Here is a 56,803-nt window from a genome sequence, read left to right on the forward strand (position 1 = left end):
CGAAACCATCGCCGCAACCGGCTCCAACGCTGCGCAAGATGAAAGCTTCGCGTTTCCGCCGGTTGCTCACACCGCGCCACTTGGCGTATTCAAAACCCCCGAGGCTCTAATCGCAGCTGGATGAAAGCTCAGTGGCAGGTCACGGCATATCAACATAGACAGTGGCTCTGTTGCCGGTTTCTCAATGCGCCTGCGCTTCCTGTCGTCCAAAACTCGTCAGAGTTTTTTGCGAACTTGGCCCCGTCATTCCTCACCCCTCGATATATCCATAAATTCAACCTGCCCCCGGCCACCGAAAGCCACTGAAAGAATAATGGGATCTGCCGAAAGCGGTTTCTTAACCTCGCACCCAATAAAGAAGCTCACATTTGGAAGCCGATCCGCTTCTGACTCTTCGATTCTGGAGCAATTTGCAAAACGGATTCGATCGACTTCTTCAGATTCAACAAGGTATTTTTTTAATATATCCCTCGTCTGTTCTTCCGGGCTCTTATGTGACTGGAGGGTTTCTCCATAAATATAGATAGCCAGAATAAAAAATACAAATGACACTACTATCCAGCGGCATAGGGTATTACCAGATGGAAACTTCATTCTATACTTGTAGATGCGACTGATTACGATAGCGTGCATTTTCACAGAGCTCTGATTTAATCCTCAAGTCAACTTGCTTAGAGCTCCCAACATTATGAATTTCAGCCATCCCCTGTTACTACCTCAAGCTGCTATTTTGGGTTGAAAAAGTCAATCTGGCGATTAGCAATTTCCTAGCCCGCTGTTGCTTAGCGGGTGATGGCGTAGCGTTGGCGCTCCGGAGCCGGCAACTCCGCAGGATTTGTCAAATCGGGATATGGTTCTCTTTAGCCGATCGATTTGCACGAGGTTTGACATGAACGGCGAAACGGCATGGGCACTTTATGAAAATCGTCTGAGACGGGTTTCTGCCTATATTCACGACCACCTCGACGAGGAGCTGGATATGGAGCGCCTTGCCGAGATCGCCTGCATGTCGAGCTATCACTGGCACAGGATCTACCGGGCGATTTACGGTGAGACGCTGGCGGCAACCGTCAAGCGGCTCAGGCTGCATCGCGCGGCGGGCGAGATCGTCCGCACGGAGCTTGCGGTCAGCGAAATTGCGAAGCGATCAGGCTATCCCAATCTCCAATCTTTCAACCGCATCTTCAAGTCGGTCTACGGCATGCCGCCGGCGCGTTACCGGAAAGAGGGAAGCCACACAGCCTTCCAACCCTCACCTAAGGGAAAGACCAAAGCCATGTTCGACATTACCATACGCGAGATCGCACCAACCGAACTGATCGGCGTCGCCCATACCGGCTCTTATATGGAGATCGGCAAGGCCTTCGAGACATTGTTCGGCACGCTTTACGCCCGCGGGCTTGCCAAGCCCGACATGCGGATGATCGGCGTCTATCTCGACGATCCCGACGTTGTGCCGCTTGAAAAGCTGCGCTCGATCGCCTGCGTCGCCGGCGCTGCCGAAGTGCCGGTCAATGCGCCTTTCGAGCGGCGTACGATCGACGGCGGCGATTATGCCGTGCTGCGCCACAAGGGTCCCTATGCCGACATGCCCAAGTCCTATCAGTGGCTCTTTGCCGAATGGCTGCCGAAATCCGGTCGACAGTTGAAGGACAGGGTGATGTTCGAGGAATATCTCAACAATCCGCGCGACGTGCCGCCGACCGAGCTTCTGACGGATATTCACATGCCGCTTGCCTGAAGGCTGGCATCCCGGCGCGGCCATCGGAGAGCCGCGCCGGTAACGATCAGGCGGCCTGCATCGTCTTGCCGGCCTCATCATCAAGGGCATTGGCACGCTTATAGGCCTCACGCTCACTGATGCGGCCGAAATAATCGACGAAGGCCTGTCGCTTCTCGATGGAGCCGAAGCCAAGGCCCCAGCCGATATGCGAGCCGACATAGACGTCGGCGGCGGTGAAGCGCTCGCCGGCAACATAGGTCGAACCGGAGACGGCCATTTCGAGCGTGTTCATGACGTCGCCGAAACCGCCGCAGCCGGCCATGCGCAGGCGCTCCGTCGGAATTTCGAAGCCGAGAGCCTTCATCGTCACCGCCGATTCGAGCGGACCGGCGGCAAAGAACATCCAGCGGTAATAGCGGGCGCGCTCCTCCGGCCTCGGCGCCAGCGCCTTTTCCGGGAAGGTCTCAGCGAGATAGGCGCAGATCGCCGCACATTCGGTAACGACGGTCTCGCCGTGGCGGATCGCCGGCACCTTGCCCATCGGATTGACCGAGAGATATTCGGGGGCTTTCATGGTCCCACCGAAGGTCAGCAGTTCGGTGCGATAAGGCTGACCGATCTCCTCCAGCATCCAGCGCGCGATACGGCCGCGCGACATCGGGTTCGTATAGAATACCAATTCCTCAGTCATGAGATCCTCCTCCTGTTCCGTCGCTCGGAATCAATAGCGCTGCGAGGTCTTTGTGCAACCCCCGATCTTCAGAGAGCCTTGCGGTACTGGATGAAACCCGAGCGTTCGGCGATCTTGTCGTAGAGCCGCCGCGCCGTTGCGTTCGTTTCGTGCGTCATCCAATAGAGCCTGCCTGCGCCGTTTACTCGGGCAAGATCGGCGACGGCCTCGATCAGTGCGGCGCCGGTGCCGAGGCCGCGCTGGGTGTTTTCGACATAGAGATCCTGCAGGTAGCAGGTCCACTGCGGCAGCCAGCAGGAGCGGTGAAAAATGGCGTGGACGATGCCGACAAGGTGACCGCCATCATCGAAGGCGCCGAGTGCCTGCATCGGTTCGTCCGGATCGTGGAAGCGGGCCCAGGTGAGATCCGTGGTTTCGGACGGGATGGCTACTTCGTAGAAGCGCTGATAGGCCTCCCATAAGGGTTGCCAAGCGGCACGGTCAGATGGTTCGAGCGGGCGCACGGTCGCCGTCATCAGCTGTTCTCCCAAAATGAAAACGGCGGAGAAAATCCCCGCCGTTTCAATGTTATCGCGAAAGGACTGGCTTACGCCATGGCCTTCTGCAGGTTCTGGTCGATCTTGTCGAGGAAGGCGGTGGTCGACAGCCACGGCTGGTCGGGGCCGATCAGCAGCGCCAGGTCCTTGGTCATGAAACCGGATTCGACGGTGTCGACGCAGACCTTTTCGAGCGTTGCGGCAAAGCGGGCAAGCTCGGCATTGTCGTCGAGCTTGCCGCGATGGGCGAGGCCACGGGTCCAGGCGAAGATCGAGGCGATCGAGTTCGTCGAGGTTTCCTGGCCCTTCTGGTGCTGGCGATAGTGGCGGGTGACCGTGCCGTGAGCGGCTTCGGCTTCGACTGTCTTGCCATCCGGCGTGAGCAGAACCGAGGTCATCAGGCCAAGCGAGCCGAAGCCTTGGGCAACGGTGTCGGACTGGACGTCGCCATCGTAGTTTTTGCAGGCCCAGACGTAGCCGCCCGACCACTTGAGCGCCGAGGCCACCATGTCGTCGATCAGGCGATGTTCGTAAGTGATGCCGGCGTCCTTGAACTGATCCTTGAACTCAGCCTCGAAGACTTCTTCGAAGATGTCCTTGAAGCGGCCGTCATAGGCCTTGAGGATGGTGTTCTTGGTCGACAGGTAGACCGGCCACTTGCGCATCAGGCCGTACATCATCGAGGCACGGGCGAATTCCCGGATCGACTCGTCGAGGTTGTACATGGCCATGGCGACGCCGGAGCCCGGCGCGTTGAAGACTTCCTTCTCGATCACGGTCCCGTCCTCGCCGACGAACTTGATCGTCAGCTTGCCCTTGCCGGGAAACTTGAAATCGGTGGCGCGGTACTGGTCGCCGAAGGCGTGGCGGCCGACGACGATCGGCTTGGTCCAGCCGGGAACTAGACGCGGCACGTTTTTGCAGATGATCGGCTCGCGAAAAATGACCCCGCCGAGGATGTTGCGGATCGTGCCATTCGGGCTCTTCCACATTTCCTTGAGGTTGAATTCCTTGACGCGTGCTTCGTCCGGCGTGATCGTGGCGCACTTGATGCCGACGCCGTATTTCTTGATGGCGTTGGCGGCATCGACCGTCACCTGGTCGTTGGTGGCGTCGCGGTTTTCAACGGAGAGGTCGAAATAATCGATGTCGAGGTCGAGATACGGATGGATCAGCTTGTCCTTGATAAGCTGCCAGATGATGCGCGTCATTTCATCGCCGTCGAGATCGGCGACGGGATTGGCGACCTTGATCTTGTTCATGTATCTGCCTCGTTCGAGCTTGAAGGGGGACGGGGTCCCGGGTGGGTGACGTGATGAGGAGCGCTATAGCATTGTGAACGTGGAACGCAAAGCTGCAACGGGTTTCACAACGCGTTTTTGCCGGCATTGCCAAGCGCTCGAATCCGGCTAGAACAGGATGATTTTGGGCCGGTCGGCCTAAAATCTGAATCCTGTTCTACATTAGAAGTTAGAGCATGGTGTCGTCCGAAAACCGCTCACACTTTTCGGCATCATGCTCTAGTGTCCGCCTTGATTTGCCCGTCCGGAACATTCGACCATGAAGACGCTCGCCATTGTTATCGCAAACCTTATCGCCCTTTCAGGTGCCGCCCATGCGGCCGATGCCACCGCTCCGGTGAAGGAGATCATGGATGCGACCGGGAGCAACTGGGCCGACAACAACAATGATTGGACCGACATCTTCGATGCGAGCCGGCTCGATCATCTCTACAGCAAGGACTTCGTCGCGCGATACAATGCGGCCGCGCAGTTTCCGGCCGTCGATGACGACGGCATATCGCCGTTCAACTACGACGTCATCGTCAACGGCCAGGATGCATGCCCGCTGGAGGATATGACCACAGCGGCGGCACCGCCGGTTGACGGCACGACCGAGGTGACGGTGCGCTTCAAGAAGTCTGCCTGCTCGGGCGCGCCCGATGCCAAGGACTATACGACCGTTCGTTTCGAGGTGGTCGAGGAGGCCGGCCAGGCGGTAATCGACGATATCGTCACCGAGAATATCGAAACGCAGGCCCGTGATTCCCTGAAGGCGACGATGGCGCTGATTGCCAAAGGCCAGTAGGCGCGCGACATTCGATCGATGTCGGGCGATCGATGTCGGGCGATCGATGATGGGGATTCGATCCCGGGCGATTGTTCCGATCGGTTCTCCGATGGTTTGATTTGCGCTCTATCGGCGGTATCTGTCGATCCTTCCGTGGCATGGGGGCTCTTGCATTTGTTTTCCGGGTTTCAGTTCCGCGACTGGCTGCTTGCCAACGATCCGGCGCTTTCGCGCCTGCGCATGGCATCGCGGGTGACGCTGACGATCGTCCTTTCGTTTTTGATCCTGCTTGCCATCAGGGCTCTCATCCTGCCGCTGCCGACCGCGGCTTTCGGCCTCGGGATCGTACTGTCGATCGAAGGCGGGATCGCCGTTCGCGACAAGGGCAATGCGCGCCAGCTGGTGACGCGGCTCTTCGGTTGTGTGGTAAGCCTAGCCGTTGTCGGTATTGCGGCCGGGCTCGAGGATCGCCGTTTTCTCTCCGATCTCGTCTTCCTGGTGGTGATCGCGCTTGCATCTGCGGGTCGCGTGTTCGGGCCGCGCGGTTTTGCGATCGGCATGTTCGCCTTCACCTCCTATTTCATGGGCGCCTATTTCCGGCCTTCGCTAGTCGATCTGCCGGCGGTGGCGATCGGTCCCGTCGTTGCGGTGCTGGTCGGCCATCTGGTGAGGGCGGTGCTGCTGCCCGACGACTGGCGGCGCGACCTGCTGCGCTCGCTCGAAAGCGTGCGCGGCCGGATCAACCAGATTCTCTTCAAACTCGCCGCCCTTGCCGGGAGTGCAGAGATTGGCGAAACCGATCGGCAGGAACTGCGCCAGCTGGAAGACCGGCTGAAGGAGGTGGTGCTGATGGCGGAGACCTTCATCCCGCGCCCGCCGGCAGGCGTCTTCGACGGTGCCGCCGACCCCGCCGCCGAACTGGCGATCCGGCTCTTCGATGCGCATCTTGCCGCCGAGAGCGCGATCGTGCTGAGCTTCCAGAGCCCACCGCCATTCGCGCTCATTCACGCCGTGATCGAGGCCGACAAATCGGAACTTCTAAGATTTGAGGGAATGGCCGAAACGATCAGGGACCAGCCGCAAGGCGAAACGGTGAGGGCGCTTCTCTGGCTCGGCGAGGCGCGGCAGCAACTGACGCAGGCGATCGACGAGGGACAGGCCCGCGGTTTTTCCGGCATCGATACGGTCAGCGACACGGCGCAATCCCAGCCGATCGATTTTTCATTCGCCAACCCGCTGCTGCGCTTGGCGCTGCAGATTACGGTCGCCTCGGCAATCGCCATGAGCTTCGGCCTGCTCTTGTCGCGCGAACGCTGGTTCTGGGCGGTGCTTGCTTCCTTCCTCGTTTTCACCAACACCAATTCGCGCGGCGATACGGCGATGAGGGCATTGTCGCGCTCCCTCGGTACCGTGTTCGGGATCGCGATCGGCCTTGTGCTGGCAACGCTGCTTTCAGGCGAGTCTGATATCGCCATTCCGGTTGCTGTCGTCTGTATCTTCCTCGCCTTCTATTTCCTGCAGGTTTCCTACGTGACGATGACCTTCTTCATCTCGATCGTGCTCTGCCTGGTCTACGGCATGACCGGTGTGCTGACGCTCGATCTATTGAAGCTGCGCATCGGCGAGACCATGATCGGCGCGGCGGCCGGAACGGCGGTCGCCTTCCTCGTCTTCCCCACGCGCACACGCGGCGCACTCGATGCCGCACTCGCCCGCTGGTTCCAAGCGCTGCGTGAGCTGCTTGGCGCGATCGGCGAGGGTAAGAGCGGCTTCGAGCTGATCGCTCTGTCGCAGAAGATCGATGCCTGCTACCGGGATGTGACGGTGACAGCACGGCCGCTCGGCTCGTCCTGGTCGGTGGTGACCCGGCCGGGCCAGATCCGCCAGACACTGGCGATCTTCCTGTCCTGCACCTACTGGGCGCGCATCCTGGCGAAGAGCTGCGACGCGCCGGCAGCTGACGACACTCTGAAGAGCGTAATCGCGGCGGAGCTGGCGATGATCGATACGGTAGCCCCGCGTGGTTCGAACTGTTTTCTGATCAAGCGCAAGATATTGCGAACGACAGGCCGGCATCTGCCGCTGTCGCGCGCGGGTGCCAGGCTGGGGCTTGAAATGATCGGTTCGGCGTTGGAAAGGCTCTATCCGCAGGCCGACGTCTTGCCGTTTGCGCCGGGCGAGGCTATTGCGCGCTCGAAACAGGGATAGGACCATGGCAGGCACGAACAGCGAGCGTCAACTTCTGGCCGAAGGGCCGGCCATCATTCTGGTCGAGCCGCAGATGGGTGAGAATATCGGTATGGTGGCGCGCGCCATGGCGAATTTCGGTCTTGCCGAACTGCGTCTCGTCAATCCGCGCGACGGCTGGCCGAACGAGAAGGCGCAAGCGACCGCTTCCAAGGCCGATCATGTGATCGCGGCGACCAAGGTCTACGACACGCTGGAGCAGGCGGTCGCCGACCTCAACTTCGTCTATGCGACGACGGCGCGTGAGCGCGACGGCTTCAAGCCGGTCCGCTCGCCGGTCACCGCTGCCGAAACACTGCGGGCGAGGTTCCGGGCGGGCGAGGGCACCGGCATCCTCTTTGGGCGCGAGCGCTGGGGGCTGACCAACGAGGAAGTGGCGCTTGCCGACGAGATCGTCACCTTTCCCGTCAACCCGGCCTTTGCCTCGTTGAACATCGCCCAGGCGGTGCTGCTGATGTCCTATGAATGGATGAAATCCGGTATGGGCGATATCGGTGCCGTGCCCTTCCAGGCGATGGGACAGACGCCTTCGACCAAGGAGCAGCTCTTTGGCCTGTTCGACCAGCTGGAAGAGGCGCTTGATGCCCGGGGATATTTCCATCCTGCCGGGAAAAAGCCGAAAATGATCGACAATCTGCGTGCAGTCCTATCTCGCCGGGCTTTCACGGAGCAGGAAATCAGCGTGTTGCGCGGCGTCATCTCCTCCCTCGACCGTTTTTCGCGCAAGAGCCCGCGCGGCGGCCGGTTCCCGATAGCGGCCAAGGAAACACCGCCTGATGACAGCACCGACGCATGAGCTGAAACCGATCCTCGTCTTCGATTCCGGCATCGGGGGACTGACCGTCCTGCGGGAGGCACGCGTGCTGATGCCGGAACGCGGCTTCATCTATGTCGCCGACGATGCCGGCTTTCCCTATGGCGGCTGGGAGGAACAGGCGCTGAAGGAACGGGTTGTCGGGCTTTTCGGCAAGCTGTTGACGGATCACGATCCCGAGGTCTGCATCATTGCGTGTAATACGGCCTTCACGCTGGTCGGCGCCGATCTGCGCGCCGCCTATCCTCAGATGACCTTCATCGGCACCGTGCCGGCGATCAAGCCGGCGGCGGAGCGTACGCGCTCGGGCCTGGTCTCGGTGCTTGCGACGCCGGGCACGGTGAAGCGGGCCTATACGCGCGATCTCATCCAGTCCTTCGCGCAGCAATGCCACGTCCGCCTCGTCGGCTCAGAGAACCTGGCGCGGATGGCAGAAGCCTATATTCGCGGCGACGCCGTCTCCGACGAGGCCGTGCTTGCCGAAATCGACCAATGCTTCGTCGAGAAGGACGGTCACAAGACCGATATCGTCGTGCTTGCCTGCACGCATTATCCATTCATGGCCAATCTGTTCCGGCGGCTTGCGCCGTGGCCGGTCGACTGGCTCGATCCGGCCGAGGCGATCGCGCGCCGCGCCCGCACGCTGGTGCCGCTGATCGCCGATGCCGTACATCCCGACAATTTCGACTTCGCCGTCTTCACCTCCGGCCAGCAGGATTTTGCGACGCGGCGGCTAATGCAGGGTTTTGGGTTGAGGGCGTGAGGGGAATTGTCTTGTGGGTTGGCGAAATCTGGCCCTGAAAATAAGCGCATTCTTTGATAGACGGGGCGCAGCCGTTTCGGAAGAATGGTGTTTCGTTCAAGTGAGTCTCTTCGTCGCGAGGATCAGCATTGCAGGTTGGCATCGATATGGGATTGGCGTCCGGCAGCCCGGCGACGCTCGATATCGAGGAGCTGCTGGCGACCCGTCTGTTGGTGCAGGGCAATTCCGGATCGGGCAAGTCGCATCTGTTGCGCCGCCTGCTCGAACAATCGGCGCAATGGGTGCAGCAGGTCATCATCGATCCTGAGGGTGATTTCGTCACGCTCAGCGACAGGTTCGGCCATGTCGTCGTCGATGGCGAGCGCACCGAGGCGGAATTGGCCGGCATTGCTAACCGCATCCGCCAGCATCGCGTTTCCTGCGTGTTGACGCTCGAAGGTCTCGACATCGAACAGCAGATGCGGGCGGCCGCAGCCTTTCTCAACGGCATGTTCGATGCCGATCGCGAATACTGGTATCCGGTTCTCGTCGTCGTCGACGAGGCGCAGATGTTTGCACCGTCGGTCGGCGGCGACGTCTCGGAAGATGCGCGCAAAATGTCGCTCGGGGCAATGACCAACCTGATGTGCCGCGGCCGCAAGCGCGGGCTTGCCGGCGTCATCGCGACACAGCGGCTCGCCAAGCTCGCCAAGAACGTCGCAGCCGAAGCCTCCAACTTCCTGATGGGCCGCACCTTTCTCGATATCGATATGGCGCGCGCCGCCGACCTGCTCGGCATGGACCGGCGCCAGGCCGAGATGTTCCGGGACCTGAAGCGCGGCAATTTCGTTGCGCTTGGACCGGCGCTTTCGCGCCGGCCGCTGCCGATCCAGATCGGCGCGGTGGAAACCTCGGCGCGCTCTTCCAGCCCGAAGCTGATGCCGCTGCCGGATGCGCCCCAGGATGTCGAGGATCTGATCTTCACGCCCGATCCGGAGGAGTTTCTCCGTCCGCCGGTGCGCCGCGCCCCGCCGGCGCCGCGGCCAACGACCGACATTCTCGCTGAACTCTCGCGCTCGACGCCGGCGGCATCCGCAGCGCCGGCCGAGGCGAGGGCGAGCCAAATAGAGGTCTCCGCCGAGGAGCGGGAGGAGCGCCTTGCCGGCGTGCTTGCCGAAATACTCGACGATCCCACCTCTGCCTTCCGCACCGATTCGGTGCTCTACCAGGATTTTCTCGTCCGGCTGCGGATGCGCCGCGTGCCGGGACCGCCGATCGCGCTGCCGGATTTCCGTCGGCGTGTGGCAATCTCGCGCTCCGGCGTCGATGCGGAAACGGCAGCGAGCGATGCCTGGGCAACGGCGCTGTCGCTGTCAACTAATGTCACCGACGACCTGCAGGGCGTTTTCCTGATGCTCGCCAGGGCGGCCGTCCGCGGCGAGCCGTGCCCGTCGGACGCGCGCATCGCCCGCGCCTACGGTACCCATTCCGCCCGCCGCGCCCGCCGCCTGCTCGGCTATTTCGAGGAGCAGGGCAGCATTGTCGTGCACACGGATTTTTCCGGCAGGCGTATTGTCGCGTTCCCGGATATGAACTGCCAGACGGCGCCGGGCGACGCCAACGCGCCCGATACAGGCGATCAGCCGCTGGCGGCGGAATAGTGGCGCTTTCGGGCTTTGCCGCTGTTGACAATTTCATGACGGCCCTCTAAAGACCGCCCCAAGCACCGGGCAGCAATGTCCGGTGTTTCATTTGACATGTCCCGTGGATCGTTCCTGTTCGCTAACCGGAACATCCTGTCAGATCTCGCAAGAGTTCAGAGGAGGGCGTGTTTCCTTCGCGCGGTTTGGCAACAAACCGACAGAAACCTTTGAAAGGAAATGCGATGAGCAAGCGCGAATCGTCCAAGTACAAAATCGACCGCCGTATGGGCGAAAACATCTGGGGCCGTCCTAAGTCCCCGGTGAACCGCCGCGAATACGGCCCGGGCCAGCACGGCCAGCGCCGCAAGGGCAAGCTTTCGGACTTCGGTGTGCAGCTGCGCGCCAAGCAGAAGCTCAAGGGCTACTACGGTGACCTGCGCGAGAAGCAGTTCCGCGCGATCTTCGCCGAAGCCGACCGCCGCAAGGGCGATACCTCGGAAAACCTGATCGGCCTGTTGGAATCGCGTCTCGACGCGATCGTCTATCGCGCCAAGTTCGTTCCGACGGTGTTTGCTGCCCGTCAGTTCGTCAACCATGGCCACGTCACCGTCAACGGTGTGCGCGTCAACATCGGTTCCTACCGCTGCAAGGCCGGCGACGTCATCGAAGTTCGCGAAAAGTCGAAGCAGATGGTGACGGTTCTGGAAGCCGTCAGCCTCGCCGAGCGCGACGTTCCTGATTATATCGAGGCCGATCACCACAAGATGGTCGCCACCTTCGGCCGTGTCCCGACGCTCAGCGACGTTCCGTTCCCGGTCATCATGGAACCGCAACTGGTCGTCGAATTTTATTCGCGTTAATCAAAACCAGGCGTTTTCGCATATGGAAAAGCCGCTCCTTCGGGCGGCTTTTTTGTTATCTGGAGAGAAGCGATGGCGGATTTGCAGGCGACCCTCGATAGTATCTATAGCGATATCCTGCCGCGCATCGGCGAGGGCAAGGTCGCCGACTATATTCCGGAGCTTGCCAAGGTCGATCCGAGGCAGTTCGGCATGGCGATCGTCACCGTCGACGGCAAGGTCTATCGCGTCGGCGACGCCGATACCGCCTTCTCGATCCAGAGCATATCGAAGGTCTTCATGCTGACGCTGGCGCTCGGCAAGGTCGGTGAGGGGCTCTGGAAGCGCGTCGGGCGCGAACCTTCCGGATCGGCTTTCAACTCGATCGTCCAGCTCGAGCACGAGGGCGGCATCCCGCGCAATCCCTTCATCAATGCCGGCGCGATCGCCGTCAGCGACGTCGTCATGGCCGGCCATGCGCCGCGCGAGGCAATCGGCGAGTTGCTGCGCTTCGTGCGTTATCTCGCCGATGACGAGTCGATCAGCATCGACGACAGGGTGGCCCGCTCGGAAACGCAGACGGGGTATCGCAATGTCGCGCTTGCCAACTTCATGCGCGCCTACCGCAATCTCGACCATCCCGTCGACCATGTGCTCGGCGTCTATTTCCATCAATGCGCCCTGTCGATGAGCTGCGAGCAGCTGGCCCGCGCCGGCCTGTTCCTGGCGGCGCGCGGCAGCAATCCGGTGACCGGCCACTCGGTGGTCTCGCCGAAGCGGGCACGGCGTATCAATGCGCTGATGCTGACCTGCGGCCATTACGATGGCTCTGGCGACTTTGCCTATCATGTCGGCCTGCCCGGAAAGAGCGGCGTCGGCGGCGGCATCTTCGCGGTGGCGCCGGGCATTGCCTCGATCGCGGTCTGGTCGCCGGGGCTGAACAAGGTCGGCAATTCGCAGCTCGGCGCCGTGGCGCTGGAAATGCTCGCGGCGCGCACCGGCTGGTCGGTTTTTGGCGATTGACGCTGTGTTACCGAACTCGTTTCTGCTAAGGCAGACAGATCTCGATAGGACGACGCAATGAATATCGCAGCCAATATTGCGGATGATCTGGAAAGCGGCGAAGCCGACGGCGGCGTCGGCCATGCGCTTTTTGCCGATGCGCCGCGCTCGGTCTCCTTCAACAAGCTGCGCAAGCGGCTGCTCAGGCAGGTGCGCCAGGCCTTCGACGATTTCGATATGCTGAATGGGCAGAGACGCTGGCTGGTCGGCCTTTCCGGCGGCAAGGACTCCTACGGTCTGCTGGCGCTACTGCTTGATCTCAAGTGGCGCGGCCTGCTGCCGGTCGAGCTCATTGCCTGCAATCTCGACCAGGGGCAGCCGAACTTTCCAAAACATGTATTGCCGGATTATCTGACCAAAATCGGCGTGCGGCATCGGATCGAGTATCGGGATACCTATTCGATCGTGAAGGAGAAGGTGCCGGAAGGGGCGACCTATTGCTCGCTCTGTTCGCGGCTGCGCCGCGGCAATCTTTATCGCGTCGCGCGCGAAGAGGGCTGCGACGCATTGGTGCTCGGCCACCATCGCGAGGACATTCTCGAAACCTTCTTCATGAACTTCTTCCACGGTGGACGGCTTGCCTCTATGCCGGCGAAGCTTCTGAACGATGAAGGCGATCTGATGGTGCTTCGGCCGCTCGCCTATGCCGCCGAGGACGACCTCGCGAAATTTGCCGCCGCCATGCAGTTTCCGATCATTCCCTGCGATCTCTGCGGTTCGCAGGACGGGCTGCAGCGCAATGCGATGAAGGATATGCTCGCCGATATCGAGCGGCGCATGCCGGGGCGTAAGGATACGATGCTGCGGGCGCTTTCACATGTGAACCCGTCGCACCTGCTCGATCCAAAACTCTTCGACTTTTCCGCCCTTACAGCGTCGCGCGTCTTTTCAGACGCGCAAGGGGACGCTGTAACACTTTGAATTGCTGCATAATTCCTTAAATCGGTTCCGATTTGAGGAATTATGAAGTGGTGTCACCGATCCTTCATGAACGGCCGGCTATGCAGACTGGCTATTGGATGAAGTACAGGATTTCGCATGACCATTTCAGATCAGGATATTCTCTTTCTCGGCGATTGTGTCAGGGAGGCTGCGCGTGCAGAAATCATGCCGCGTTTCCGCAATCTCGGTGCTGACGATGTTTCGGAAAAGACCTCGGCAACCGATCTGGTGACGCAGGCGGACCTGCTTGCCGAACACAGGATTACCGCGGCGCTGAAAGAGCGCTTTCCCGCAGCGCTCATCGTCGGTGAGGAAGCCTATGACGCTGACCGGTCCGTCGTGCCGGCACTTGCCGATGCCGAACTTGCCTTCGTTATCGACCCTGTCGACGGCACCTTTAATTTCGCCGCCGGGCTTCCGGTGTTCGGGACGATGCTGGCGGTCACCGTAAAGGGTGAGACGGTCGCCGGCATCATTCATGATCCCGTTCTCGGCGACACCGTGACGGCGATCAAGGGCGCCGGCACCTTCCTGACGCGGCAGGATGGCCAATCGAGCAGACTGAGGGTGGCTGAGTCTGCCGCCTTGAACCAGATGGTCGGCGGCATCTCGTGGGGCCATATGGACGACCCGGATCGCTCGCGCATCTCCGCCAACATGGCAAAGATCAGGATGACCTTCGCCTTCAACTGCTCGGCCTACGAATATTGGATGGTCGCCTCCGGCAAGCTGCATTTCATCGGCCATGCAAAGCTGATGCCCTGGGATCACCTGGCCGGCGTGCTTGCGCATCAGGAGGCCGGCGGCCATACGGCGAAATTCGACGGCACGCCCTATCGCCCCGGCGAGACGACAGGCGGCATCATTTCTGCACCCGATAAGGACAGCTGGCAGCTGATCCGGCGCGAGATCATCGGCAACTGATCTAAGGCCCTTCCTAAAAAGCCGGACCGAAAGGATTTGACATGACTGTGACTGTCGACGTGACCGTTCTTGCCGACCTGCTGCGCCGTGCGGCGAAAGCAGAAATCCTGCCGCGCTTCCGCCGGCTCCGTCAGGATGAGGTGCGCGCCAAGAGCGAGGCGACCGATCTCGTCACCGAGGCCGACGAGCAGGCCGAGCGGATGATCAAGACGGAAGCCGCACAGCTCTGGCCGGACGCGCTGTTCGTCGGCGAGGAATCGGTCGCGGCCGACCCGGCGCTGCTCGGCAGGCTTGCCGATGCTGATCTGGCGATCGTCGTCGATCCGGTCGACGGCACGTTCAATTTCGCCTCCGGCATCCCGGCCTTCGGCGTCATGGCCGCGGTCATATCAGGCGGCGAGACCATTGCCGGCATCATCTACGATCCGATGGGCGACGACTGGGTGATGGCGGAAAAGGGCGGCGGCGCCTGGCTGCGCCGACCGGATGGCGAGGCGCAGCGGCTGCGCGTGGCCGAGCCTGTCGCGCTGGAGCAGATGGTCGGCATGGCCTCGACCGGTTACCTGCCGCAGGAGAAGCGGGCCGAGGTGCTCGGCAATCTCGCCAAGGTGCGCTTCCTCACCAATTACCGCTGTGCCGCTCACGAATACCGCACCTTTGCCGGCGGCCATGTGCATTACCTGATGTACAACAAGCTGATGCCCTGGGATCACCTGGCCGGCACGCTGATCTCGCAGGAGGCAGGTGCCCATGCGGCGCGTCTCGACGGCTCGCCCTACCTGCCGCATCATCTTGACGGTGGGCTGCTGATTGGCCCTGACAAGGCCTCGTGGGAGGTGCTGCGGCGTGAGGTGTTCACCGTCTGAAGGCATGAAATGTCCGCTGGGGCATTCGTTCTACTTGCCGAAAATTATCCATAGAGCTTCTCCATGAGGAAGTTCTCCAGGCTTTGGCCGCGTTTCGCGACGATCTGCTTTGTAACCACCCAGAAGCCTTTGCGCTCGAAGAACGGTCTGGCCGTTCGGCTGGCTTCCGTGTAGATTCGGCCAAAGCCGAGCCCCTGAAAGTCGGGGTGCACGAACATCATGTCCAGGCAGCCGTCGCCAGTCAGATCCGAAAATCCTGCCGGCTTTCCGTCAAATTCCGCGATCCAGGCAGGCCTGCTGATCCTTCGCTCCGCCCATCGGCTGCAGTCTTCCACCTTTGCCCAGGCCTCGATCTCAGCCGGTGAATAGTCCTTCGACGAGACTTCTCGAATGGCGCGCAGGAAAATGTCAATTGTAGCGTCCACGTCGCCTGGCGTGTAGGGCCTGATCAGAATTCGGTCGTTCACTGGGATGCCTTCGCGCACTGCCGCCAATCGTTTTCGGTGTCAGAAGTGGGCAGCACCTGGATCCAGCTGCGGGCTATCTCCAGGATGCGTGAAGAGTTTGCCGTTCTCCGCCCAGAGCGTGGCCGCGATCGTGACTGCGCCAAAGAGCGCGAAGCCGCCGAAGAGCGGTTGCACCGTGCCGTTGAACATCTGGCCGACCAGGCCGCCGAGGATGGCGCCTGCTGTCGTCGAGACGAAGCCAGTGATCGCGGTGGCGGTGCCGGCGAGATTGCCCATCGGCTCGAGGCTGATGGCGGTGAAATTGGTGGCGATCACGGCAAACATCATCAGCACGATAGTAAAGATGCCGTAGGCGATGGCGAAATCCGGCTTGCCGGCCAGCGAATAGAAGAAGCCTGCGGCCGAGAGCGCCGTGAAGATCAGCAGGGCGGCGTGCGAGATGCGGCGCATGCCGAATTTGCGGACGAAGAATCCGTTGGCGAAATTGGCCACAGCGATGCCGCCGGCGGTCGCGGCAAAAGCAATTGGCAGCCAGTCGCCAAGGCCATAAACCTCGCCGAACACCTGCTGCACCGAGATCACGTAAGCGCTGATGACGCCGGTAAACATGGTGAGACCGATCATGTAGCCGCAGGTGATGCGGTTGGTGAGCACGGTCTTGAAGCCGTCGACGACAGAGCCAACCGACAGCGGCAACCGCTCTTCCGGCGGCAGCGATTCTTTCAGCCGCAGAAAAGCCCAGACGAACAGGATCATGGCGATGATGCCGAGCAGGATGAAGATCCAGTGCCAATTGGCGTAGAGGATGATGAGTTGGCCGACGGATGGGGCAACGATCGGCACGATCATGAAGACGATCATCACATAGGACATGACACGGGCCATCTCGCGGCCGCCGAAGCAGTCGCGCACCATGGCCATGGTGGTGATGCGCACGGCCGCACCGCCGATACCCTGGACGAAACGCATGATGAGCAGCATTTCGAAGCTGCCTGTCGCTGCGGCGGCCAGCATTCCGAAGACGTAGCAAACCAGGCCGCCGAGCAGGATGTTTCGGCGGCCGAACGTATCCGAAAGGCTGCCGAAGAATATCTGCGAGACGCCGAAGCCCAGGAAGAACACGCCGATGATCAGCTGCGCGTCGTTGGGATTGGTGACGCCGAGGGAATGGCCGATATTGGGCAATGCCGGCAGCATGCTGTCGATCGCCATGGCGACGCTGGCGGTCATGAGGGCGATGGTGACCACGAATTCGCCAAAGCCCATCCCGATGCGGCGGGAGCCCTGGTTTTCCTGGTGCGGCTTATGCGGCAGCGTCATGTGGTGAAATCCCGGATGCGGAGGAGGCCGGCCGTTCAGACGGCCGGGTTCTGCTGTTGGAAGAGGCGGCCCTTCTCGGCGATCAGCACGAAGACGAGGCCGATGATCGACACGAAAAAGTAACCCGCGACCATCGGCAATGCGGTGCCGTCGAAGGCCTGACCGATGCCGGCACCGATCAGGGCGCCGCCGACCGTGCTCATGAAACCGAGCACGGAGGAGGCGGTGCCGGCGACGTGGCCGAGCGGCTCCATGGCGAGCGAATTGAAGTTCGAGCCGATCCAGCCGAACTGGAACATGGCAAGGCCGAAGAAGGAGATGAACAGAGCAAAGGGCATCGGCTCGGAACTCACCATCTGGACGATCAGCCAGATGGTGTTGATGGCGATGAAGCCGATGAGCGAGCCGTGCGACAGGCGGCGCATGCCGAGTTTGCCGACGAAGCGCGAATTGAAGAAGGACGACAGCGACATGAAGATCGCCACGCCGGCGAAGGCGAAGGGGAAATAGACGCCGAGATCGTAAATGCCGACATAGACTTGCTGGGCGGAATTGATGAAGCCGAACAGCGCGCCGAAGATGAAGGTGCTGGCGATGGTGTAGCAAAGCGCCGTGCGATTGGTCAGCACCAGCTTGAAGGCGCCGAAGATCGAGCGGGCGGTGAAGGGGCGGACATTGGTGGGGTGCAGGGTTTCCGGCAGACGGAGATAGGCCCAGACGGCGATACCAGTCGCCATGGCGGCGATGAAGAGGAAGATCAGATGCCAGTTGCCGAAGAACATGACGATCTGGCCGGTGCCGGGCGCAATCACCGGCACGATCATGAAGACCATCATGATCAGCGACATGACTTCGGCCATCTGCCGGCCGCCATAGATATCGCGGACAATGGAGACTGTGATGACGCGGGTTGCCGCCGAACCGACGCCCTGGACAAAGCGCAGGGCGAGCAAGCCGGCGAAGGTGGGGACGAAGACGATACTGATGGCGGAGAGAATGTAGATGACGAGACCGATCAAGAGCGGCGTACGGCGGCCGAAACGGTCAGACAGCGGCCCGTAGAACAGCTGGGCACAGCCGAAACCGAGCAGATAGGTGGAGACGACGAATTGGCGATGATTTTCGCTCTCGACGCCGAGGCTCGCGCCGATCTGCTGCAAGGCCGGCAGCATGATATCGATCGCCAGAGAGTTGACGGCCATCAGGAAGGCGGCGAGCGCGATAAATTCTCGCTTGCCCATGGGCAGGCGGCCCGCGGACACGGCTTGTGATGAATCTGTCACAATGAAATTCCCATAAACAGGCTAAGGCGCTGCTAGCCGCAGCGCCTCGGACTCAAGATTACAGATTTGGAAACCGGGCGGACGCCCGGTGACCGATCAGGCGGCGCCGCGCACGGTGATGCCGTTTTCCTGGAGATGCTGCTGCAACTCACCGGCCTGGAACATTTCCCGGACGATGTCACAGCCGCCGACGAACTCACCCTTTATGTAAAGCTGCGGGATCGTCGGCCAGTTGGAATATTCCTTGATACCTTGGCGGATCTCCGAATCGGCGAGCACGTTGACGCCTTTGTAGTCGACGCCGATGTAATCGAGCATCTGCACGACCTGCCCGGAGAAACCGCACTGCGGAAACTGCGGCGTGCCCTTCATGAAGAGGACGACGTCGTTGCTCTTGATTTCGTTGGCGATGAATTCGTTAATGCCGCTCATAGAACCAAATCCTTTCAACAGGCGGGTTAAAGGCCCGCCGTTTCAATCGTTGTCTTTAGATAGCATGCGGCAGCAGGAATTCCAGCCGCCCAAACCAAAAAAAGACCAATTATCGCAGGCCTCTCCGGGGCTGTTGCTGGCACGTTACGGTTGGTGGGTGAGATAAGCCTGAATCTGTTCGATTTCAGTATCGGTGAAATATTTGAAATCCCACTGCGAAACCTGGGTCATCACGCCGAGGTCACGGCCTCCGACACCCTTTCCGGTGCGCAGCAGGTTCTTGAAATCGGCAGCCGAATAGGATTGTGCCAGGGGCTTCAGCGCCGGGGCAAGAAAGGCTTCGGACTGTTTCGCCGTATCGAGATTGTGGCAGTGGCTGCAATCGGTCCTAAAGGCATATTCACCGATATCGGCCGGGCGCGTGGCGGCGGGGGCGATGACGGCAAGCACCAGATCTGCCTCGAAGGGGATCTTATCGAGCGCCAGGCCCACTCGGCCGAGCGGCCCCCATTGTGTTCCTCCCGCCACGGCGTCGGGAAGTTGCTTCAGGGTGCGAAGCCAGGCGATAAGTGCTGCCATGTCGTCGTCAGTAATATTGGCGAAATTACCAGCCGGCATGATCAAGACGCCGGTGCCGTCCTTCTTGACGCCGTGGCGAATGAGACGCACGAGCTCGGCATCGCTGTACATGGGCACTAGGCGGGTCAGGTTCGGCGCGACGATGCGACCGACGCCGGGCTCGTCGATCAGCACGTTGCCGGCATCGTGATGGCAGCCGCCGCACATCAGCGTGCGGGCGCGGCGTTCGGCCTCTTCCGGGGACAGCGTCGTCTTGACGGCAAAATCGGAGGCCGCGATATCGTAGGTTCTGGAAAGGCGCATCTCCGACAGGGCGTAGACGCCGGCGACGGCGATGAGACAGATCGCGACAACGGCCGCGAGGACAATTTTCAAAATACGTTTCACTGGCTCAGGCCCCCCCCAAAAAATCTGCAAGATCGGTGCCCGCGAAGGCACCGGGCACTAAAGCACGTCGCATCAAACTTGATTCATGCGACGCGCTTTAGTCCTTTGTTTTTATGCATGTCGTTATCCCGGAACCGCTGCACACTTCCGGGCAACATGCATTAGCTGCTGCGCTGGCGGCTGCGGCCGGCGGCAGTGCGGCGCTTGCTCACCTGTTTGCGGGCGGGCTTGCGTGTCGTCGCCGTCTTGCGGGCGGTCGAGGCTGGCTTGCGCGCTGCAGCCGTCGTCGACGCGCCGCGCGTTTTACTCTTCTTGCGCTTCGTCGTGGCGCGGCCGGTGGTTTTCTTGAGGATTTCCTTCAGCACGCTATCGACGACGCCTGATATCAATTCTTTGACGAGATCGGCCACAAAACCCCTCCGTTCGTGGTGGAAACGACATGGGTGCTATTGAATTCCGGAAGAGTTCCGTTAGCAAGACGGCTTCGAGGCCGGAGCTGCTTTTTTGCCGATATCAGCGGCAAAGCAGCGAGGATCACAAGCAACATGCCGGCCATTCGCCCGGCCGGAAGGTGGAATGAAACTGATCGAAAAGCGGGTCGTCCTACACTTCGCCGGATTTGAGCCGCTTGACGGCGCCGCCCACAGGGCGCGTTACGAACGTTCTGCCAAGCAGAGTGCTGCCGTCTGGGGCTATTCAGTTGAGGTGGGGGCGCCTGCAGCGGGAAGCGATCCCCTCAGTTTCGAGGTCACGACGGGCAGCGGGGCAGCCGCTGACGCGGCGCCCGAGGCAGCCGCTGACGCGGCGCCCGAGGCAGCCGCTGACGCGGCGCCTGAGGCAGCCGGCACGGCGCCCGAGGCAGGCACTGGTTCTCCTGGCTGGCAGACGAAGAGCTGGATCCACATGGTCGATCACGACGCGCTGGTAAGCCGGCTGCGCGGCGGCAATACGCTGAGCCAGATCATTACGGGTTTCCGCAGTTGCGCCCAGATCATATTGGAAGGCGGCATGCGGGGATATTTCCGCCATGCCTGGCGCTTCGGCCTATTCTTCCTCTTTCCGTTCCTGCTGACGGCGCTGGCGATTGCGCTGACGGTGCAAATCGCTGTGCTGCCCTATGGTCTCGGCTTTTCACCGTGGCACATGCTGTGGAGCGGGCCGCTCGCGCTCTGCTTCTTCATCTTCGCCTTCCTGCCGTTTTCCGAACGCTTCCATACGCTGCATCTGTTTGCCGATTGGAAAATGGCGGTGGCGCTCGGCCGCATGGACCGGACGGATTTCAACGACTGGCTGGAAGACCGGGCGGCTGCCGTGCGCAAGGCGCTGGCGCAAGAGGCGGACGAATATGTGATCTCCTCGCACAGCATGGGGTCGAACGTTGCCGCCCATGTCATCGGCATATTGCTGGAAAGGGAGCCGGAGATCTTCAAGGGCAAGCGCGTGGTGTTTGCGACCCTCGGCAGCGCCATCCTGCAATGCGCGCTGCTGTCATCGGCAACGCAGCTGCGTGCCCGCGTCGGGCTGATTGCCCGGTGCGAGGACATTTCCTGGCTCGACGTGCAGTGTCTGACGGACTCGATCAATTTCTACAAGGTGCCCGTCGTTTCCGTGTGTGGCCATCCGGATGCAAACGAGGCAAAGATCATCCTTATCCGCGTCAAGCAGATGCTGACGCGCAAACACTATCGCAAGATCCGCAAGGACCAGCTGCGCGTCCACCGGCAATATGTGCTCGGGCCGGACCTGAAGGCGCCCTTCGATTTCACGCTGATGACATCAGGGCCGATGCCGGCATCGGTCTTCGCCAGCCCCGATGAAAAGCGAATGCCCGGCTGAGCGCCCCAACCCCGTCGCAAATCCCTGTCGCGAAACTCCCACTTTTGCGAGCGGTTTCTTGCGACATTGACAGGAAAGTTCAGTGCCGGCCGTTTGTCGCGGAAGTTAGAAATCTTGCGACAAACAAGTGCGAACAAGCTTCATACCCCTTGCTCAAAGCGCGTGCCCAGTCAAAAAAAGGTAGCCGTATGGATATCTATCTTGACCGATCCATCAGCTCTCCGTAAAGATAGCCATATGGATACCTATGAAGTGAGCTTCCCGAAGATTTTCGGGGCTTTGTCCGACCCGACCCGGCTCGCAGTCGTCGAAAGGCTCTTGGATGGACCTGCCTCGGTGACCGATCTGTCGCGGCCGTTCGATATGGCAGGCCCCTCGTTCCTGAAGCACCTCCGCGTACTCGAAAACGCGGGCGTCATCGCGTCAAGCAAATCCGGGCGAGTGAGAACGGTTAGCCTCGTACCAGACTCGCTGATGCGGGTGGAACATTGGGTCCGTCAACACCGCGCCCGGCTTGAGGAACGTTTCGACAGACTTGGCAACTTCCTAAATCAGGAGCAGTAAAGTGACAAAAACAGAACAAGAGCACAGATCGATTACCATCGAACGCGTTTTTTCCAATTGCGTGGATCACGTCTGGGCGGCGTGGGCGATTCCCGAAAAGAAGAAAGCATGGTTCGGTGAAGGACTGGCGGAATGCGACTTTCGCGAGGGAGGAGCCGAGCGCAGCAGCTTTGTCACGGACATGGGAACCCACACCAACCAGACGCACTATTTCGAGATCAAGGAATCCAAGAGGATTGTGTTTGCCTATTCGATGGCCCTCAATGGTCGTATCCATACGGTGTCGCTGGCGACCGTGCTGTTCTCCGACCATGGCGGCGGGACGAAGCTGACTTACGTGGAACAGTTATGCGTCATCCCGCCGAGCGACGGCGCTGAAGGGCGAGAACACGGCTGGAGAGCGCTGCTGGATGGGCTGGAGAGCTATTTAGCCGGTGATATTCAAGACAGGCGTAGCAAAATTTCCAATTAAGGCCGCAGTTTTGCGACTGGATTTTGCGACGTCGCGAAAACAAGCATTCCGCGACGGGTGAGTGCGCAGAGTGCTTCATGAAGATTTTTCCAGCAAGATAAACCACGCGAAACGTTCACGCCGCACGGGATTCGGCATTAATATCTACTTGGATGCCACATTTAAGTTAGGGGTTAGACCCAAGCGCCAGGCGTCGTTTATCCACAGGACGAGCCTATTCCGGCGCGGAGGTCTGCAGCGCCAGCGCGTGCAACACGCCGCCCATATTGCCCTTCAGCGCCTCGTAGACCATCTGGTGCTGCTGCACGCGGCTCTTGCCGCGGAAGACTTCGGCGACGACTTCGGCGGCGTAATGATCGCCGTCGCCCGCCAGATCGCGGATCGTCACCTTGGCACCGGGAATCCCAGCCTTGATCATGTCTTCGATATCGCCGGGTTTCATGGCCATGATCGTTACTCCTTGCGCATCATTCCGCGGCGAGTTCGCCGCGGCCTTCCATGAAATCAGGGAACCACGATTCATGGGCATCGCGCAATTGCTGAATCGGCAGCGCGATCAGATCGCCGACGACGAGCGCCGTCCCGCCGACCGTGCCGAGGCGGCGGAAAGGAACGCCGGCGCCTTCTGCATTGGCGCAGACGAAATTTGCCACGTCGGCAGGCACCGTCAAGATGTAGCGAGCCTGGTCTTCGCCGAAGAGCAGCGCATGCGGCGCGCCTTTGCCTTCGTCGAGATCGATCATCAGGCCCTTGTTCGATGCCATGGCCATTTCGGCGAGCGCCACAGCAAGGCCGCCCGACGAAATATCGTGGCAGGCGGTCGCCTGGCCGTTGCGGATGACGGAGCGGACAAAATCGCCGTTGCGCCGCTCGGCAAACAGATCCACTTCGGGTGCCGGACCTTCGCGGCTGGCGAGCACATCGCGGAGGTAGACCGACTGGCCGAGGTGGCTGCCGTCGACGCCGATCATGATCACCTTGTCGCCGTCATTGGCGGAGCCGATGCGGGTCATCTGGCGCCAATCCGGCAGCAGGCCGACGCCCGCAATTGTCGGGGTCGGCAGGATGGCGACGCCGTTGGTCTCGTTGTAGAGCGAGACGTTACCTGAGACGATCGGGAAGTCGAGCACGCGGCAGGCTTCGCCAATGCCCTTCACCGCTTCGACGAACTGGCCCATGATTTCGGGCTTTTCGGGGTTGCCGAAATTGAGATTGTCGGTGGCGGCGAGCGGCTCGGCACCCGTCGCGGTGATGTTGCGCCAGCACTCGGCGACTGCCTGCTTGCCGCCTTCGAAGGGATCGGCCTCGACATAACGCGGGGTGACGTCGGAGGAGAAGGCGAGCGCCTTGCTCGGGTGGCCGTCGACGCGCACGACACCGGCATCGCCGCCCGGAAGCTGCAGCGAATTGCCCTGGATCAGCGTGTCGTACTGCTCGTAGACCCAGCGGCGGCTCGACTGATTGGCGGAGCCGACAAGCTGGAGCAGCGCCTGGCCGTAATCCTCAGGGGCTGCGACGAGATTAGCGGGCAGGGGAGCCTGCTTGCCGGATTCGCGCCAGGGGCGGTCATATTCCGGCGCCTGGTCGCCGAGATCCTTGATCGGCAGATTGGCGACCTCCTCGCCCTGATGCATGACGCGGAAGCGCAGGTCGTCTGTCGTTTTACCGACGATGGCAAAGTCGAGGCCCCATTTGACGAAGATCGCCTTGGCTTCCGCTTCCTTCTCCGGCTGTAGCACCATGAGCATGCGCTCCTGGCTTTCCGACAGCATCATCTCGTAGGCGGTCATCATCTCTTCGCGCACCGGCACCTTGTCGAGCTCGAGCAGGATGCCGAGATCGCCCTTGGCGCCCATTTCGACGGCCGAGCAGGTGAGGCCGGCCGCACCCATGTCCTGGATGGCGATGACGGCGCCGGTCTGCATCAGCTCAAGGCAGGCTTCGAGCAGGCACTTTTCGGTGAAGGGGTCGCCGACCTGAACGGTCGGGCGCTTTTCCTCGATCGATTCGTCGAATTCGGCCGATGCCATCGTCGCGCCGCCGACGCCGTCGCGGCCGGTCTTGGCGCCGAGATAGACGACCGGAAGGCCGACGCCCTTGGCCTCGGACAGGAAAATGGCGTTGGATTTGGCGATGCCGGCGGCAAAGGCGTTGACGAGGATGTTGCCGTTATAGCGGGCATCGAACTCGACTTCGCCGCCGACGGTCGGCACGCCGAAGGAATTGCCGTAGCCGCCGACGCCGGAGACGACGCCGGAGACCAGATGGCGGGTCTTCGGGTGATCCGGCTCGCCGAAGCGCAACGCGTTCATGGCGGCGATCGGGCGCGCACCCATGGTGAAGACGTCGCGCAGGATGCCGCCAACGCCGGTCGCGGCCCCCTGGTAGGGTTCGATATAGGAGGGGTGGTTGTGGCTCTCCATCTTGAAGACGACGCAATCGCCATCATCGATATCGACCACGCCGGCATTTTCGCCCGGGCCCTGGATGACGCGCGGCCCCGTGGTCGGCAACGTGCGCAGCCACTTCTTCGAGGATTTGTAGGAGCAGTGCTCATTCCACATGGCCGAGAAGATACCGAGTTCGGTAAAAGTCGGTTCGCGGCCGATCAGATCGAGAATGCGCTGGTACTCGTCCGGTTTCAGGCCATGGCTTGCAATGAGTTCCGGCGTGATCGGCATGGTGTTTGGAATGGTCATGAGCGGAAAGTCCCTGGCGCGTTTTGCGCTGTCTTTAGCTTATGTAGCGGCGACGCGCGACAGAAAAAAGCTTGCCGTCAACAGAGGGCGGGCAGGCTTTTCCCACAAGGGGTCAAACCGGTCAGAACTTGTAGCCAACCTGCCGGCCGGCGCGTGTCATGCCGTCGTTCGGGCCGTCGCAGAGATTGGCATGCGAGGAGTGGGCGATCTGGCCATCAGGTTCCAATGAGGATTGAAACGGTAGCCGGCGCCGGCATATTCGCGGAGAACGCGACAGCCGAGTTCCGGGCCATCGCCATTGCCGTCGAGATCGCCGGTATGGACAACGCCGCCGAAGCCGGCTTCGGCAAAGAGCTTCTCGTTGAAATTGACCGTCCAGGTGAAACCTGTGAAGAATTGGGTGGCCTCGCCCGACGTGCCGATCGAGATGCCGAGATGCACACGGGGGTGTAACAACTGCTGCTGCTGCCAGCCGACGGCCGTGTCAGATCCGAAAGGATCGAAGAGAGCGGTAATCTCAGGAAAGACGCCGTCTTCCCTGGAATGGCCCGATTGCACCTAGGTCGAAACCCCAAAACGCAGTTCATCGAATATCTGCTCGCCGGCATTTGCCGAATCTGCCATCAAGGTTCCGGTTACCGCTGCTACTGACGCGGCACTCAAAAAACCAACGCGATTCTTCCGAAGCCGACCCTCATATCCTGTCCTTTGATTCGCGTTAGGCGAGAATAACAAAGAGGTAACATAGAGGTTGAGTCAGTGAAGCGCTGTGAACAGGCTCTGGCGTTTTTCTAAATTATGACGTGTATCTGCAACACGTCATATTTCACCGTCATAGGCGGAACCGCCATTTTCCAGCAGCCGGCGCAGGATCATCAGGCCGGAGATCAGTTCCTGCCCCGTCTTCGGCGAGGAAAAACCGATGCGAACGCGATGATAGGATTTCTCCCCGCGGGCTGCCTTGAACTCGTCCTCGTCATCGACGAGCACGCCGTCACGGAAGGCGGCATTCTTGAAGGTGCCCGACATCCAGGGCTCCGGCAATTTCAGCCAGAGGAAGGGCGCATGCAGGTGCGACGTGAAATCGAAGCCCTGCAATTGCTCCCGCGCAAGCCGGACGCGCCGGGAGAGTTCCTCGACGCTCTGCTTGCGGATCTCGTGGGCCATTCCGCTTTCAACGAGGCGCGCGCAGGTCTCCGCCAGGATGAAGGGCAGACCACCGGTGATCATCTTGTGCGTCACCCGGATGCGCTGGGCAAAATGTGGCGGGCATGCGACCCAGCCGCCGCGCACACCAGCGGCCACCGATTTCGACAAGCCGTTGACGAGGAAGGTTCGATCGGGGGCAAGCGAGGCGAGCAGTGGCGTCTCATCGTCGGCCATGCCGCCGTAGAGATCGTCTTCGATCAGCCAAACGCCGTGTTTCCTGGCGATTGCGGCGATTGCCGCGCGCCGCTCGTAGGGCATGATCGCCACGGTGGGATTGTGGACGGTCGGCATCAGGAAGGCGATCTTCGGATGCTGCTGCTGGCAGAGCCGCTCGAAATCGTCCGGGATCACGCCGAGTTCATCGGACTCGACCGTCAGCGTGCGGCGGCCGAGAAGGCGGGCGCTGCGGCTGACCTGGGTGTAAGTGAGATCCTCAAAGACGATCTTGTCGCCCGGCGCCGAGACGGCGGCGATGACGGCGATCGCCGCCGCATGAGCGCCGAGGGTCGGCACGATGTTTTCGGCCTCCGGCGTCCAGCCGCCGCGGGCAAGCCAGAGGCGGCCGGCTTCAAACCAGTTGCGCGGAAAAGTGCGGGAATAGGATGAAATCTCGGCGAGATGCTGCTCACCGATTTCGGCGAGGATGCCGGATATGATCTTGCCCTGGCCAAGGTCCGGGGCGGCAGTGGTATCAAAGCGGATCTTGTCTGCAGGCGCGTCCTGGACGCGGGTGCCGCCAAGCGAGACAGTCAGCGGGTCGGTCTGTTCCCCAGGCTGGGTTTCGGAACGGTTCAGCACATAAGTGCCGCGCCCGACCTCGCCGGCGACCAGGCCGCGTTCGTGCACCAATGCATAGGCGCGGCCGATCGTGCCGATGGTCACCCCGATATCGTAAGCGAGGTTGCGTTGCGGCGGCAATTTGCTGCCGGCGGGCAGGGCGCCGCTGGCGATGGCAGTTTCGATGCTGTCGGCAAGCCGGAGATAGACCGGACCGGAACCGCGGGAGAGATCGGGAAGCCAATTTGTCATGGTGACAATTGCCTATATTGTCACATTGTCCCTGTCAAGATTAAGAGTCAATTCCAACGGACAACCGAGAGGATTCCTGGAATGTCTGCCTTGCCTGAGATCAAAATGCCGATTGTACCTATTGTCTCTTACGACGATAGGAGACAGATCGTCCTGCCCGACGCGCCTGCCGAGGCGACGACACGTTTGGGGCGGATCTGGGCGGCGATTCTTCTTTGGAATGAGAAGCGGGAAGGCCGCCGGGCACTGAGAAATCTGACGGCGAGCGAACTCAAGGATATCGGCGTGTCGCAGTCCGATGCCGCGCGCGAAGTCGGCAAGTCGTTCTTCTGGGATTGATCGAGCCTGGGCGCTGATCGCAGCGGTCAGCTGCAGGCCTTATTGCCACCGGACCAGCGATTGACGTCGGCGGCGATACGGCCGGCGACCGGCTCCGACATCATCGGACCGAAGGCCTGGAGGCGCGACGGGCTTCCCTCGGCCTGAACGACGAGCAGCGGCCGGCTTTCCGGGCTGCCCTTGTGGACGACCAGAATGCGCGGGCGGCCGGAGAAGGAATTAAGTTCCGGCGCAAGCTTGTACGCAGCAAAAGCCGGATCGCCCGACTTGAACCAGCAGGCATTGGCGGCGAGCGCAACGCGTTCCATCGTCGGCAGCGCGGCGCGGTTCGGACCCGTCGTCGGCGCCGGCGTCTGGCAGGCTGCGACCATGGCTGCGAGAGTGGCGAGCAGGGCAGCGTTAGCGACAGAATGGCGAGGGCGCATCGATCTTGCTCCGGATCCGGATAAAAGGATTTTGAATTCAAAGTGCCACAGCGATGTTCGCGTATCTGAAAAGAGGCGCGGCGCTGTAGATCAGGCGGCGATGACGTCGAGCGCCGAGGCGAAGAGGCCGCGGCCGTCCGAACCGCCATGGGCGGCTTCGATCAGGTTCTCGGGATGCGGCATCATGCCGAGAACGTTGCCCTTTTCGTTCATGACCGCGGCGATGTCGCTGATCGAGCCATTCGGATTGGTGCCCTCGGCATAACGGAAGACCACCTGACCATTGCCTTCGATCTGAGCCAGCGTTGCTTCGTCGGCGAAGTAATTACCGTCGTGATGAGCGACCGGGCAGCGGATGACCTGGCCTTGCGCGTAAGCACGGGTGAAATCCGTCTCGGCATTGACGACTTCGAGTTTGATCTCGCGGCAGACGAATTTCAGCGAGGCATTGCGCATCAGCGCGCCAGGCAGCAGGCCGGCCTCGACGAGGATCTGGAAGCCGTTGCAGACGCCGAGCACCTTCACGCCCTTTGCCGCCTTGTCGATGATTGCCTGCATGACCGGCATGCGGGCCGCGATAGCGCCGCAGCGCAGGTAATCGCCATAGGAGAAGCCGCCGGGGATAACGATCAGGTCGACATCGGGGATCTCAGTCTCCGTCTGCCAGATCGTCACCGGGGGCTTCCCGGAAATCTTGGTCAAGGCGGCGATCATATCGCGGTCGCGGTTGAGGCCCGGAAGTTGAACGACGGCTGATTTCATGGGGTCCCCGCGTCTGGCGAAAGATATTGAACTGGAACGCTTTCGGCGAGCCATACCCCATTGTCGGAGACAAAGAAAGAATGGCCTTCTGAAAACATGCGGGCCGCGTCCACACGCAGGATGACATACTCACCCTTGCGGCGCATTGCGACGATTTTCGCGGTTTCGACATCCGCCGACAGATGAACGTGGTGCCGCTGCATCTTCTTCAAGCCTTCGCGCTCGATCGCCTGCCAGTTCGTCAGAGACGTGCCGTGATAAAGTGCTGCGGGCGGTTCCACCGGGTTCAAGGCGAGATCGACCTCGACGCTATGACCCTGATTGGCGCGAATTCTGTTATCGGCGAGGGTGAAGCGCTTCTTCGGATTGTTTTCGACGATCTCGACAATATCGGCGCGGGAAACATCGTATTTCGATGCCACCGCTTTTTCGAGCGCATCGAGCGACACCCAGCCTTCGGCATCGAGCGTCAAACCCGCGGCATCAGGCGCATGACGCAAAACATAGCTCATAAATTTCGAGACTTCCGTCTCCAGCTTTGTTTTCGTCATGACGCCAAATCCTCAAAGTCCGCCGGACCACGGGTCTGTGATCGTCAGTCGATCGCGATCGCGTAGTTCTCGATTACCGTGTTGGCGAGCAGTTTTTCGCACATGGCCTTGAGGTCGGCCTCTGCCTTGGCCTTGTCGGCGCTTTCCAGCTCCAGGTCGAAGACCTTGCCCTGTCTTACATGGCCGACGCCCGAGAAGCCGAGGGCACCAAGCGCGCCTTCGATGGCCTTCCCCTGCGGATCGAGAACGCCGTTTTTCAGCGTGACGGTGACACGAGCCTTGATCACTTTGTCTTCCCTGCTTTACTTGACCAGAACCGGGCCGGTGCCGCGCACAGGCTCGTTTTCATTGATGATGCCGAGACGGCGGGCAACTTCGGAATAGGCTTCGAGCAGCCCGCCGAGATCGCGGCGGAAACGATCCTTATCCATCTTCTCGTGGGTCTCGATATCCCAGAGCCGGCAGCTGTCCGGCGAGATTTCGTCGGCAAGGATGATGCGCATCATATCGCCTTCGAAGAGGCGGCCGCATTCGATCTTGAAGTCGACGAGCTGGATGCCGACGCCGAGGAAGAGGCCGGTCATGAAGTCGTTGACGCGGATGGCCAACGCCATGATGTCGTCGAGCTCGGCCGGATTGGCCCAGCCGAAGGCGGTGATGTGCTCTTCGGAGACCATCGGATCGTCAAGCGCGTCTGATTTGTAATAGAATTCGATGATCGAGCGCGGCAGTACCACGCCTTCATCGATCCCGAGGCGCTTGGCGAGCGAACCGGCGGCGACGTTGCGCACGACGATCTCCAGCGGGATCATCTCTACTTCCTTGATCAGCTGCTCGCGCATGTTGAGCCGGCGGATGAAATGAGTAGGGATGCCGATCTTGTTCAGATGGCTGAAGATATATTCGCAGATGCGGTTATTGAGGACGCCCTTGCCATCGATGACTTCGTGTTTCTTCTTGTTGAAGGCGGTGGCATCGTCCTTGAAGAACTGGATCAAAGTGCCCGGTTCCGGGCCCTCATACAAGATCTTTGCCTTGCCCTCGTAGATACGGCGGCGACGGTTCATCGTGGTCATTCTCTATTGTTGGCGCTCTTGGGATAGCGCGAGTGGATCGATCTCGTGGCGTCCCCTTAAAGGAAAAGAGTGTGTTTCACAATCCGCCTGTCTCTCCTTCGCCGGTTTCGGGATTTCTGCCCCGGTTTCCGGATTTCGTGGTTCCGGCTTCCGGATTTTACGAAATACCGCCAAGAGAATCGAATGAATTCGCAAGACGAGTCTACCGCCTTTTCCCATACGGTGAAATGACGGCGAAATGGCGGGAGGTTTATGCAGGTCTTTATTTGGCGGCTCTGCTTGGCAGCGCGTGACGAAGCTGCGTCTGCAGGGCGCGCGCGGCGATTTGCCCGTGACGCCAGCTTCCGGCACGGATGAAGGAAGGGATCTGCATGGCCGGCATTGGCCGGGCAAGCGCATAACCCTGCAGCGTGTCGCAGTCGAGTTCTTCGAGAATGCGGATATGATCGGCCGTCTCGACACCCTCGGCGATGACGAGGATGTTCAGCGAGCGACCGATGTCGATGATCGAGCCGACGAGTTTGCGCTGCTCGGCCGATTGCGGCAGCATGCGGATCAGCTCGCGGTCGATCTTCAATGTCTTCGGGCTCAAGCGCAGCAGGCTGACGATCGAGGCATGGCCGGTGCCGAAATCATCGATCTGGATGTCGATGCCGAGCTTGCGCAGCTTTTTCAGGTTGGCGGCCACCGCCTCGTCGCAATCGTCGAGCGAGATCGATTCCAGCAATTCGAAGGCGAACGTGCCGGGCTGGATTTTCAGGGCGCGGAGTTTCTTACCGAGATCGGGATCGGCGAGCCGTCTGGCCGAAACGTTGACCGATATTTTCGGAACCGACAGCCCGTCCTTGATCCAGACGCGGCGATCGGCCATGGCGCGCTCCAGGATCAGGGCGTCGATGGTCGAGACGACGTCGAGGTCTTCAGCGATATCGAGGAAGCGGTCGGGCGTCAGCAGCCCATGCACCGGATGCTGCCAGCGGGCAAGTGTTTCGACGCCTGCGACATCCAGCGTGCGGGCATCGAACTGCAGCTGATAGAAGGGCACGAATTCATTGCGCTCGAGGCCGATCAGGATCTCGTCGGCGAGGTGCTTGGCGGAGATGATGTCGCGGCGGGCAGCAGCCGAGAAAAATTCGAAGCGATTGCGGCCCAGGCCCTTGGCACGATAGAGCGCGATATCGGCATCGAGCAGCATCTGCTTGGCGTCGAGTGTCGGTCCGCTGTCGATGGCGATGCCGATGCTGGCGCCGAAGCGGCAGTCGTGCCCCTCATATCGGACGGGTTTGCGCAATTCGCGGATGACACGTTCGGCAAGGCCGCCGATCTTCTTGGATGCGGGATCGACGATGCAGAGGATGACGAATTCGTCGCCGCCGATGCGGGCCACGAAATCGGCGGCACGGACGGAATTTCTGAGTACGGTTGCGGCATGCCGCAGCATGGCGTCGCCGGCCCGGTGGCCGAGCGTGTCGTTGATCTGCTTGAAGCGGTCGAGATCGATATGCAGGATCGCCAGCGCCAGGCCCTTGGCCCGGCATTCGGCGGAGCGTTCGTCCAGCATCTTGTCGAGATAACGGCGGTTCGGCAGGCTGGTGAGATAATCGTGCAGCGCCAGGTGCTCGATGCTCTCCTTGGCGGCTTCGAGTTCGCGGTTGCGGGCCTCGGCCAGATCCTTGGCGCGCTGCAACTCGTTTCGGAGCGCGACCTCCCCGGTGACGTCCCAATTGGCGCCGATCAGCTTGCGGTGGCCGTTGCCGTCGACGAAGAAGGCCGAGCGGGCGCGGATAACGCGTTCGGCGCCGTCGCCGCGAATGATGCGGTATTCCTGCTGGAAGTCACTTCCGCTTTCGACGCTGCGGTCGGACAAGCCCAGCACGCGCTCGCGGTCGTCGGGATGCAGGCTTTTCGCCCAGGCGTCGCTGGCGATTTGGCGTGGGGCGCCCTGCAGCCCGTATATGGCGATGAGACGCTCATCCCATTCGACGGTCTCATTCTCGATATCCGCCTCGAAGACGCCGATGCGGGAAATTTCCAGCGCCAGATCGAGCCGGCGCGACAAACGCGACAGCGTCTCCTCGGCCTCCTTGCGGGCGGTGATATCGGTATCGGTGCCGACGATCCGCGACGGTACGCCGCTCTCGTTCCATTCGACGCAGGCGCCGCGGCAGTCGATCCACATCCAGTGACCGTCCCTGTGGCGCTCGCGATATTCGAAGATCTGGTAATCCGGGTCGCCGGCGTTTTGCCGGTCGATGGCGTGGATGACGAAATCGCGGTCATCGGGATGGACGAGCTGCAGCCAGGTGTCGTAATCGCCAGCGGCTTCCTCGTCGGGCGCCATGCCGCGCATGGTCTTCCACGTCTGCGAGTAATATTTGCGATCAAGACGGTAGTTGTGATCCCATACGCCAAGGCCGGAGCCGACGAGCGCATGGTTCCACCGGCTCTCCCGCTCCGCTAGGTCGGAATCATCGTCTGCCCCGTTGCCGACGCCTGCCTCGGCCGCTAAGGCCTCGTTATGCGGATCATCGGCCTCTGGATGGGCTTTCTTCACAGGCATTCTCGCTTAATTCACCTCGGTGCAGTCTGCTGTCATTCCATTAAGAAAGACTTAGAAAGCACTTGCGCAACTAGCGGGGCAGCCTGTTTTTCTCAATCAGGCGGAGAGCTTGCTTAGGAACTGGGCGAAGACCATCGTGCCCTCGGGCCAGGGGCCGTGACCGGAATCGGCATTGATATGGCCTGCCTCGCCGGCATCGACGATGAAGGAGCCCCAGCTGCCGGCGATATCGTCGGCATGTTCGTAGCTGCCGAACGGATCGTTGCGGCTCGCCACCGTGATCGACGGGAAGGGCAGCGGATCACGCGGGTAGGGGCCGAAGGTCATCAGGTGCTTCGGGCGGATGTCGGGATTGGCGACATCGGGTGGGGCGACGAGGAAGGCGCCCGCCACCGGCTTGCGGAAATGCGGGATGGCGTGGATCGCCGAGGCCACGCCGAGCGAATGGGCAACGAGGATGACCGGACGGGTCGAGGCGTTCACTTCCTCGGCGATACGGGCGATCCAGTCCTCGCGGACGGGCTTTGTCCATTCGGCCTGTTCGACGCGCCGCGCCGTGCTGAGCTTTGCCTCCCAGCGGCTCTGCCAGTGGCTCGGCCCTGAGTTGGTGTAGCCGGGAATGATGAGGATATCTGCGTCTGAGGCTTTCATAGTGCCGCCGATGTGAGAAAGCTCGGCCAAGATGTCAAGAGGGGACGTGAAGGGAGAGAGCGACACGGGCGTTTTGGTTTGCTATATTGCTCCAGTGCCGGTTGCGGATTTCGTGTCGGCTTGCCCGCCGATTGCGTGTCCGCCGCCGACCAGGTCTCGGCTGAGGAGGAGAAAGCCATGGCGGCATTTCATGTCATGACGGGTGCAGGCGAAAGCTTAGCGCGGCCCGTTGTCAATCGCATCAGTATCGCCGACGTCTTCGACGCGCTGAAGCGCGGGTACGACGATTTCATGGAGAAACCGTCGCATTATGTGTTCCTGTGCCTGATGTACCCGATTGCCGGCGTCTTCCTGACGCTCTGGTCATCGGGCGCCAATCTTTTGCCGATGGTCTTTCCGCTGATGGCAGGTTTCGTGCTGATCGGCCCGATCGCAGCGATCGGCCTTTACGAGATCAGCCGCCGGCGCGAGGCCGGCCTCGACACGTCATGGACGCATGCGCTCGACGTACGCCATTCGCCGGCGCTGCCGTCGATCGTCGCAGTCGGGCTGATGCTTTGTGCGCTTTTCGTCGTCTGGCTGGTGACGGCGCAGACGCTCTACAGCAACCTGCTCGGTGAAGTGTTTCCGCGCAGCATGGCGGATTTCTTCCGCCAGGTCTTCGGCACGGCCGAGGGCATGCAGCTGATCATCTGGGGCAATCTGATCGGCTTCGTCTTTGCGCTCGTCGTGCTGTCGATATCCGTGATTACCTTTCCGCTGTTGCTCGACCGCGATGTCGGAGCGGTGGCCGCCGTCCTCGCCTCGATCCGGGCGACGATTGCCAATCCGGTGCCAGTGCTGCTCTGGGGCCTGATCGTTGCGGCACTGCTCGTGATCGGCACGATCCCGGTCTTTGCCGGACTGGCGCTGGTTATTCCGATTCTTGGCCATGCGACCTGGCATCTTTATCGCAAGCTGATTGCGCGCGAAGGCGTGTAATCGAAGGTTTCCGGGGATCTCGAATTATCGTGATCCCCGGAATTCAAAGCTTCGCCCGTTCCCGGAACCTCGAGACCTCTCGCCGCGTTGTGTGTGACCGGCTTGTGGGAGGATTTCGGAGGTGACGATGCAGCATCTGTTCGCCCGCTTCGCAACCAAGATATCGGAATGGGCGGGCAAACCCGTCATCTTCATTCTGGCGCTCATCGCCGTCGTGATCTGGGCGGCACTCGGCCCCTTCTTCGATTATTCGGAAACTTGGCAGCTGGTCATCAACACCGGCACGACGATCATCACCTTCCTGATGGTTTTCGTGTTGCAGAACGCTCAGACGCGCGACACAAGGGCGATCCAGGCCAAACTCAACGAAATCATCCTGACCAGCCATGCGGAAAATCGCTTCATCGGCATCGAAAATCTCGACGAGGAGGAGCTGAAGCGTCTCGACGAGCTGGTCGCCAAGGCGGCCAAGGGCAGGGGCGAGACGGAGGCTTGCCGGATATCGGAGGCTGCCAACGCGGTGGCGCCGAAAAAGGAGGAGACGAGGAAGCGCGCTATGGCTGCCAAAGCGCCGAAGCAAAAACAACGGCCGCTGAGAGGAGATAGATAGTCAACAATGTCCACAATCATAAAATTCAGTGATTGCAATCCCGTAGGAAAAAATATGTCCTTGTTCTGAAGCTATAGTGTTGATTTCGGGAGGACAGAACATTGGCGGGTTTAATCGCAGAGCTATTAGGAGCGGCGCTTTCAATGGCATTGACAGGAGCGGCCGTTGCATGGGTGCTGCGGAAGTTTACCAGCCTTACACTCGTACAGTCGTATGCCATTGGTGTATTTATCATGACATGTTTTGCGCCGGCGTTATACGTCGCTGGCAGCGATGGGAGAGCGTCCTTCGTTGGCGCATGGATGCAGTATGCAATTGGCGGGGTGGTCGGATTCGTCATCCTGTGCTCAACACGTCCCAAGCGTAAGGACAACAACCCAGACGAAGGTTCTCTTCGTCAGTAGGGCCGTGTAGATAACTTCGGTATAGCCCTTAAGGAAATACAGGCGAGCGCAGGCGCGACAACTGCGGTAACAGAATGTAATTAAGCATGAAAACGGCGCCGTAAAGGCGCCGCAATATTGTCGATTTGGAGAACTCACGCCTCGCCAAACACTCGGCGGAAAATCGTATCCACATGCTTGGTATGATACCCAAGGTCGAACTTCTCCCGAATATCTTCTTCGGATAGCGCAGCCCGCACCTCAGCATCGGCGAGCAGTTCCTCCAAAAAGTCCTTGCCCTGTTCCCATACCTTCATGGCGTTGCGCTGCACCAGGCGGTAGGCGTCCTCGCGGGAGGCGCCGGCTTGGGTCAGAGCCAGGAGGACGCGTTGGGAGTGGACGAGGCCGCGGAATTTGTTGAGGTTCTTCTCCATGGTCTCGGGGTAGACCAGCAGCTTTTCGATGACGCCGGCGAGACGCGAGAGGGCGAAGTCGAGAGTGACGGTCGCATCCGGGCCGATCATGCGTTCGACCGAGGAGTGGGAGATATCGCGCTCATGCCAAAGGGCGACGTTTTCCATGGCTGGCATGGCGTAGGAGCGGACCATGCGGGCAAGGCCGGTGAGGTTTTCGGTCAGCACCGGGTTGCGCTTGTGCGGCATCGCCGAGGAGCCCTTCTGGCCGGGCGAGAAATATTCTTCCACTTCCAGCACTTCGGTGCGCTGCAGGTGGCGGATCTCGGTCGACAGGCGCTCGATGGAGGAGGCGACAACGCCGAGGGTGGCGAAATACATGGCGTGGCGGTCGCGCGGGATGACCTGGGTCGAGACCGGCTCGGCCTTCAGGCCAAGCGCCTCGGCGACATGTTCCTCGACGCGGGGGTCGATATTGGCGAAGGTGCCTACGGCGCCTGAAATGGCGCAGGTCGCGATTTCCTCGCGGGCGGTTACGAGGCGCTGGCGGCAGCGCTCGAATTCGGCATAGGCGAGCGCCAGCTTGATGCCGAAGGTTGTGGGCTCGGCGTGGATGCCGTGCGAACGGCCGATGGTGACGGTGTCCTTGTGTTCGAAGGCGCGGGTTTTGAGCGCCTCGAGCAGGCGGTCGATATCGGCGATGAGGATATCGGTGGCGCGCACCAACTGGACGTTGAAGCAGGTGTCGAGCACGTCTGATGAGGTCATGCCCTGGTGGACGAAACGCGCATCCGGGCCGACGATCTCGGCGAGATGGGTCAGGAAGGCGATGACATCATGCTTGGTGACGGCCTCGATCTCGTCGATGCGGTCGACGTCGAAGGTGGCCGCACCGCCTTTATCCCAGATCGTCTTTGCCGCCGATTGGGGGATGACGCCGAGTTCGGCCAGCGCGTCGCAGGCATGCGCTTCGATCTCGAACCAGATGCGGAACTTGGTTTCGGGAGACCAGATGGCGACCATTTCGGGGCGGGAATAACGCGGGATCATGGGCGGCTGCCTTCACTTCAAGAGATTTGAGCGTTTCGTTTTTACGCAATTCCGGACGGAAAACCGCGGGGCACTTTTCCTGGAATTGCTTCAGTGCCCCTGTAGCAAAGACGGGCGGCAATCTCAACGCATGCGTTTGGCAAGATGATAGCTGCTGGCGACAAGGCAGACGAGGCCAAGCGGCAGGAAAAGGCGAAGACCGATCACCAGAAACTGGTAGACGGCGCTGATGCTGGTGAAGACGAACTGAAAAGCCCAGACGACGCTGCCGAAGGGCGCGTGCCAGCGCGAATAGAAGAGCCGGTATTCCATGGCGAAGAGGAAGGCGGTCATTGCGATCGTGGCGGCCGTCAGCATTACGAAGAAGGCGGCGAAACGCGCCTCGGCCGGCTTGCCATAGGCAAAGAAGCGGGCGACCGGCAGGGCGAAGGGCCAGGCGAAAAGGCCGCCGGCGAAATAGAGCACGGCGACCTCGGCAAGCCGGCTCGTCTGCAGGCCGTTGCGCAGGTAAAGGCCCAGCATGGCGGAGGCGAGCATCTGCGTGCCCCAGAACAATGCGCCGGCAATCAGATCGGGGTAGGGCGGCCATGCAGCTCTGAGACGATCCCTGCTGGGGCGAACCGTCCTCTGGCGATCTGTCCTGGGGCGATCCGGATTCGGGCCATCCATCCTTGGGCGGTCCGGGCTCAGGGATGAACCGGAACGGCGATCCAGCGTCCGTTCCTGTCGGCGTCGAAGGCCAGGATAAGGGCGATGTGAATCTGGTTTCCGGCCTCCGGCTGATAGACCATCGCCCCGCCGATCCGGTATTCCACAGAACAGGCGCGATCGGCCGGAACCGCGGTTGCTTGCCGCGCTGCCTGGCGGTTCGGAGCGCCTTGCTTCTCGATCATCTGCAGGCTGAAGCCGAGCACCCGTTTGTCGCTCGCCGCGCAATCCTTCGGGGCCGGCACCGGCACCTCACCGAGCGAAAGCGTATAGGGCGATTTCGGCGGACCGTCGGTCGCAAGCGTGGTGTAGCGGATGGTCTTTGAAGGAGAACCGAGTTCGGTCGGCGGATTGAAGGCGGCGATCAGGCCGGGATTGGTCAAGAGATCGTATTTATCCATCTGGCTGCGCGCTGCCGTCAGGTTCTGCCGCCGCGCCTTGGAAAGATTGGCGTCCTTGTCGGTCATCTCGGTGTGGAAGGGCGTGCCCTCGAGATATTGGCCGCTGTCGGTATCGACGAAATAGGTGTTGGAGTAGGGGACGCCGCCGCTCTCCTCGATGCCGAATTCCTGAAATCCGAAGACCTTGCCGTCGGCGGAAAAGCCGATCGGCTGGATATTGGCGATGTCGCCGGCAAGGGACAGGCCGGGCAGGCCGGCCAATGCGACCGCAAGCAGGCTACCTAAAATCAGACGCTTCATCATGCTCGTGCCCCTTCGGCTGCCTGACGCAGATCGGCGACGGTCCGGCGATAGTTCTCGACCGTACCGCCCTTGAAAATTGCCGAGCCAGCGACGAGGACGTTGCCGCCGGCGCGGGCGATCGCCGGTGCCGTTTCCATCGTGACGCCGCCATCGACCTCGAGTTCGATCGGCCGATCACCGATCAGTGACTTCGCCGCCGCGATCTTGGCAGCCATTGCCGGAATGAACTTCTGCCCGCCAAAGCCAGGATTGACCGACATGATCAGGATGAGGTCGACATCGTCGAGCACGTTTTCGATGGCGCTGAGCGGGGTTGCCGGATTGATCGTCACCCCGACCTTCTTGCCGAGATTGCGGATGGTCTGCAGCGAGCGGTGCAGATGCGGCCCGGCTTCGGCATGGACGGTGATCCGGTCGCAGCCGGCCTTGGCGAAGGCTTCGAGATAGTCGTCGACCGGCGAGATCATCAGATGGCAGTCGAAGGTGGCTGAGGTATAAGAGCGTAGCGACTTGATGACATCGGCGCCGAAGGAGATGTTCGGCACGAAATGCCCGTCCATCACGTCGAGATGGATCCAGTCGGCGCCGGCGGCCGTGACGTTGCGCACCTCCTCGCCGAGCCTGGCGAAATCCGCCGCGAGGATCGAGGGGGCAATGCGAATGGGCAGCGTCATCAAATATCACTCCGTATGGGCTGCCATTTGACCGTGGCGCCCGAATTCAAGGCTGGTGCGCCGCTGCTCATTGCGGCGGCGCGGCCGGTGGAAAAAAGCCGTTGCCCCGCCATTCGAGCAGGCGATACGGGTTTTGCGAAAGTTCATGCGCGGCGGTGAAGACGATGGCGCCGACCGGCGTCTGGAATGTCGTGCCCATCAGTGCCTCCTGGAAAGGCTTGCCGGCCGCAGCGGCGGCTTCCGCGGCCTGGCCGGCAATCAGTGCCGCTGCCAGCGACGGCAGGACATAGCCTTCCGGCTCGATGCCTTTGGTACGCAGCGCGTCGGCTGCAGCCGTGCCTTCCGGCAGAGCGGCGTATTCGGGCAGGGCGACGGCGCGTACGCCGGCATTGAGCGGCAGCGGCTGGTCGGCGGCGCGCGTGGCATCGCCGCCGAGAATGGACAGCGGGATGTTTTCCGCCTTGGCGTCGCGGGCGATGATGGCGACATCGTTGCGATCGCCGCCGATGAAAACCCTGCTCGCACCGGCCCGTTTCAGGCGGCGCACGAGAGCGATCTGCTGCTCCTGTCCTGGCCGGTAGGTATCGGTAAAGACCGGCTTCAGGCCGTTCTGCTCCAGCGCATTGCGCACCGCTTCCGTCAGTTCGCGGCCATGGATGGTGCCGTCCTCGATCAGTGCGATCGGATCTGCGGCCCAGTCCTTCAGGATCACTTCGTTGATCTTTGCGGCTTCGGCGCCATCGGCGGGCGCCAGGCGAAACAGCGGCCAGCCGTTTTTCAGCGCATCCTCCATCAGGATGCGGGAGCGCGCCGAGACGGTCATCGCAGGAATGTTGGCGTCCTTCAGCTTCGGCAGCGCGCCTTCCAGCGTCTCGCTACAGAGAAAGCCGACCGCGACCTGCACCTTGGCTGCAACCAGCGCATCGGCAATCGCAGCGCCACTATTGTCCTCGCAGGTCTCGTTGATGGCGACGAGGGTATTGCCGGACTGCTGGATCTCGAAACCGGCGCCGGCGGCAATCTGGGCGCCGAGCAAAGCGAGCGGGCCGTTTTGAGGGGCGACGACGCCGATCGTCACGCCGGCCGCATGGCCTTGCGCCGCCGCTCCCAGCAGCGCCAGAAAGGCTGCTATGCCACGCAGGTTGATCATGAAAGGCGGAGATCCCTAAGCCATCGTCCATGCCCTTTTATCCGCAAGGCCGCGATCGTCAAAGAAAAACAAGCGTGAAGCAGTGCTTTTCACCGGTCCTATTGTAGAAAAGGTAACTGATGCTCGCCATATTGGCGCGATAACAAGTCGATCCATGCAGAAAAGCACGGGAGAAGCAGGTGTTGAACAGGCAGCATATCGACCCCGGTCTTTATCGAGACGCCATGAGCCGTTATGCCGGCCATGTGCAACTCGTGACGACGGCGATGGGCGAGTTGCGCCGCGGCGTCACCATCACCGCCGCCTGCTCGGTCTCGGACAATCCAGCCTCGGTGCTGATCTGCCTCAACAACACCAATCCGAAGAACGAGATCTTTTTCCGTAGCGGCGTCTTCGTGCTGAACACGCTCGGCGCTCATCATCAGGGCGTTGCCGACGCCTTTTCCGGACGGACGTCGCTTGCCGATAGCGAGCGTTTCGCCAGCGCTCGTTTTGAGACGCTGGTCACCGGCGCGCCTGTGCTCGCCGATGCGCTCGCAGCCTTCGATTGCCGGGTGACCGACATCAAGGAAATGCCGACGCACAATGTCATCTTCGGCGAGGTCGCGGCCGTGCGCTTCAGCGAAAAGCACGCGGCGCTCGTCTATATGAACCGGGATTATCACGCGCTGTGATTTTCAGGATCTCGAGGGATTAGAATGGACACTGCCGGCATCGAGGAAATGTTTCAGGGGCTCGGTCCCGTCACGGTCAAGCGCATGTTCGGCGGCAAGGGCATCTATCATCTCGGGCGCATCATCGCGCTCGAAGTGCGGGACGAGATGTTGCTGAAGGCCGACGAGACGAGCGCCCCTGAATTTGCCGCCGCCGGCGCCACGCAGTGGAGCTACGAGGGCAAGAAGGGCAAGCCGGTGAAGATGCCCTACTGGTCGATCCCCGACGAGGCTTACGACGATCCCGATCTGATGGCGAAATGGGTGCGGCTTGCCTATGAGGCGTCGCTGCGCGCCGATAGCTGACCGCGTTCGGCTGAGGGCAGCGCTGCGATCGCAGCCTTGGTGAAGGCCGACAACGGCGAGGGTAAATCAGTCAGGGGAAACCAGCCGAAATCCGAAAGCTTGTCCGGTTCCGTCAGTTGCGGCTCGCCTTCGACGTCGCAGGCGAGATAGAGAAGCGAAATCCAGTGCTGGCGGTCGGTATCGATGATCTGTTCGGTCATGCCGATTTTCTCGATCCGACCGATCTTGAGGCCGGTTTCTTCCTCGGCCTCGCGGCGCGCAGCCTGCTCGGCCGGCTCCATGTGGTCGACCTTGCCGCCGACGATATTCCAATAGCCGGCTTCCGGTGGACGCAGGCGTTTATACAGGAGTACCTTGGCGTCGCGCAGAATCACCAGGCCGACGCCGAAGCCCGGAAAATCGAGACCGGGCTTACCCATTGGACGTTCAGATCTTGGCGCTGCCGGCGATCAGCATGAAGGCCGGGATATCGTCGCCGAAGCCGACCGGGGTCGGGCCGTCGTCGTGGTCGCGATGGCGGCGGCGGTCGCGGCTGTCATCGTTTGCCGGATAAGGCCGGCTGTTGCGCGCATTGTTTTGCGGCTTCTGCTCTGCTTTGCGCTCGTTCTTCACGATGTCGGCCTTTACTGGTGCTGCTTGGATCACGTCTACGCCATTATCCTGGATGTCGTTATCAGATTTATGAACCGAGGCGCTGCGATTGCCGCGTCCGCGCCCACGATCCCTCTCACCCCGTTCACTCTTTGCGCCACGCTCGCGGCTGTTGCGCCGCGGGCGCTCGCTTTCGGCGCTTTCTTCTGCCGGCGGCAAGGAATTCACATCGCCGCTCAGCCACTCGACCTTTTGGCCGATCAGCTTTTCGATCGCATCGACGAATTTGGTGTCGCGCTTGGTGACGAGCGTGAAGGAGGCACCCGAGCGGCCGGCACGGCCGGTGCGGCCGATGCGGTGGACGTAATCCTCGGAGTGGATCGGCACGTCGAAATTGAAGACGTGGCTGACATCGGGAATGTCGAGGCCGCGGGCGGCGACGTCGGAGGCAACCAGCAGCTGGAGATTGCCGTCACGGAAGCTCTGCAGCGTCATCGTGCGGGAGCGCTGATCCATATCCCCATGCAGGGCACCGACGGAGAAGCCGTGGCGCTCCAGCGACCGGAAGAGATCGGCAACATCCTTCTTGCGGTTGCAGAAGACGATGGCGTTCTTGAGTTCGGTCTGGGCGCGGACGAGTTCGCGCAGAACCGCGCGCTTCTCGTAGTCCTTACCGTGCGAGGCGACGAAGCGCTGCGTCACGGTCTCTGCGGCCGACGCCGGCTTTGCCACTTCGATGCGCTCGGGATTTTGCAGGAAGCGGTCGGCAAGCTTCTGGATCTCCGACGGCATGGTTGCCGAGAAAAACAGCGTCTGGCGGGTGAATGGGATCATCTTGGCGATGCGCTCGATATCGGGGATGAAGCCCATGTCGAGCATGCGGTCGGCCTCGTCGATGACGAGGATCTCGACGCCGCTCATCAAAAGCTTGCCGCGCTCGAAATGGTCGAGCAGGCGGCCTGGCGTGCAAATCAGCACGTCGGCGCCGCGCTCGAGCTTGCGATCCTGGTCCTCGAAGGAAACGCCGCCGATCAGCAGGGCGACGTTGAGACGGTGGTTCTTGCCGTATTTTTCAAAATTCTCGGCGACCTGGGCGGCGAGTTCGCGCGTCGGCTCGAGAATCAGCGTACGGGGCATGCGGGCGCGGGCGCGCCCCTTTTCCAGAAGCGACAGCATCGGCAGAACGAAGGATGCCGTCTTGCCAGTGCCCGTCTGCGCGATGCCGCAAATATCGCGGCGCTCGAGCGCAAAGGGAATGGCTCCCGCCTGAATAGGCGTGGGGATCGTGTAGCCCGCGTCGGTAACAGCGGATAGCACTTTTTGGCTCAAGCCAAGGTCAGCGAATGTCGTCAAAGGGAAAACTGTTTCCGTTTCGGTTCGGCCGAGCTCTGAACGAGTCGGCGGGATTGCGTGCCGCAATGCAGCGCGACATAGCCCCGAATGGCCGGCAAGTCAAGAATTAGAGAGGCCGCACCCGGTACAGAGTGAAGCGATGGTTACCTCACGGCTGTTACTTGATATAGGTGGCGAGTTTAAGGCCGGCATTCATGAAATATACTGGATCGACCGCGTGGCCGTCCTGGCGCACCTCATAGTGCAGATGCGTTCCCGTCGAGCGGCCGGTGCTGCCGGCAAGGCCGATGACGTCATTGCGGTCGACCGTGTCGCCGACCTTGACCAGCACTTGCGACATATGGCCGTATCGCGTCGATATGCCGTTGCCGTGATCGACTTCGACCATGTTGCCGTAACCGCCGGTCCAGCCGGCGGCGATGACCTTGCCAGGCGCCGACGGGCGGATCTTCTCGCCCGGCGTGAAGCGGAAATCGATGCCGGAATGCAGCGCGAGCCGGCCGAGGAAAGGGTCGCGGCGATTGCCGAACGGGCTGGTCACGTCCTTGCCGAGCGCGGGATTGCGGAAGGGCAGGGATTCGGCGGTGCTGCGCACGGACTCCAGCCGGGTCAGCGCGCCGTCGAGCGCTGCCAGCGAATTGTTGAAGTCGTCGTTGCTTTCAGGCTCGACATAGGGGCCGCCGACGGCATCGTCGTCTTGCCTCGCCGCAGTCTCCTCCGGCACCGGAATCTTGAAGCGGGTCAGCACGGTGCCGATGACATTGGCGGCATTGCCGGCGTCGCTCGTCAGCTGCTCGACGCGGTTGCGCTGGTCCTGTTCGACACCCTTCAGCGACAGCGTCACGTTGGAGAAGATGCGGTCGGCACGGTCGCCGACCGTCTCGGCGGCCGGCACATAGGCAAGCGTGGAATTGTCGGGTGTCGCATCGGCGGGGGCGCCGCTCGCCAGCTGTTTCTCGATCGCCTGGATGCCGCCACCGGTCAGCGAAGCGCGCTTGTCCTTGATATCAGGGGCATAGGACTGAACGGGCGAAGAGGGGGCAGCGAGAGCGCCGTCCTTTTCCGTCAGGCCGGAGCTTTCCGCCCGGTCGAGCAGATTGTCGAGCTTGCCATGGCGCGAGGTCAGCGCCATCTGCTGCTCCATCAGCTTGTCGACCTTGTCCTCGACCACCTGCTGGTCGAGGAGCTGCCGGGAGGTGATGCGGTCGACTTGCGCGCGAAGGGCGGCGATGCGGTCTTCATAATCGTGCTGCATGCGGGTTTGCCGCGCCATGGTGGCGCCGATCAGATCGTCGCGCAGCACGAGATAGGAGGTGGCTAGGAGATAGCCGATCGAAAAGGCGCCGACGAGGCAGACAGCAAGGGCTGCCATCCACGGCCGGACCGTCATGTGGCGGACCTTATCGCCGCTTGCGAGGATCAGGATATGCTCCTGCGCCCGCCTGCCGAATACCCGGTGCTGATGTCCGCTGTCCACGCAGGCTCTCCCGATTGATGCGCTACGCCTCTTTCGGAAAATTAGACACTCTTATGGTTAACGAATGCTTTCTTTGTCGCCGCCCGCGCCAGAAATACCAGCTATTTCAGGCGTGGCTGATCGATGCGAGCGCGCGGTAGAAGGATGGGGTCAGGCCGGCCTCGGCGCGGGCAAGATCGTTGAAGGGCGGCTTCAACGGTCCGCGGAAATTGGCGCGCACCAGCTCCTGGAAGGCTTTTGCCGGGTCGCGCTTCTCCCGGGCGCATAGGAAGCGGAACCATTTGGCGCCGACGGCGACGTGGCCTTTCTCGTCGTTGTAGATGACGTCGAGGACCGCGGCACTTTCGAGATCGCCGGTCTGGCGCATCTTTGCCTGCAGCGACGGCGTGACGTCGAGGCCGCGGGCTTCGAGAATCAGCGGCACGACGGCGAGCCTTGCCGTCAGATCGTTGCGCGTCGAATGGGCGGCCTGCCAGAGCCCGTCATGGGCGGGCAGATCGCCATAATCGGCGCCGAGATCGTTGAGGCGGGCGCGCACCATGCGGAAATGCTTCGCCTCCTCGAAGGCAACCTGCATCCAGCCGTCGAAAAAGGAGTTCGGCACCTGCTCGGTTGCGAATCGCGCGACGATATCGAGCGCCAGATCGACGGCATTGAGCTCGATGTGGGCGATGGCATGCAGCAGGGCGATCCGGCCTTTCAACGTATGCAGCGAGCGCTTTTCCACCTGGGTCGGCGGCGTCAGCAGCGGTCTGTCAGGACGGCCGGGCCTGTCCGGCAACGCTGCATCGAGCGGCGAGCGCAACGACACCCGGCGGGCAAACCAGCGGGTGGCGCTTTCCTGCGCCAGCGCAGTCTTGCGGTCGAGATCGGCGGAGCAGATGGCATCGATTGCGCCGCCGCGCAGCGACGTTATCGCAAGATCTCCGGTCACGCGGCCAGATTCCGCACCGCCTCGAGCACGGTTTCGGCATGGCCCTGCACCTTCACCTTCTGCCAGATGGTGGCGATCGTGCCGTCCTGGCGGATGAGGAAAGTGGTGCGCTCGACGCCCATGAAATTGCGGCCGTACATGCTCTTTTCCTTCCAGACGCCATAGGCCTGCAACGTGGTCTTTTCCTCGTCCGAGGCAAGCGCCACCGAAAGACGGTGTTTCCTGACGAATTTGTCATGGCAGGCGGCCGAATCGGGCGACATGCCGATGACGGCCACACCCGCTGCCTCGAACTCGCCTGCCAGCGCGGTGAAGGCCAGTGATTCGGCGGTGCAGCCTGTCGTATCGTCCTTGGGATAGAAGAACAGGACGAGTGGCCTGCCCTGGAATTCGGCCAGCGAGACGCGGCCGCCGCCGTCGCGGGGAAGGTTGAAATCAGGAGCCGTGGCGCCGATGCCTGGAACCGCCATTGGGAAAACCTTTCTTTTGCCGGGTTTGTGGATGACACTTTCTCTCCCCGAATTATATAGTGGACGGAAACCCGTCCAGCATGGCCGGGTTCAATTCTTCATTTAAAGGGAGAGCCCGAAGGCGCATGTCAGCCATCCGCGGCGAAAAGGTCACGTTTCGCAAGAAGGATATCGTTGCGCTGGACCGCTTGCCGTCCGCTCAGGCCGAGGATCCGATCATCGTCCATTGCCCGCCGCCGCGTTCGCCGATGCGCCGGACAGCGAAGCTGACCGCGGGATTTCTGGGCCTGATCCTCCTTGTTCTCGCGGCGATCGTCTTTACCGTCGAGAGCGGCATGTTCGACAAGCCGCTGTCGCAGCAGGCGCAGGCGGCGTTGAACGGCGTGGCCGGACCGCGTTACCACGCCGAGGTCGGCTCCACCGTCATCCGTTTCACCTCGGATTTCCGGCTGGCGCTGGAAGCGCGCAACGTCAACATGATCGATGAGCAGAGCGGCCAGCACCTGTCGACGACGGGTTCGGTGCGCCTGGGGCTCGATCCGCTGCAGCTTTTCCGCGGCCGCATCGCCGTCACCGACATCGAAGCGGAGGATATCGCGCTCGATACCGCGCTTTTGCCCTCCGGCAATCCTCTGACGCTCGACGATCTGCGCATCGACGCCATGCCGGCGGCGACGGAGAAGATCTTCTCGCAATTCGACATGTTCGACAGCGTCGTGACCCGGGGCTCAACCAATTCGGTACGGATCTCCGGCATAACTATCAAGCTTGCCGATACCGCCAACGGCCCACTGTCGCTGGTCGTCGACAACCTCGTCTTTGCCCATGCCGGCCCATCCTCGCTGCAATTGAGCGGCGAGGTGGCGCTGAACGGCGAGGTGGCGAAGCTCGATGTACTGGCCGAGAAGGAAGACGGCCACGTATCGAAGGTGGTGGCGACGCTCAGGCATGCCGACCTCACGCCCTTTTCGCTCAAACGCAACGATCAAGGCGTGATCCGGCAGGGGCTCAGCGCGTTTGCCGACCTGACGGTGTCGGCCACCAGGGGGCGCGATGGCGTGGAGCCGGCGCTTGCGGCGACGATCGACATCGATCCCGGCCTGATCTATGCGGATGGCGATCCGCAGGAGCTATCGGGCGGGCAGATCAACCTCGTCTATGATTTCGCCAAGCAGACGCTCGAGATCGCCCGGTCGAATGCCCGGTTCGGCGCGACCACGCTTCCGATCAACGGCGCGCTGATCGATCTCGACAAGCTCGACCCGCAGGCCGGCAAGGGCTTCGGCATCGATCTGCTGGTCAGCGGCGGCATGGCAGCCCCCAGCGGCTCCGGCGAGCAGCCGCTCTCTTTCGATATCCAGGCGACCGGGCGCTACCTTGTCGCCGGGCGGGAATTCCAGTTTCCCAATATGGCCGTCTCCAGCTCGCTCGGCGCGCTTTACGGGGCACTGCACGTCAAGCTCGGGGGCAAATCGCCGGAGATCAGCTTTGCCGGCCAGTCGGCACAACTGCAGACGACGGCGATCAAGCAAATGTGGCCATTCTGGATGGCGCCCAAGGTGCGCACCTGGGTACAGGGCAACCTCTTCGGCGGCACCGTCACCAACGCTGCCATCTCCGTGTTCATTCCCTTCGGCAGGCTGGACGAGGCAGCCGGCGGCAAGGGGTTGAAGCTCGACGCCAACCAGATCCGCATCGGCTTCGACATCACGGGAGCGCGGATGAACGTTGCCGGCGACATTCCGCCGATCCGTGACACCTCGGCCCATTTCGACCTGGCCGGCCCGGTTGCGACGATCGCGATCAAAAGCGGCACGTCGTTTTTCCCCTCCGGCCGATCCGTCGGTCTCGGGCAGGGAACCTTCATCATGCCCGCCACCTACGACAAGCCGCTGATGGCGGATATCGATCTTACGGTCTCCGGGGCAGCGGATGCCGTCGGCGAGCTTCTGACCTACAGACCGATCCGGGTGCTGCAGCGCGCCGGCTTTACGCCCGACGATTTCAAGGGGCGGATCGAGGCGAACGTGAAGGCGCATTTCGGCCTGCTCGCCTCGCAGAACCCGCCGCCGGCCGAATGGACGGCGGCCATGAAGCTCACCGATGTCGATCTTGGCAAGCCGTTTTCCGGCCGCACGATCAGCAATCTCAACGGTACGCTGAACGGCAATCCGAAACAGATCACGCTCGACGCCAAGGCCCAGATCGATGGCGTCCCCGCCGATATCGATCTTACCGAACCGGTCGAGGCATCCGACAGTGCGAAGCGGCAGCGGGTGATCACCGCGACGCTTTCCGAGGAGCAGCGCAACAAGCTGATCCCCGGCCTTTCCGGAATCGTCGGCGGCAGCGTGAAGATGGTGCTGACGCGGATCGACGACGACCGGCAGGACGTTCAGCTCGAGCTTACCCGGTCGCAACTCGACCTGCCGTGGATCGGCTGGTCGAAGGGCAGCGGCATTGCAGCTTCGGCCGAATTCGAAACCTCCGGCCCGGCCGACGATACCCAGATCAAGAACTTTCGGCTGAAGGGCGACGGTTTCGGCGCCAACGGATCGATGAACATCGGCAAAAATGGGCTGATCTCAGCCGATTTCGACAGCGTCAAACTCTCCTCGCTGGACGATTTCGCCCTGTCGGTGAAGCGCAGCAAGGGCAATTTCGACGTCTCGGTCTCCGGCGACAGCGCCGATGCGCGGCCAGTTATCGCGCGGCTGAAATCGGGCTCGGGCGATGGCGATGGTGACGGGGATGCCGGCGACACCGGCGTATCGGTGCGTGCCAGGCTGAAAAACGTCATCGGCTTCAACGATGAGAAGATCGGCAATTTCCAGGCGCAGGTGTCACTTCGCGGCGACAAGCTGCAAGCGCTGAACTTTTCCGCCGTTACCGACAGCGGTGAAGCCGTGGTCAGCCAGATGAAGGACGGTGGCGTCATCAACATCACCAGCGGCGATGCCGGCGCGGTCTCGCGTTTTGCCGATCTCTACAAGCACATGCAGGGCGGCCTGCTCAATCTGGCAATCAGGCTTTCGGCACAGGGCGGCTGGGACGGTTCGCTCGACGTGCGCCGGTTCTCGATCGTCAACGAACAACGGCTGCGCTCGATCGTCTCGACGCCTGTCGGCAACGAGCAGCGCAGCCTCAACGAAGCCGTCAAGCGCGAGATCGATACCTCGTCGCAACGCTTTCAGCGCGGCTTTGCCCGCGTCGTCTCGCGCGATGGCATGGTCGGCATCGAGAATGGCGTGCTGCGCGGCGACCAGATCGGCGCGACCTTCCAGGGCGTGGTGCGCGACCGCAAGGGCAATATGGACATGACCGGCACCTTCATGCCGGCCTACGGCCTAAACCGGCTGTTTGCCGAACTGCCGCTGATCGGCGTCATCCTCGGCAACGGCAGCGACCGCGGCCTGATCGGCATCACCTTCAAGCTCACCGGCAAGTTCGACCAGCCAAACCTGCAGATCAACCCGCTGTCGATCATCGCACCGGGTGTCTTCCGGCAGATCTTCGAATTCCAGTAGGGCGCGGAACCTAAAGCGCGTCGCATCAAATTTGAATCATGCGGCGCGCTTTAGTTCTTTGTTTTTATGCATGTCGTTTTCCCGGAACCGCTGCACACTTCCGGTCGACATGCATTAAATTTCCTTGCGCCTGAGGAGATAGTCGAGGCCACCGACGCGGTACCAGCGATAGCCATAGGCGTCGAGCACGACGGTGTGGCAGCCTTTCTCGTCCGCTTCGCTGCTCGCGCCGTCGGCGATATCGATCAACTGTCGCCCGTCTTTGCCTCTGTCCGGATCGAAGGTGACTTCTGCCGGCTGCGCATGCAGATTGTGCAGGATCAACACGGAATTGCCGCGCCAGTCGTAACGAAGCGCTAGCACGCCGTCGTTTCCGGTGTCGACCACAGCGAAATCGCCCCAGCCGATCTCAGGAGCTTCCTTGCGCATCCGGATCATTCGTTCGGTCCAGTTCAGCAATGAATTGGCATCGCGCCGCTGCTCGGCGACGTTGACATGCTGGAAGCCGTAGGGGCCGTCCTTGATGACAGGCGAGACAGGCTTTCGACTTTTGGTGAAACCGCCTTCCGGTTCGGTCGACCACTGCATCGGCGTGCGGGCGCAATTGCGTTCTGGCAGAGCGAGATCGTCGCCCATGCCGATCTCGTCGCCGTAACGGATGACCGGCGTTCCGGGCAGCGAAAACAGCAGGCTGTAGGCCATCTCGATCCTGTGGCGGTCGCCGCCGAGCATCGGCGCCAGGCGACGGCGAATGCCCCTGTTATAGAGCTGCATGTCCTTTTCAGGCCCGAAGGCGGCAAAGACGGCGTCGCGCTGCTTTTCCGACAGCCGGCCGAGATCCAGTTCGTCGTGGTTGCGGAGAAACAGGCCCCATTGCGCGGTTGCCGGGCGCGGTTTCGTCGTCTCCATCGCCTTCTTTAGCGGTCGCGTATCGGCGCTGGCAAGAGCATAAAACAGCGCCTGATTGACCTGGAAATTGAACATCATCTGCATGCGGTCGCCATCGTCGCCGAAATATTCGAAATTGTCCTTCGGCAGGATGTTGGCTTCGGCGAGGATGATGGAATCGCCGAGCCGCCACTGCAGGAATTCGCGAAATTTTCTCAACATGTCGAACTGCTCGACCGGCTTGCTGACATCGGCGCCTTTCCTAGCGATGATGAAGGGGGCGGCATCCATCCGAAAGCCGGAGACGCCGAGCTGGATCCAGAAGCCCATGATCTTGAGGATTTCGGCCTGCACCTCGGGATTGGACGTGTTGAGATCGGGCTGATGATCGTAGAAACGGTGGAAATAATAGGCCTTGGCCTTCTCGTCATGGGTCCATGTGGTCTTCTGGACGCCGGGGAAGACCATGCCCTGATCGGCATTCGCGGGCTTTTTCTCAGACCAGACGTACCAATCGCGATAGCGTGACTGCGGATCGCTCCTGGCCTCCTGGAACCAGGGATGATCCTTGGATGTGTGATTGATCACCAGATCGATCAACACGCGGATACCGCGCTGCTTGGCGCCGTGGGTGAATTCGACGAAGTCGCCGAGCGTGCCGTAGCGTGGGTCGACATTGTAATAATCCGAGACGTCGTAACCGTCGTCGCGACCGGGTGAAGCCTGGAAGGGCATCAGCCAGATTGCCGTCACGCCGAGGCCGGAGAGATAGTCGAGGCGCCGCATCAGCCCCTGAAAATCGCCGACGCCGTCACCGTTTGCATCCATGAAGGTCTCGACCGACAGGCAGTAGATGACGGCGTTTTTATACCAGAGGTCGTTGATCATGCCGGCGCTCCAATCCAATCTGGTCGCAAATCCCGGCGGGCGGAAAAGGTTCCGATAAAGCGCTGATTGTCGTGCGGCTTGTTCGCTAATTCCGACTTATACTGACAAGTCCGACATTGATGCTTTGCCTATTTTAGGTAACTCTGATGTAATGTGAATCCCGGCCCGCAAAACGGTCGGCGCAATGTCGGAGGATGCCATGCAGTGCGCTCGGACAGTCTCGTTCCTATCGGTCGCGGTGGCCGCTGCTGCAGCCGGCCACCATGCGTCATACTCTGCAGAGAAGAGCGAGCGGCTGAAACCGCCGGAGCTCATCCGTTCCGCCCATGTACTGGCGGTTCCTCTCGATGCGACGGTGACACCGCCGATCTTCTCGATCAGCTGGTGGTCCCGCGTGACGCACGCGCCAGACGTCAATCCACCACCCTATGTATTCCGGGAGGCCGAACGAACGGACGCGGCATCTCGGCCCGGAGTTGAGTGAGGGGTGCGCGCCAACGCATGAGTTGGGCAAAGAAAAAGCCGGCGCGAGCGCCGGCTTTGATTTGTTCGCAATTGAAGCCGCTTACGCCGCGCGGCGGATCAGGATGTGCTTCTTTTTGCCGAGCGAGAGCTTGATGACGCCGTCGGCGGTGATTTCGTTGCTGCCGATCAGCCGGCGCTCGTCGCTGACGGCCTCGTCGTTGATGCGCACCGCGCCGCCCTGGATGTGACGGCGAGCCTCGCCATTCGAGCCGGCAAGACCAGCGCGGACCATCAGCGACAGCAGGCCGATGCCGCCGTCGAGTTCGGTGCCAGGGATGTCGACCGAAGGCAGGTTTTCGGCGACGCGGCCTTCCTCGAAGGTCTTGCGCGCCGTTTCGGCGGCCTGATCGGCGAATTCTCGGCCGTGCAGGATCGCCGTTACCTCAGTCGCGAGGATCTTCTTGACCTCGTTGATCTCCGAACCGCCGAGCGCCGAGAGACGGGCGATTTCATCCATCGGCAGCGTCGTGTAGAGCTTCAGGAAGCGCGAGACGTCGGCGTCCTCGGTGTTGCGCCAGTACTGCCAGAAATCGTAGGCCGAGAGCATGTCGGCGTTCAGCCAGATAGCGCCCGTCGCCGACTTGCCCATCTTGGCGCCCGACGACGTCGTCAGCAGCGGCGATGTCAGTGCATAAAGCTGCGGTGTCCCCATGCGGTGACCGAGATCGATACCGTTGACGATATTACCCCACTGATCCGAACCGCCCATCTGCAGACGGCAGCCATAGCGCTTGGCGATCTCGACGAAGTCGTAGGCCTGGAGGATCATGTAGTTGAATTCCAGGAAGGACAGCGACTGTTCGCGGTCAAGGCGCGTCTTCACGCTGTCGAAGGACAGCATGCGATTGACGGAGAAGTGCTTGCCGACATCGCGCAGGAATTCGAGGTAGTTCAGCGAGCGCAGCCATTCGGCATTGTTGATCATCAGCGCGTCCTTCGGACCGTCGCCGTAATTCAGATAATTGGAGAAGGCGCGCTTGATCGAGGCGATGTTGCCTTCGATCGTATCCACGGTCATGAGCTGGCGCGCCTCTTCCTTGAAGGAGGGGTCGCCGACCATACCGGTGCCGCCGCCCATTAGCGAAATGGCCCGATGACCGGTCTTCTGCATCCAATGCAGCATCATGATCTGGATCAGCGAGCCGGCGTGCAGGCTGGGCGCCGTCGGATCGAAGCCAATATAAGCCGTCACGGTTTCCTTGGCGAACAGGTCGTCGAGGCCGCGTTCATCGGAGACCTGATGAATGAAGCCGCGCTCTTTCAGCGTGCGGAGGAAATCGGACTTGAACTCGGACATGGCTTTCGTCTCTTGGTGTCTGCGTTTGACCCATATGGCTTCACGCAAGTTCGTTGTTGTTGATCTATCGCGGCGCGTTTAGCACTGTTTTTATAAAAGTGCATCCGGGAATCGCATGGGAGGCAAGCCGCATGGATGTCATCAGAACCGCGATCGGCCTGATGAGCGGCACGTCGATGGATGGAATCGATGTGGCGCTGCTCAGGACCGACGGCCGCGGCTTCATCGAGCGTGGCCCGTTCATGGGGGTACCCTATGACGCCGATTTTCGCGAGCGGCTGAAACGGGCGCTGGAACTGGCGCGGCCGCTGACCGACAGGAACGAGCGGCCCACTGAGCTTGGCGACATCGAGCGCGAGTTGACCCAACGGCATGCAATTGCCGTGACGGCATTCCTGGAGCGTTTTGGACTTGCTGCCGATGCCGTCGATGTTCTCGGCTTCCACGGCCAGACGGTGCTTCACCGGCCCGAAGAGGGGCTAACAATCCAGATCGGCGACGGCGGGGAATTGGCGCGCCGAACCGGCATATCGTTGGTCTATGACATGCGGGCCAACGATATGGTTCACGGCGGCCAGGGCGCACCGCTGGTGCCTGCCTATCACGCAGCGCTCGCGGGAAAATTCCAGCAGGCCGGGCAGGCTGTCTGTTTCGTCAATATCGGCGGGATCTCCAATCTGACCTTCATCGGCACGGACGGGCGGATATCGGCCTTCGATAGCGGCCCGGGCAATACGCTGATCGACCAGTGGGTGGAGATGCAGACCGGCAAAACCTTTGATCCCGGCGGCGAGATCGGCGGACGCGGCAAGGTGGTGGCCGCTCTCGCGGAGCGATATCTGGAAAGCCCGTTTTTTCGCGGCAATATCCGGCGTTCGCTCGATCGCGGCGATTTCGCACCGCTTCGGGTTGGGGAGGCGAGCCTTGAGGACGGCGCCCGGACGCTGGCGCACGTCGCCGCCGCGTCGATTGTCAAATCCGCCGGTTTCCTGCCGGAGACCCCGTCGACCTATATCGTCTGCGGCGGCGGGCGGCTGAACGGCACCTTGATGGCGGAACTTTCGGCCATGGCCGAAGCGCTGGGGTCGAAGGTATTGACCGCCGAAGAGGCCGGCTTCGACGGCGACGCGATGGAGGCCGAGGCCTGGGCCTATCTCGCCGTGCGCTCGCTGGATGGGCTGCCATTGACATTTCCAGGCACGACGGGGGTCGCCGCTCCCGTCAGCGGCGGGGTGCTGGCAAGGCCATGAGCGTGAGGATCATCCTCACGACGCCGCGGCTCAGTGTCGTCATGCACGGCTTTCTAACTCACCGCTGACACGCGGCCGGCAAAGATCTAACTCTTTACGGCAATCGGCCGGACATTGGATTTGCGCCCCGCCTGATTGCCATCCTCGACGCCCCTGACCTGGGCGATGAACGAAAACTTCTTGCGAAGGCCGAGGATCGGTTTCTCGATGAAATGCCAGGACAGCACCGCGACGGCGAGAGCCGAGGGCAAGCCGACGAGATAGAGCGCCAGCGCACCGTATTTCGGGTAGAGAAAGACCGTGGGGAACGAGCTGATCCAGATCTGCAAGAACGGGTCATGGTAGAGGTAGACGCCGTAGGAATAGTCGCCTTTCCTGAAAAAGGCCGGAATGGGCACCTCCGACAGGCCGAGGAAGACTGTGATGTAAACCAGCGAGGTGATGACGATCGGCCGGTTGATCACTGACTCCACAGCCCGGCTGTCGAGGGTGAGAATGGCGACGATGCAAACCAGGCAGGCGGCGGCGAATAGCCATCGGGAATACGGAATGACCGCTTTAAACTGAAAGACGGCGATGCCCATCATGAACGCCGTAATCAGCTGGGAGCCCCGGCTCATGAACAGGAAGCGCGCGATCGGCTTGATCGAGCCCGGGAACAGATAGGGCATCTTCTGCACGATGAGGCCGATGACGATATAGGCGGCCGTCACGGCAAGCAGCTTGTAGCGGGTCTTCACGATGGCGGTGACCATCAGGAACGACATGATGATGTAGCAGAATATCTCCCAGGGAACCGTCCAGAGCGCGCCGTTGACACGTTGGCTCGGATTATCCTGGAAAACGCCAGGCAACTCGTAATGGATCCAGCCGACGATATTCAGGAAGTATTTGAAAAATCGCGGATCGGTAAAATATTCGGAGTGATAGACGATTGTTATGATCGGCCCGATGATCAGCGAACAAACGACGATATCGACGGCAAGTGCCGGGACGATGCGCAAGCCACGATTGATCAGGAAGTTCCGGAGGCTCAGTCGCTGGGCGCTGCCGGCGATCAGAAATCCGCTCAACGCGAAAAACATCGGAACAAGAGCGTATTCAGCAAACCAGAATACCGACCCCCTGATGAAGGCATCATTCCTTGTCAGCAAAAAGGAATGGGTCAATACGATAGAAAAGGCGAGCCCAATTCGAAGAAAATCGAACCCCGGACCGATACCCCTATACTTATCCAGGACTTCCCCGAACGACTTGGTCATTGCGGACCTCGCTTTAGTTAGGATCGCGAGGAACCTACCGCACTGCAATATAGATTGCAACACGGTAGGCGATCTGTTCCGGCACAAAGGGGCCGGTGGCGTCCCGGACCGGCTCCGCTTGGGGATGACCGGCTCTGGCTATGGCGTTAGCGGATCCGCTTGGCCGCCGGCTCCGGCACCAGTTCGCCGTTGAGGCGGCGGTCGAGATAGTCCTCGCATTCGCCCATCAGCGTTTCCACCTGGCCGTTGAAGAAATGGTTGGCGTTGGAAACGGTGCGATGGGTAATGAGAATGCCCTTCTGGGTTTTCAGCTTCTCGACAAGGCCGTTGACGTCCTTTTCCGGCGCCACCTTGTCGGCCTCGCCGTTGATGATCAGGCCGGAGGAGGGGCAGGGCGCCAGGAAGGAGAAGTCGTAGGTATTCGGCTGTGGGGAAATCGACATGAAGCCTTCGATCTCCGGCCGACGCATCAGCAGCTGCATGCCGATCCAGGAGCCGAAGGAATAACCGGCGACCCAACAGGTCTTCGAATCGGGATGAAGGCTTTGCACCCAGTCGAGCGCCGAGGCGGCATCCGAAAGTTCGCCGGCGCCGTGGTCGAATTCGCCCTGGCTGCGGCCGATGCCCCGGAAATTGAAGCGCAGCGTCGTGAACCCACGCTTCTGGAACATATAGAAGAGCTGGTAAACGATCTGATTGTTCATCGTGCCGCCGAATTGCGGATGCGGATGCAGAATCAGGGCGATGGGCGCACTTTTTTCCTTGGAGGGCTGATAGCGGCCTTCAAGACGGCCGGCTGGGCCGTTGAAAATGACTTCGGGCATTGGTACTCCGGGTTTTATTTCGCGTTCGCGCTGCGTTTGGACGACAACATGACTTGACTAGTGTTGTCAGGTTTTCTAAAACGCA

At 61.2% G+C, this 56,803-nt stretch carries 56 protein-coding genes and 1 pseudogene; 22 read left to right on the plus strand and 35 right to left on the minus strand.

Annotated features, from left to right (window positions below):
- Window positions 1-243: 243 nt before the first annotated feature.
- On the minus strand, window positions 244-594 hold the full coding sequence (locus HJB83_RS29345; RefSeq protein ID WP_221133107.1) for a hypothetical protein: 351 nt from the start codon (window positions 592-594) through the stop codon (window positions 244-246).
- 295 nt (window positions 595-889) lie between these two features.
- On the opposite strand from HJB83_RS29345, the gene HJB83_RS29350 reads away from it, so the two are divergent.
- The gene (locus HJB83_RS29350) at window positions 890-1,741 is read left to right on the plus strand and encodes a GyrI-like domain-containing protein (RefSeq protein ID WP_221117084.1); all 852 of its coding nucleotides are present in this window, start codon (window positions 890-892) and stop codon (window positions 1,739-1,741) included.
- 46 nt (window positions 1,742-1,787) lie between these two features.
- Here HJB83_RS29350 and HJB83_RS29355 read toward each other — a convergent pair whose 3' ends face one another.
- The 3 genes from HJB83_RS29355 to HJB83_RS29365 all read right to left on the minus strand — a co-directional run bounded on the left by HJB83_RS29355 (window position 1,788) and on the right by HJB83_RS29365 (window position 4,212).
- Window positions 1,788-2,414 (minus strand): glutathione S-transferase family protein, encoded by a 627-nt coding sequence (locus HJB83_RS29355; protein WP_221133108.1) that lies wholly within the window; start codon window positions 2,412-2,414, stop codon window positions 1,788-1,790.
- A 68-nt stretch (window positions 2,415-2,482) separates the two neighbouring features.
- Window positions 2,483-2,929, minus strand: coding sequence for a GNAT family N-acetyltransferase (locus tag HJB83_RS29360; RefSeq protein WP_221133109.1), 447 nt, complete (start codon window positions 2,927-2,929; stop codon window positions 2,483-2,485).
- A gap of 71 nt (window positions 2,930-3,000) precedes the next feature.
- On the minus strand, window positions 3,001-4,212 hold the full coding sequence (locus HJB83_RS29365) for an NADP-dependent isocitrate dehydrogenase (protein WP_221133110.1): 1,212 nt from the start codon (window positions 4,210-4,212) through the stop codon (window positions 3,001-3,003).
- Window positions 4,213-4,510: 298 nt separating this feature from the next.
- On the opposite strand from HJB83_RS29365, the gene HJB83_RS29370 reads away from it, so the two are divergent.
- The 10 genes from HJB83_RS29370 (at window position 4,511) to HJB83_RS29415 (ending at window position 15,099) form a co-directional block, all read left to right on the plus strand.
- Window positions 4,511-5,038, plus strand: coding sequence for a hypothetical protein (locus HJB83_RS29370; RefSeq protein ID WP_207580645.1), 528 nt, complete (start codon window positions 4,511-4,513; stop codon window positions 5,036-5,038).
- 150 nt (window positions 5,039-5,188) lie between these two features.
- Window positions 5,189-7,228 carry an FUSC family protein gene (locus HJB83_RS29375; protein WP_221133111.1) on the plus strand — a complete coding sequence of 680 codons (2,040 nt, stop codon included), beginning with the start codon at window positions 5,189-5,191 and terminating at the stop codon, window positions 7,226-7,228.
- A 4-nt stretch (window positions 7,229-7,232) separates the two neighbouring features.
- The gene (locus tag HJB83_RS29380; protein WP_207580643.1) at window positions 7,233-8,063 is read left to right on the plus strand and encodes an RNA methyltransferase; all 831 of its coding nucleotides are present in this window, start codon (window positions 7,233-7,235) and stop codon (window positions 8,061-8,063) included.
- Window positions 8,044-8,844: a glutamate racemase gene (gene murI, locus HJB83_RS29385; RefSeq protein ID WP_207580642.1), complete on the plus strand. Its 801-nt coding sequence runs from the start codon at window positions 8,044-8,046 to the stop codon at window positions 8,842-8,844. The genes HJB83_RS29380 and murI overlap by 20 nt, the downstream gene beginning before the upstream one ends.
- Window positions 8,845-8,972: 128 nt before the next feature.
- On the plus strand, window positions 8,973-10,484 hold the full coding sequence (locus tag HJB83_RS29390) for an ATP-binding protein (RefSeq protein WP_207580641.1): 1,512 nt from the start codon (window positions 8,973-8,975) through the stop codon (window positions 10,482-10,484).
- A gap of 224 nt (window positions 10,485-10,708) precedes the next feature.
- Complete coding sequence (gene rpsD, locus HJB83_RS29395) at window positions 10,709-11,326, plus strand: 30S ribosomal protein S4 (protein WP_007629312.1); 618 nt, start codon at window positions 10,709-10,711, stop codon at window positions 11,324-11,326.
- A 72-nt stretch (window positions 11,327-11,398) separates the two neighbouring features.
- Window positions 11,399-12,328 (plus strand): glutaminase, encoded by a 930-nt coding sequence (locus tag HJB83_RS29400; RefSeq protein ID WP_207580640.1) that lies wholly within the window; start codon window positions 11,399-11,401, stop codon window positions 12,326-12,328.
- Between the two features lie 57 nt (window positions 12,329-12,385).
- Entirely contained in the window at window positions 12,386-13,288 is a 903-nt protein-coding gene (ttcA, locus tag HJB83_RS29405; protein WP_207580639.1) for a tRNA 2-thiocytidine(32) synthetase TtcA, read from the plus strand.
- Window positions 13,289-13,405: 117 nt separating this feature from the next.
- Window positions 13,406-14,233 (plus strand): inositol monophosphatase family protein, encoded by an 828-nt coding sequence (locus HJB83_RS29410; RefSeq protein WP_221133112.1) that lies wholly within the window; start codon window positions 13,406-13,408, stop codon window positions 14,231-14,233.
- A gap of 41 nt (window positions 14,234-14,274) precedes the next feature.
- Window positions 14,275-15,099: an inositol monophosphatase family protein gene (locus tag HJB83_RS29415; protein ID WP_221133113.1), complete on the plus strand. Its 825-nt coding sequence runs from the start codon at window positions 14,275-14,277 to the stop codon at window positions 15,097-15,099.
- A 44-nt stretch (window positions 15,100-15,143) separates the two neighbouring features.
- On the opposite strand, the gene HJB83_RS29420 is transcribed toward HJB83_RS29415, so the two are convergent.
- The 6 genes from HJB83_RS29420 to HJB83_RS29445 form a co-directional block, all read right to left on the minus strand.
- Window positions 15,144-15,566 (minus strand): GNAT family N-acetyltransferase, encoded by a 423-nt coding sequence (locus tag HJB83_RS29420; protein WP_221133130.1) that lies wholly within the window; start codon window positions 15,564-15,566, stop codon window positions 15,144-15,146.
- 39 nt (window positions 15,567-15,605) lie between these two features.
- Window positions 15,606-16,886, minus strand: a complete 1,281-nt coding sequence (locus HJB83_RS29425; RefSeq protein WP_207580635.1) for a multidrug effflux MFS transporter — start codon at window positions 16,884-16,886, stop codon at window positions 15,606-15,608.
- A 35-nt stretch (window positions 16,887-16,921) separates the two neighbouring features.
- Complete coding sequence (locus HJB83_RS29430) at window positions 16,922-18,127, minus strand: multidrug effflux MFS transporter (protein WP_207584316.1); 1,206 nt, start codon at window positions 18,125-18,127, stop codon at window positions 16,922-16,924.
- 138 nt (window positions 18,128-18,265) lie between these two features.
- Window positions 18,266-18,601, minus strand: coding sequence for a Grx4 family monothiol glutaredoxin (gene grxD / locus HJB83_RS29435; protein WP_207580634.1), 336 nt, complete (start codon window positions 18,599-18,601; stop codon window positions 18,266-18,268).
- Between the two features lie 144 nt (window positions 18,602-18,745).
- On the minus strand, window positions 18,746-19,567 hold the full coding sequence (locus HJB83_RS29440; RefSeq protein WP_207580633.1) for a c-type cytochrome: 822 nt from the start codon (window positions 19,565-19,567) through the stop codon (window positions 18,746-18,748).
- Between the two features lie 161 nt (window positions 19,568-19,728).
- Entirely contained in the window at window positions 19,729-19,977 is a 249-nt protein-coding gene (locus HJB83_RS29445; RefSeq protein ID WP_207580632.1) for a hypothetical protein, read from the minus strand.
- 166 nt (window positions 19,978-20,143) lie between these two features.
- Between HJB83_RS29445 and HJB83_RS29450 the strand changes: the two genes are divergently transcribed.
- From HJB83_RS29450 to HJB83_RS29460, 3 genes are all read left to right on the plus strand, one after another.
- Entirely contained in the window at window positions 20,144-21,403 is a 1,260-nt protein-coding gene (locus HJB83_RS29450; RefSeq protein ID WP_221133114.1) for a hypothetical protein, read from the plus strand.
- Window positions 21,404-21,640: 237 nt separating this feature from the next.
- Window positions 21,641-21,967: a helix-turn-helix transcriptional regulator gene (locus tag HJB83_RS29455; RefSeq protein ID WP_246762665.1), complete on the plus strand. Its 327-nt coding sequence runs from the start codon at window positions 21,641-21,643 to the stop codon at window positions 21,965-21,967.
- Window position 21,968: 1 nt separating this feature from the next.
- Window positions 21,969-22,439 (plus strand): SRPBCC domain-containing protein, encoded by a 471-nt coding sequence (locus HJB83_RS29460; RefSeq protein WP_221133115.1) that lies wholly within the window; start codon window positions 21,969-21,971, stop codon window positions 22,437-22,439.
- A 214-nt stretch (window positions 22,440-22,653) separates the two neighbouring features.
- On the opposite strand, the gene HJB83_RS29465 is transcribed toward HJB83_RS29460, so the two are convergent.
- From HJB83_RS29465 to HJB83_RS29480, 4 genes and pseudogenes are all read right to left on the minus strand, one after another.
- Window positions 22,654-22,887 carry a BolA/IbaG family iron-sulfur metabolism protein gene (locus HJB83_RS29465; protein WP_003586236.1) on the minus strand — a complete coding sequence of 78 codons (234 nt, stop codon included), beginning with the start codon at window positions 22,885-22,887 and terminating at the stop codon, window positions 22,654-22,656.
- Between the two features lie 19 nt (window positions 22,888-22,906).
- A complete protein-coding gene (gene purL, locus HJB83_RS29470; RefSeq protein ID WP_221133116.1) occupies window positions 22,907-25,138 on the minus strand; it encodes a phosphoribosylformylglycinamidine synthase subunit PurL in 2,232 nt (743 codons plus the stop codon).
- A gap of 121 nt (window positions 25,139-25,259) precedes the next feature.
- Window positions 25,260-25,836, minus strand: a pseudogene (locus HJB83_RS29475) (acyloxyacyl hydrolase).
- Window positions 25,837-25,957: 121 nt separating this feature from the next.
- A complete protein-coding gene (locus HJB83_RS29480) occupies window positions 25,958-27,376 on the minus strand; it encodes a PLP-dependent aminotransferase family protein (protein ID WP_221133117.1) in 1,419 nt (472 codons plus the stop codon).
- Window positions 27,377-27,457: 81 nt separating this feature from the next.
- Between HJB83_RS29480 and HJB83_RS29485 the strand changes: the two genes are divergently transcribed.
- Window positions 27,458-27,715, plus strand: coding sequence for a DUF1127 domain-containing protein (locus HJB83_RS29485; RefSeq protein WP_221133118.1), 258 nt, complete (start codon window positions 27,458-27,460; stop codon window positions 27,713-27,715).
- 26 nt (window positions 27,716-27,741) lie between these two features.
- Here HJB83_RS29485 and HJB83_RS29490 read toward each other — a convergent pair whose 3' ends face one another.
- From HJB83_RS29490 to HJB83_RS29520, 7 genes are all read right to left on the minus strand, one after another.
- Entirely contained in the window at window positions 27,742-28,140 is a 399-nt protein-coding gene (locus tag HJB83_RS29490; protein ID WP_207580626.1) for a hypothetical protein, read from the minus strand.
- A gap of 90 nt (window positions 28,141-28,230) precedes the next feature.
- On the minus strand, window positions 28,231-28,902 hold the full coding sequence (purQ, locus tag HJB83_RS29495; RefSeq protein WP_207580625.1) for a phosphoribosylformylglycinamidine synthase subunit PurQ: 672 nt from the start codon (window positions 28,900-28,902) through the stop codon (window positions 28,231-28,233).
- A complete protein-coding gene (locus HJB83_RS29500) occupies window positions 28,899-29,453 on the minus strand; it encodes an RNA 2'-phosphotransferase (protein ID WP_207580624.1) in 555 nt (184 codons plus the stop codon). Before HJB83_RS29500 ends, purQ begins: the two co-directional genes overlap by 4 nt.
- 44 nt (window positions 29,454-29,497) lie before the next feature.
- A complete protein-coding gene (gene purS, locus HJB83_RS29505; protein ID WP_207580623.1) occupies window positions 29,498-29,740 on the minus strand; it encodes a phosphoribosylformylglycinamidine synthase subunit PurS in 243 nt (80 codons plus the stop codon).
- 15 nt (window positions 29,741-29,755) lie between these two features.
- A complete protein-coding gene (purC, locus tag HJB83_RS29510; RefSeq protein WP_003540062.1) occupies window positions 29,756-30,520 on the minus strand; it encodes a phosphoribosylaminoimidazolesuccinocarboxamide synthase in 765 nt (254 codons plus the stop codon).
- Window positions 30,521-30,791: 271 nt separating this feature from the next.
- A complete protein-coding gene (locus HJB83_RS29515) occupies window positions 30,792-33,089 on the minus strand; it encodes a bifunctional diguanylate cyclase/phosphodiesterase (RefSeq protein WP_207580622.1) in 2,298 nt (765 codons plus the stop codon).
- A gap of 96 nt (window positions 33,090-33,185) precedes the next feature.
- A complete protein-coding gene (locus HJB83_RS29520) occupies window positions 33,186-33,740 on the minus strand; it encodes an alpha/beta hydrolase (protein ID WP_207580621.1) in 555 nt (184 codons plus the stop codon).
- Window positions 33,741-33,917: 177 nt separating this feature from the next.
- On the opposite strand from HJB83_RS29520, the gene HJB83_RS29525 reads away from it, so the two are divergent.
- Window positions 33,918-34,721 (plus strand): DUF2189 domain-containing protein, encoded by an 804-nt coding sequence (locus HJB83_RS29525; RefSeq protein WP_207580620.1) that lies wholly within the window; start codon window positions 33,918-33,920, stop codon window positions 34,719-34,721.
- A 127-nt stretch (window positions 34,722-34,848) separates the two neighbouring features.
- Window positions 34,849-35,331, plus strand: a complete 483-nt coding sequence (locus HJB83_RS29530; RefSeq protein WP_221133119.1) for a low affinity iron permease family protein — start codon at window positions 34,849-34,851, stop codon at window positions 35,329-35,331.
- Window positions 35,332-35,869: 538 nt separating this feature from the next.
- Here the strand turns inward: HJB83_RS29530 and purB are convergent.
- From purB to HJB83_RS29555, 5 genes are all read right to left on the minus strand, one after another.
- Window positions 35,870-37,177, minus strand: a complete 1,308-nt coding sequence (gene purB, locus HJB83_RS29535; RefSeq protein WP_221159696.1) for an adenylosuccinate lyase — start codon at window positions 37,175-37,177, stop codon at window positions 35,870-35,872.
- Window positions 37,178-37,300: 123 nt separating this feature from the next.
- Window positions 37,301-37,846, minus strand: a complete 546-nt coding sequence (locus HJB83_RS29540) for a hypothetical protein (RefSeq protein WP_221133121.1) — start codon at window positions 37,844-37,846, stop codon at window positions 37,301-37,303.
- 17 nt (window positions 37,847-37,863) lie between these two features.
- Complete coding sequence (locus tag HJB83_RS29545; RefSeq protein WP_221133122.1) at window positions 37,864-38,589, minus strand: DUF2259 domain-containing protein; 726 nt, start codon at window positions 38,587-38,589, stop codon at window positions 37,864-37,866.
- Window positions 38,586-39,263 carry a ribulose-phosphate 3-epimerase gene (rpe, locus tag HJB83_RS29550; RefSeq protein WP_221133123.1) on the minus strand — a complete coding sequence of 226 codons (678 nt, stop codon included), beginning with the start codon at window positions 39,261-39,263 and terminating at the stop codon, window positions 38,586-38,588. The genes HJB83_RS29545 and rpe overlap by 4 nt, the downstream gene beginning before the upstream one ends.
- Window positions 39,264-39,330: 67 nt before the next feature.
- Entirely contained in the window at window positions 39,331-40,413 is a 1,083-nt protein-coding gene (locus HJB83_RS29555; RefSeq protein ID WP_207580614.1) for an ABC transporter substrate-binding protein, read from the minus strand.
- Window positions 40,414-40,592: 179 nt separating this feature from the next.
- Here HJB83_RS29555 and HJB83_RS29560 point away from each other — a divergent pair, with 179 nt between their 5' ends.
- Window positions 40,593-41,087, plus strand: coding sequence for a flavin reductase (locus HJB83_RS29560; RefSeq protein WP_207580613.1), 495 nt, complete (start codon window positions 40,593-40,595; stop codon window positions 41,085-41,087).
- Window positions 41,088-41,111: 24 nt separating this feature from the next.
- A complete protein-coding gene (locus HJB83_RS29565; RefSeq protein WP_164014291.1) occupies window positions 41,112-41,432 on the plus strand; it encodes a TfoX/Sxy family protein in 321 nt (106 codons plus the stop codon).
- On the opposite strand, the gene HJB83_RS29570 is transcribed toward HJB83_RS29565, so the two are convergent.
- The 5 genes from HJB83_RS29570 to HJB83_RS29590 all read right to left on the minus strand — a co-directional run bounded on the left by HJB83_RS29570 (window position 41,402) and on the right by HJB83_RS29590 (window position 46,257).
- Window positions 41,402-41,851 carry an NUDIX domain-containing protein gene (locus tag HJB83_RS29570; RefSeq protein ID WP_207580612.1) on the minus strand — a complete coding sequence of 150 codons (450 nt, stop codon included), beginning with the start codon at window positions 41,849-41,851 and terminating at the stop codon, window positions 41,402-41,404. The genes HJB83_RS29565 and HJB83_RS29570 overlap by 31 nt on opposite strands.
- A gap of 7 nt (window positions 41,852-41,858) precedes the next feature.
- Window positions 41,859-43,376 carry a DEAD/DEAH box helicase gene (locus HJB83_RS29575; RefSeq protein ID WP_207580611.1) on the minus strand — a complete coding sequence of 506 codons (1,518 nt, stop codon included), beginning with the start codon at window positions 43,374-43,376 and terminating at the stop codon, window positions 41,859-41,861.
- Between the two features lie 157 nt (window positions 43,377-43,533).
- The gene (locus HJB83_RS29580; protein WP_221133124.1) at window positions 43,534-44,853 is read right to left on the minus strand and encodes a peptidoglycan DD-metalloendopeptidase family protein; all 1,320 of its coding nucleotides are present in this window, start codon (window positions 44,851-44,853) and stop codon (window positions 43,534-43,536) included.
- A gap of 106 nt (window positions 44,854-44,959) precedes the next feature.
- The gene (locus tag HJB83_RS29585; protein WP_207580609.1) at window positions 44,960-45,787 is read right to left on the minus strand and encodes a ferritin-like domain-containing protein; all 828 of its coding nucleotides are present in this window, start codon (window positions 45,785-45,787) and stop codon (window positions 44,960-44,962) included.
- Window positions 45,784-46,257, minus strand: coding sequence for a peroxiredoxin (locus tag HJB83_RS29590; protein WP_207580608.1), 474 nt, complete (start codon window positions 46,255-46,257; stop codon window positions 45,784-45,786). Before HJB83_RS29590 ends, HJB83_RS29585 begins: the two co-directional genes overlap by 4 nt.
- Before the next feature lie 125 nt (window positions 46,258-46,382).
- Here HJB83_RS29590 and HJB83_RS29595 point away from each other — a divergent pair, with 125 nt between their 5' ends.
- The gene (locus tag HJB83_RS29595; RefSeq protein ID WP_221133125.1) at window positions 46,383-49,784 is read left to right on the plus strand and encodes an AsmA-like C-terminal domain-containing protein; all 3,402 of its coding nucleotides are present in this window, start codon (window positions 46,383-46,385) and stop codon (window positions 49,782-49,784) included.
- Between the two features lie 114 nt (window positions 49,785-49,898).
- Here the strand turns inward: HJB83_RS29595 and HJB83_RS29600 are convergent, their stop codons facing one another.
- Complete coding sequence (locus tag HJB83_RS29600; protein ID WP_207580606.1) at window positions 49,899-51,560, minus strand: alpha-amylase family protein; 1,662 nt, start codon at window positions 51,558-51,560, stop codon at window positions 49,899-49,901.
- A gap of 199 nt (window positions 51,561-51,759) precedes the next feature.
- On the opposite strand from HJB83_RS29600, the gene HJB83_RS29605 reads away from it, so the two are divergent.
- Window positions 51,760-52,044, plus strand: a complete 285-nt coding sequence (locus HJB83_RS29605) for a hypothetical protein (RefSeq protein WP_207580605.1) — start codon at window positions 51,760-51,762, stop codon at window positions 52,042-52,044.
- Window positions 52,045-52,125: 81 nt separating this feature from the next.
- Here the strand turns inward: HJB83_RS29605 and tyrS are convergent, their stop codons facing one another.
- Window positions 52,126-53,382 carry a tyrosine--tRNA ligase gene (gene tyrS / locus HJB83_RS29610; protein ID WP_207580604.1) on the minus strand — a complete coding sequence of 419 codons (1,257 nt, stop codon included), beginning with the start codon at window positions 53,380-53,382 and terminating at the stop codon, window positions 52,126-52,128.
- A 131-nt stretch (window positions 53,383-53,513) separates the two neighbouring features.
- Between tyrS and HJB83_RS29615 the strand changes: the two genes are divergently transcribed.
- Window positions 53,514-54,632: an anhydro-N-acetylmuramic acid kinase gene (locus tag HJB83_RS29615; RefSeq protein WP_221133126.1), complete on the plus strand. Its 1,119-nt coding sequence runs from the start codon at window positions 53,514-53,516 to the stop codon at window positions 54,630-54,632.
- 86 nt (window positions 54,633-54,718) lie between these two features.
- On the opposite strand, the gene HJB83_RS29620 is transcribed toward HJB83_RS29615, so the two are convergent.
- Together HJB83_RS29620 and HJB83_RS29625 are read right to left on the minus strand one after the other, a co-directional pair.
- A complete protein-coding gene (locus tag HJB83_RS29620) occupies window positions 54,719-55,894 on the minus strand; it encodes an acyltransferase (RefSeq protein WP_207580602.1) in 1,176 nt (391 codons plus the stop codon).
- A gap of 146 nt (window positions 55,895-56,040) precedes the next feature.
- Window positions 56,041-56,718, minus strand: coding sequence for an alpha/beta hydrolase (locus HJB83_RS29625; protein WP_007629230.1), 678 nt, complete (start codon window positions 56,716-56,718; stop codon window positions 56,041-56,043).
- Window positions 56,719-56,803 lie beyond the last annotated feature (85 nt).

Source organism: Rhizobium sp. NZLR11, from assembly GCF_019685115.1.
In the GTDB taxonomy this organism is placed as follows: Bacteria; Pseudomonadota; Alphaproteobacteria; order Rhizobiales; family Rhizobiaceae; genus Rhizobium.

Coding starts and splice junctions, on each gene's coding strand:
- HJB83_RS29485 (WP_221133118.1), top strand. CDS start 27,458: ATGTCTGCCTTGCCTGAGATCAAAATGCCGATTGTACCTATTGTCTCT.
- rpsD (WP_007629312.1), top strand. CDS start 10,709: ATGAGCAAGCGCGAATCGTCCAAGTACAAAATCGACCGCCGTATGGGC.
- HJB83_RS29615 (WP_221133126.1), top strand. CDS start 53,514: ATGGATGTCATCAGAACCGCGATCGGCCTGATGAGCGGCACGTCGATG.
- HJB83_RS29515 (WP_207580622.1), bottom strand. CDS start 33,089: ATGCCTGTGAAGAAAGCCCATCCAGAGGCCGATGATCCGCATAACGAG.
- HJB83_RS29450 (WP_221133114.1), top strand. CDS start 20,144: ATGAAACTGATCGAAAAGCGGGTCGTCCTACACTTCGCCGGATTTGAG.
- HJB83_RS29565 (WP_164014291.1), top strand. CDS start 41,112: ATGGACACTGCCGGCATCGAGGAAATGTTTCAGGGGCTCGGTCCCGTC.
- HJB83_RS29625 (WP_007629230.1), bottom strand. CDS start 56,718: ATGCCCGAAGTCATTTTCAACGGCCCAGCCGGCCGTCTTGAAGGCCGC.
- HJB83_RS29400 (WP_207580640.1), top strand. CDS start 11,399: ATGGCGGATTTGCAGGCGACCCTCGATAGTATCTATAGCGATATCCTG.
- HJB83_RS29415 (WP_221133113.1), top strand. CDS start 14,275: ATGACTGTGACTGTCGACGTGACCGTTCTTGCCGACCTGCTGCGCCGT.
- purB (WP_221159696.1), bottom strand. CDS start 37,177: ATGATCCCGCGTTATTCCCGCCCCGAAATGGTCGCCATCTGGTCTCCC.
- HJB83_RS29365 (WP_221133110.1), bottom strand. CDS start 4,212: ATGAACAAGATCAAGGTCGCCAATCCCGTCGCCGATCTCGACGGCGAT.
- purQ (WP_207580625.1), bottom strand. CDS start 28,902: ATGAAATCAGCCGTCGTTCAACTTCCGGGCCTCAACCGCGACCGCGAT.
- HJB83_RS29480 (WP_221133117.1), bottom strand. CDS start 27,376: ATGACAAATTGGCTTCCCGATCTCTCCCGCGGTTCCGGTCCGGTCTAT.
- HJB83_RS29530 (WP_221133119.1), top strand. CDS start 34,849: ATGCAGCATCTGTTCGCCCGCTTCGCAACCAAGATATCGGAATGGGCG.
- HJB83_RS29590 (WP_207580608.1), bottom strand. CDS start 46,257: ATGGCGGTTCCAGGCATCGGCGCCACGGCTCCTGATTTCAACCTTCCC.
- HJB83_RS29355 (WP_221133108.1), bottom strand. CDS start 2,414: ATGACTGAGGAATTGGTATTCTATACGAACCCGATGTCGCGCGGCCGT.
- HJB83_RS29620 (WP_207580602.1), bottom strand. CDS start 55,894: ATGACCAAGTCGTTCGGGGAAGTCCTGGATAAGTATAGGGGTATCGGT.
- HJB83_RS29350 (WP_221117084.1), top strand. CDS start 890: ATGAACGGCGAAACGGCATGGGCACTTTATGAAAATCGTCTGAGACGG.
- HJB83_RS29525 (WP_207580620.1), top strand. CDS start 33,918: ATGGCGGCATTTCATGTCATGACGGGTGCAGGCGAAAGCTTAGCGCGG.
- HJB83_RS29570 (WP_207580612.1), bottom strand. CDS start 41,851: ATGGGTAAGCCCGGTCTCGATTTTCCGGGCTTCGGCGTCGGCCTGGTG.
- HJB83_RS29360 (WP_221133109.1), bottom strand. CDS start 2,929: ATGACGGCGACCGTGCGCCCGCTCGAACCATCTGACCGTGCCGCTTGG.
- purL (WP_221133116.1), bottom strand. CDS start 25,138: ATGACCATTCCAAACACCATGCCGATCACGCCGGAACTCATTGCAAGC.
- HJB83_RS29490 (WP_207580626.1), bottom strand. CDS start 28,140: ATGCGCCCTCGCCATTCTGTCGCTAACGCTGCCCTGCTCGCCACTCTC.
- HJB83_RS29410 (WP_221133112.1), top strand. CDS start 13,406: ATGACCATTTCAGATCAGGATATTCTCTTTCTCGGCGATTGTGTCAGG.
- HJB83_RS29600 (WP_207580606.1), bottom strand. CDS start 51,560: ATGATCAACGACCTCTGGTATAAAAACGCCGTCATCTACTGCCTGTCG.
- HJB83_RS29455 (WP_246762665.1), top strand. CDS start 21,641: ATGGATACCTATGAAGTGAGCTTCCCGAAGATTTTCGGGGCTTTGTCC.
- HJB83_RS29520 (WP_207580621.1), bottom strand. CDS start 33,740: ATGAAAGCCTCAGACGCAGATATCCTCATCATTCCCGGCTACACCAAC.
- HJB83_RS29380 (WP_207580643.1), top strand. CDS start 7,233: ATGGCAGGCACGAACAGCGAGCGTCAACTTCTGGCCGAAGGGCCGGCC.
- HJB83_RS29345 (WP_221133107.1), bottom strand. CDS start 594: ATGAAGTTTCCATCTGGTAATACCCTATGCCGCTGGATAGTAGTGTCA.
- HJB83_RS29425 (WP_207580635.1), bottom strand. CDS start 16,886: ATGACGCTGCCGCATAAGCCGCACCAGGAAAACCAGGGCTCCCGCCGC.
- HJB83_RS29595 (WP_221133125.1), top strand. CDS start 46,383: ATGTCAGCCATCCGCGGCGAAAAGGTCACGTTTCGCAAGAAGGATATC.
- HJB83_RS29500 (WP_207580624.1), bottom strand. CDS start 29,453: ATGACGAAAACAAAGCTGGAGACGGAAGTCTCGAAATTTATGAGCTAT.
- HJB83_RS29555 (WP_207580614.1), bottom strand. CDS start 40,413: ATGATCAACCTGCGTGGCATAGCAGCCTTTCTGGCGCTGCTGGGAGCG.
- murI (WP_207580642.1), top strand. CDS start 8,044: ATGACAGCACCGACGCATGAGCTGAAACCGATCCTCGTCTTCGATTCC.
- grxD (WP_207580634.1), bottom strand. CDS start 18,601: ATGAGCGGCATTAACGAATTCATCGCCAACGAAATCAAGAGCAACGAC.
- purC (WP_003540062.1), bottom strand. CDS start 30,520: ATGAACCGTCGCCGCCGTATCTACGAGGGCAAGGCAAAGATCTTGTAT.
- rpe (WP_221133123.1), bottom strand. CDS start 39,263: ATGACGCTGCCCATTCGCATTGCCCCCTCGATCCTCGCGGCGGATTTC.
- HJB83_RS29605 (WP_207580605.1), top strand. CDS start 51,760: ATGCAGTGCGCTCGGACAGTCTCGTTCCTATCGGTCGCGGTGGCCGCT.
- HJB83_RS29545 (WP_221133122.1), bottom strand. CDS start 38,589: ATGATGAAGCGTCTGATTTTAGGTAGCCTGCTTGCGGTCGCATTGGCC.
- HJB83_RS29430 (WP_207584316.1), bottom strand. CDS start 18,127: ATGGGCAAGCGAGAATTTATCGCGCTCGCCGCCTTCCTGATGGCCGTC.
- HJB83_RS29465 (WP_003586236.1), bottom strand. CDS start 22,887: ATGGCCATGAAACCCGGCGATATCGAAGACATGATCAAGGCTGGGATT.
- HJB83_RS29370 (WP_207580645.1), top strand. CDS start 4,511: ATGAAGACGCTCGCCATTGTTATCGCAAACCTTATCGCCCTTTCAGGT.
- ttcA (WP_207580639.1), top strand. CDS start 12,386: ATGAATATCGCAGCCAATATTGCGGATGATCTGGAAAGCGGCGAAGCC.
- HJB83_RS29540 (WP_221133121.1), bottom strand. CDS start 37,846: ATGGATGGCCCGAATCCGGATCGCCCCAGGACAGATCGCCAGAGGACG.
- tyrS (WP_207580604.1), bottom strand. CDS start 53,382: ATGTCCGAGTTCAAGTCCGATTTCCTCCGCACGCTGAAAGAGCGCGGC.